This window comes from Streptomyces sp. NPDC051180 (genome assembly GCF_040689545.1).
Taxonomy (GTDB): Bacteria; Actinomycetota; Actinomycetes; order Streptomycetales; family Streptomycetaceae; genus Streptomyces.
Map to the genome: position 1 here is coordinate 168,393 of NZ_JBFBBC010000002.1, position 54,987 is coordinate 223,379.

General features: G+C 73.4%; 47 protein-coding genes (1 of these 47 cut by a window edge). 21 read left to right on the forward strand and 26 right to left on the reverse strand.

Features of this window, described 5'->3' with window-relative positions:
* Together AB0424_RS04210 and AB0424_RS04215 are read right to left on the reverse strand one after the other, a co-directional pair.
* On the reverse strand, positions 1-97 hold the beginning of the coding sequence (locus AB0424_RS04210; RefSeq protein ID WP_366302109.1) for a hypothetical protein. 665 nt of this gene lie to the left of the window's left edge; 97 of the gene's 762 nt are visible here — the first part of the coding sequence; it begins with the start codon at positions 95-97; its stop codon lies beyond the left edge, outside the window.
* Between the two features lie 4 nt (positions 98-101).
* Complete coding sequence (locus AB0424_RS04215; protein WP_366302111.1) at positions 102-785, reverse strand: papain-like cysteine protease family protein; 684 nt, start codon at positions 783-785, stop codon at positions 102-104.
* Between the two features lie 234 nt (positions 786-1,019).
* Between AB0424_RS04215 and AB0424_RS04220 the strand changes: the two genes are divergently transcribed.
* A complete protein-coding gene (locus tag AB0424_RS04220) occupies positions 1,020-1,949 on the forward strand; it encodes a hypothetical protein (protein WP_366302113.1) in 930 nt (309 codons plus the stop codon).
* Between the two features lie 61 nt (positions 1,950-2,010).
* On the opposite strand, the gene AB0424_RS04225 is transcribed toward AB0424_RS04220, so the two are convergent.
* Positions 2,011-2,457 carry a Rieske (2Fe-2S) protein gene (locus AB0424_RS04225; RefSeq protein ID WP_366302114.1) on the reverse strand — a complete coding sequence of 149 codons (447 nt, stop codon included), beginning with the start codon at positions 2,455-2,457 and terminating at the stop codon, positions 2,011-2,013.
* A gap of 145 nt (positions 2,458-2,602) precedes the next feature.
* Complete coding sequence (gene uvrA, locus AB0424_RS04230; protein WP_366302115.1) at positions 2,603-5,647, reverse strand: excinuclease ABC subunit UvrA; 3,045 nt, start codon at positions 5,645-5,647, stop codon at positions 2,603-2,605.
* A gap of 156 nt (positions 5,648-5,803) precedes the next feature.
* Between uvrA and AB0424_RS04235 the strand changes: the two genes are divergently transcribed.
* The 3 genes from AB0424_RS04235 (at position 5,804) to AB0424_RS04245 (ending at position 8,606) form a co-directional block, all read left to right on the forward strand.
* A complete protein-coding gene (locus tag AB0424_RS04235) occupies positions 5,804-6,487 on the forward strand; it encodes a maleylpyruvate isomerase family mycothiol-dependent enzyme (RefSeq protein ID WP_366302116.1) in 684 nt (227 codons plus the stop codon).
* A 35-nt stretch (positions 6,488-6,522) separates the two neighbouring features.
* Entirely contained in the window at positions 6,523-7,179 is a 657-nt protein-coding gene (locus AB0424_RS04240; protein ID WP_366302117.1) for an MBL fold metallo-hydrolase, read from the forward strand.
* Between the two features lie 119 nt (positions 7,180-7,298).
* Positions 7,299-8,606: an MFS transporter gene (locus AB0424_RS04245; protein WP_366302666.1), complete on the forward strand. Its 1,308-nt coding sequence runs from the start codon at positions 7,299-7,301 to the stop codon at positions 8,604-8,606.
* 85 nt (positions 8,607-8,691) lie between these two features.
* Here the strand turns inward: AB0424_RS04245 and AB0424_RS04250 are convergent, their stop codons facing one another.
* From AB0424_RS04250 to AB0424_RS04270, 5 genes are all read right to left on the reverse strand, one after another.
* The gene (locus AB0424_RS04250; protein WP_366302118.1) at positions 8,692-9,699 is read right to left on the reverse strand and encodes a TerC family protein; all 1,008 of its coding nucleotides are present in this window, start codon (positions 9,697-9,699) and stop codon (positions 8,692-8,694) included.
* A 232-nt stretch (positions 9,700-9,931) separates the two neighbouring features.
* Entirely contained in the window at positions 9,932-11,872 is a 1,941-nt protein-coding gene (locus tag AB0424_RS04255) for a TerD family protein (RefSeq protein WP_366302119.1), read from the reverse strand.
* Between the two features lie 114 nt (positions 11,873-11,986).
* Positions 11,987-12,565, reverse strand: coding sequence for a TerD family protein (locus AB0424_RS04260; protein WP_366302121.1), 579 nt, complete (start codon positions 12,563-12,565; stop codon positions 11,987-11,989).
* A 142-nt stretch (positions 12,566-12,707) separates the two neighbouring features.
* Entirely contained in the window at positions 12,708-14,840 is a 2,133-nt protein-coding gene (gene uvrB / locus AB0424_RS04265; RefSeq protein WP_366302122.1) for an excinuclease ABC subunit UvrB, read from the reverse strand.
* A gap of 62 nt (positions 14,841-14,902) precedes the next feature.
* Positions 14,903-15,802 carry an MHYT domain-containing protein gene (locus AB0424_RS04270; RefSeq protein ID WP_366302123.1) on the reverse strand — a complete coding sequence of 300 codons (900 nt, stop codon included), beginning with the start codon at positions 15,800-15,802 and terminating at the stop codon, positions 14,903-14,905.
* Positions 15,803-16,058: 256 nt separating this feature from the next.
* Between AB0424_RS04270 and AB0424_RS04275 the strand changes: the two genes are divergently transcribed.
* Complete coding sequence (locus AB0424_RS04275; RefSeq protein WP_366302124.1) at positions 16,059-16,625, forward strand: methylated-DNA--[protein]-cysteine S-methyltransferase; 567 nt, start codon at positions 16,059-16,061, stop codon at positions 16,623-16,625.
* Between the two features lie 133 nt (positions 16,626-16,758).
* On the forward strand, positions 16,759-18,045 hold the full coding sequence (locus AB0424_RS04280; RefSeq protein WP_366302125.1) for an MFS transporter: 1,287 nt from the start codon (positions 16,759-16,761) through the stop codon (positions 18,043-18,045).
* A 70-nt stretch (positions 18,046-18,115) separates the two neighbouring features.
* Here the strand turns inward: AB0424_RS04280 and AB0424_RS04285 are convergent, their stop codons facing one another.
* From AB0424_RS04285 to AB0424_RS04300, 4 genes are all read right to left on the reverse strand, one after another.
* Positions 18,116-19,102, reverse strand: coding sequence for a hypothetical protein (locus AB0424_RS04285; RefSeq protein ID WP_366302126.1), 987 nt, complete (start codon positions 19,100-19,102; stop codon positions 18,116-18,118).
* A 5-nt stretch (positions 19,103-19,107) separates the two neighbouring features.
* Entirely contained in the window at positions 19,108-20,409 is a 1,302-nt protein-coding gene (locus AB0424_RS04290; protein ID WP_366302128.1) for an MFS transporter, read from the reverse strand.
* Positions 20,409-21,749, reverse strand: coding sequence for a discoidin domain-containing protein (locus AB0424_RS04295; protein WP_366302129.1), 1,341 nt, complete (start codon positions 21,747-21,749; stop codon positions 20,409-20,411). Before AB0424_RS04295 ends, AB0424_RS04290 begins: the two co-directional genes overlap by 1 nt.
* A 287-nt stretch (positions 21,750-22,036) precedes the next feature.
* The gene (locus AB0424_RS04300) at positions 22,037-22,393 is read right to left on the reverse strand and encodes a cupin domain-containing protein (RefSeq protein ID WP_017238672.1); all 357 of its coding nucleotides are present in this window, start codon (positions 22,391-22,393) and stop codon (positions 22,037-22,039) included.
* Between the two features lie 274 nt (positions 22,394-22,667).
* Here AB0424_RS04300 and AB0424_RS04305 point away from each other — a divergent pair, with 274 nt between their 5' ends.
* Both AB0424_RS04305 and AB0424_RS04310 read left to right on the forward strand, forming a co-directional pair.
* Entirely contained in the window at positions 22,668-23,672 is a 1,005-nt protein-coding gene (locus tag AB0424_RS04305) for a pseudouridine-5'-phosphate glycosidase (protein ID WP_366302131.1), read from the forward strand.
* 74 nt (positions 23,673-23,746) lie between these two features.
* Positions 23,747-24,640 (forward strand): PfkB family carbohydrate kinase, encoded by an 894-nt coding sequence (locus tag AB0424_RS04310; RefSeq protein ID WP_366302132.1) that lies wholly within the window; start codon positions 23,747-23,749, stop codon positions 24,638-24,640.
* A gap of 67 nt (positions 24,641-24,707) precedes the next feature.
* On the opposite strand, the gene AB0424_RS04315 is transcribed toward AB0424_RS04310, so the two are convergent.
* Positions 24,708-25,358: a uridine kinase gene (locus tag AB0424_RS04315; protein WP_366302667.1), complete on the reverse strand. Its 651-nt coding sequence runs from the start codon at positions 25,356-25,358 to the stop codon at positions 24,708-24,710.
* 74 nt (positions 25,359-25,432) lie between these two features.
* Between AB0424_RS04315 and AB0424_RS04320 the strand changes: the two genes are divergently transcribed.
* Positions 25,433-26,185: an SDR family oxidoreductase gene (locus AB0424_RS04320; protein ID WP_366302133.1), complete on the forward strand. Its 753-nt coding sequence runs from the start codon at positions 25,433-25,435 to the stop codon at positions 26,183-26,185.
* Positions 26,186-26,211: 26 nt separating this feature from the next.
* A complete protein-coding gene (locus tag AB0424_RS04325) occupies positions 26,212-26,580 on the forward strand; it encodes a MerR family transcriptional regulator (protein ID WP_366302135.1) in 369 nt (122 codons plus the stop codon).
* A gap of 44 nt (positions 26,581-26,624) precedes the next feature.
* On the opposite strand, the gene AB0424_RS04330 is transcribed toward AB0424_RS04325, so the two are convergent.
* Positions 26,625-27,263 carry a helix-turn-helix domain-containing protein gene (locus tag AB0424_RS04330; protein ID WP_366302137.1) on the reverse strand — a complete coding sequence of 213 codons (639 nt, stop codon included), beginning with the start codon at positions 27,261-27,263 and terminating at the stop codon, positions 26,625-26,627.
* A 91-nt stretch (positions 27,264-27,354) separates the two neighbouring features.
* Between AB0424_RS04330 and AB0424_RS04335 the strand changes: the two genes are divergently transcribed.
* The 3 genes from AB0424_RS04335 to AB0424_RS04345 all read left to right on the forward strand — a co-directional run bounded on the left by AB0424_RS04335 (position 27,355) and on the right by AB0424_RS04345 (position 29,856).
* Positions 27,355-28,566, forward strand: a complete 1,212-nt coding sequence (locus AB0424_RS04335) for a pyridoxal phosphate-dependent aminotransferase (protein WP_366302138.1) — start codon at positions 27,355-27,357, stop codon at positions 28,564-28,566.
* A gap of 116 nt (positions 28,567-28,682) precedes the next feature.
* On the forward strand, positions 28,683-29,141 hold the full coding sequence (locus AB0424_RS04340; protein ID WP_366302139.1) for a hypothetical protein: 459 nt from the start codon (positions 28,683-28,685) through the stop codon (positions 29,139-29,141).
* Between the two features lie 25 nt (positions 29,142-29,166).
* Positions 29,167-29,856 (forward strand): DUF2293 domain-containing protein, encoded by a 690-nt coding sequence (locus AB0424_RS04345; protein WP_366302141.1) that lies wholly within the window; start codon positions 29,167-29,169, stop codon positions 29,854-29,856.
* A gap of 47 nt (positions 29,857-29,903) precedes the next feature.
* Here the strand turns inward: AB0424_RS04345 and AB0424_RS04350 are convergent, their stop codons facing one another.
* The 3 genes from AB0424_RS04350 to AB0424_RS04360 form a co-directional block, all read right to left on the reverse strand.
* Positions 29,904-30,677: a chaplin gene (locus tag AB0424_RS04350; RefSeq protein ID WP_366302142.1), complete on the reverse strand. Its 774-nt coding sequence runs from the start codon at positions 30,675-30,677 to the stop codon at positions 29,904-29,906.
* Between the two features lie 128 nt (positions 30,678-30,805).
* A complete protein-coding gene (locus AB0424_RS04355; RefSeq protein WP_366302143.1) occupies positions 30,806-32,077 on the reverse strand; it encodes an SWIM zinc finger family protein in 1,272 nt (423 codons plus the stop codon).
* Positions 32,074-34,911 carry a DEAD/DEAH box helicase gene (locus tag AB0424_RS04360; protein ID WP_366302145.1) on the reverse strand — a complete coding sequence of 946 codons (2,838 nt, stop codon included), beginning with the start codon at positions 34,909-34,911 and terminating at the stop codon, positions 32,074-32,076. Before AB0424_RS04360 ends, AB0424_RS04355 begins: the two co-directional genes overlap by 4 nt.
* Positions 34,912-35,237: 326 nt before the next feature.
* On the opposite strand from AB0424_RS04360, the gene AB0424_RS04365 reads away from it, so the two are divergent.
* On the forward strand, positions 35,238-35,573 hold the full coding sequence (locus AB0424_RS04365; protein ID WP_366302147.1) for a hypothetical protein: 336 nt from the start codon (positions 35,238-35,240) through the stop codon (positions 35,571-35,573).
* 132 nt (positions 35,574-35,705) lie between these two features.
* A complete protein-coding gene (locus tag AB0424_RS04370; RefSeq protein WP_366302148.1) occupies positions 35,706-35,975 on the forward strand; it encodes a DUF6343 family protein in 270 nt (89 codons plus the stop codon).
* Between the two features lie 41 nt (positions 35,976-36,016).
* Here the strand turns inward: AB0424_RS04370 and AB0424_RS04375 are convergent, their stop codons facing one another.
* From AB0424_RS04375 to AB0424_RS04385, 3 genes are all read right to left on the reverse strand, one after another.
* On the reverse strand, positions 36,017-36,385 hold the full coding sequence (locus tag AB0424_RS04375) for a tetratricopeptide repeat protein (RefSeq protein ID WP_190157040.1): 369 nt from the start codon (positions 36,383-36,385) through the stop codon (positions 36,017-36,019).
* A 115-nt stretch (positions 36,386-36,500) separates the two neighbouring features.
* Entirely contained in the window at positions 36,501-37,115 is a 615-nt protein-coding gene (gene coaE / locus AB0424_RS04380; RefSeq protein WP_366302150.1) for a dephospho-CoA kinase, read from the reverse strand.
* A 31-nt stretch (positions 37,116-37,146) separates the two neighbouring features.
* Positions 37,147-38,085: a PAC2 family protein gene (locus AB0424_RS04385; RefSeq protein WP_366302152.1), complete on the reverse strand. Its 939-nt coding sequence runs from the start codon at positions 38,083-38,085 to the stop codon at positions 37,147-37,149.
* A gap of 231 nt (positions 38,086-38,316) precedes the next feature.
* Between AB0424_RS04385 and AB0424_RS04390 the strand changes: the two genes are divergently transcribed.
* On the forward strand, positions 38,317-39,264 hold the full coding sequence (locus AB0424_RS04390) for a right-handed parallel beta-helix repeat-containing protein (RefSeq protein WP_366302154.1): 948 nt from the start codon (positions 38,317-38,319) through the stop codon (positions 39,262-39,264).
* A 101-nt stretch (positions 39,265-39,365) separates the two neighbouring features.
* Here AB0424_RS04390 and rpsA read toward each other — a convergent pair whose 3' ends face one another.
* Positions 39,366-40,877: a 30S ribosomal protein S1 gene (rpsA, locus tag AB0424_RS04395; protein WP_015032828.1), complete on the reverse strand. Its 1,512-nt coding sequence runs from the start codon at positions 40,875-40,877 to the stop codon at positions 39,366-39,368.
* A gap of 342 nt (positions 40,878-41,219) precedes the next feature.
* On the opposite strand from rpsA, the gene AB0424_RS04400 reads away from it, so the two are divergent.
* Positions 41,220-42,059: a methyltransferase domain-containing protein gene (locus AB0424_RS04400; RefSeq protein WP_366302156.1), complete on the forward strand. Its 840-nt coding sequence runs from the start codon at positions 41,220-41,222 to the stop codon at positions 42,057-42,059.
* A gap of 126 nt (positions 42,060-42,185) precedes the next feature.
* Positions 42,186-44,768, forward strand: a complete 2,583-nt coding sequence (hrpB, locus tag AB0424_RS04405) for an ATP-dependent helicase HrpB (protein WP_366302158.1) — start codon at positions 42,186-42,188, stop codon at positions 44,766-44,768.
* A 27-nt stretch (positions 44,769-44,795) separates the two neighbouring features.
* Here hrpB and AB0424_RS04410 read toward each other — a convergent pair whose 3' ends face one another.
* From AB0424_RS04410 to AB0424_RS04420, 3 genes are all read right to left on the reverse strand, one after another.
* Entirely contained in the window at positions 44,796-45,779 is a 984-nt protein-coding gene (locus AB0424_RS04410) for a DUF3068 domain-containing protein (RefSeq protein WP_366302160.1), read from the reverse strand.
* Between the two features lie 11 nt (positions 45,780-45,790).
* Positions 45,791-45,931: an SPW_0924 family protein gene (locus AB0424_RS04415; RefSeq protein ID WP_366302162.1), complete on the reverse strand. Its 141-nt coding sequence runs from the start codon at positions 45,929-45,931 to the stop codon at positions 45,791-45,793.
* A gap of 158 nt (positions 45,932-46,089) precedes the next feature.
* Complete coding sequence (locus AB0424_RS04420) at positions 46,090-47,868, reverse strand: lytic transglycosylase domain-containing protein (protein ID WP_366302164.1); 1,779 nt, start codon at positions 47,866-47,868, stop codon at positions 46,090-46,092.
* Positions 47,869-48,127: 259 nt separating this feature from the next.
* On the opposite strand from AB0424_RS04420, the gene AB0424_RS04425 reads away from it, so the two are divergent.
* Positions 48,128-49,033: a DUF4184 family protein gene (locus AB0424_RS04425; RefSeq protein WP_366302166.1), complete on the forward strand. Its 906-nt coding sequence runs from the start codon at positions 48,128-48,130 to the stop codon at positions 49,031-49,033.
* A gap of 87 nt (positions 49,034-49,120) precedes the next feature.
* Here AB0424_RS04425 and polA read toward each other — a convergent pair whose 3' ends face one another.
* Positions 49,121-51,841, reverse strand: a complete 2,721-nt coding sequence (gene polA, locus AB0424_RS04430; protein ID WP_366302168.1) for a DNA polymerase I — start codon at positions 51,839-51,841, stop codon at positions 49,121-49,123.
* Positions 51,842-52,018: 177 nt separating this feature from the next.
* Between polA and AB0424_RS04435 the strand changes: the two genes are divergently transcribed.
* Positions 52,019-54,301: an FdhF/YdeP family oxidoreductase gene (locus AB0424_RS04435; protein ID WP_366302170.1), complete on the forward strand. Its 2,283-nt coding sequence runs from the start codon at positions 52,019-52,021 to the stop codon at positions 54,299-54,301.
* Positions 54,302-54,382: 81 nt separating this feature from the next.
* The gene (locus AB0424_RS04440) at positions 54,383-54,886 is read left to right on the forward strand and encodes a hotdog fold thioesterase (protein ID WP_366302172.1); all 504 of its coding nucleotides are present in this window, start codon (positions 54,383-54,385) and stop codon (positions 54,884-54,886) included.
* The last annotated feature ends 101 nt before the right edge of the window (positions 54,887-54,987 follow it).

Below are 54,987 nucleotides of genomic sequence, written 5' to 3' on the forward strand. Positions count from 1 at the left end.
TGGGCGCGGGCGGCGGACCTCCGGCGGCGGCCGGGGCCGCCCCGAGGGCGAGGAGGGCGGCGGTGAGGAGGCCGGCGGCCGTGACTCGTGCGTTCATGTCGTCACGCCCCGATCCGGTAGAGCGAGTGGGTCCAGGAGAACGAGTTGTTGTTGACGTACCAGGAGTGCGAGGCCCAGTTGTACCGGTCGCTGGAGGGCCAGGGGTCACCCCAGTAGACCCAGCTGCCGGAGTCGTCGTAGCCGTACACCACGTGCATGTGGCCGCCTCCGCTGGACCACTGGATCCGGGTCTCGACGGGCCGGTCGGCGTTGATCTCGGTCTGGACGGTGGAGTAGCGGAGCCAGCCGTCGACGTAGGACCCGGGGCTGATGCCGGCCCAGCTCAGGCCGGTCTGGACGTTGGCGAGCGTGGCCTGCCAGTTGGGGCAGTCGTAGCCCTGCTGGCGGTTGAAGGCGGCGTTGCAGAACTGGTTCTGGCTGTAGTTCCGGCCGAACCACGTGGCGATGGTGTTGCCGCTCGCGGCCCAGCACCAGTTGGTCTTCTGCTGCGCCTGCATGGTGATGTTCAGGCGCTTGGAGGCGAGGGCGGAGGCGTCCTCGCCGACGGGAGCGGCGGAGGCCGAGGTCGCGGGGGCGGCGGAGGCCGAGGTCGCGGGGGCGGCGGAGGCCGAGGTCGCGGGGGCGGCGGAGGCCGAGGTCGCGGGGGCGGCGGAGGCCGAGGTGGCGGGGACGAGGAAGAGGGCGGCTGCGGCGAGAGCCGCGAGGGACAGTCTTCTGCTGCGCATCGCGTTCCTCCCAAGGCGGGGGGTGGGGATGTGGGGGTGGAGGAGCGCGTCCGGACGCTGGTCAGGAGCATCTTCCGTTGTCCGGAGCCGGTCAACACGCTTCAATGCGGGGTGACATCGGACTGTGAACGGTGTGACCCGGGTGTGAACGGACGCCCTCGGCCCACCTGCCCGCCCACCCCACGCGGCGCGACGGTCCCCACTCCCGTCGTGAACGTTCACTGAGGAGTCCTCGTGAGCCACACCGAGGCCGATCTGGTGCAGCTGCTGCACACCGGTCCCTTCCATCTGGCGCTGCGCACGGCGCTCGCGATGCGCGGCCTGCCGCTCCAGCGGGTCCAGCACCATCTCGCGCACCGGGGCGTCCGGGTCGGGGTGACGAGCCTGAGCTACTGGCAGCAGGGGGCCCGGCGCCCGCAGCGGCCGGAGTCCCTCAAGGCCGTCCGCGCTCTGGAGGAGGTGCTCCAGCTGCCGGGGAACTCGCTGCTGCGGCTCCTGTCGGAGGACGCGGCGGGCCGGACGGACGTGGAGCGGCCGGCGGCCCGCTCGTACCGCTCACTGGTGGAGGCGTCGGGCTCGGTCGAGGAGCTGCTCGCGGAGCTGGAGTCCCCGACGGACGGCGGGCTGCACACGGTGGGCCACCACGAGCGAGTGCGGATCGGGGCGGGGCGCGAACTGGTGGGGCGCGAGTCGCAGCACGTGGTGCGGGCGCACCGCAACGGCGTCGACCGCTATCTCGCCATCCACCACGGCGACCCGGGCTGCGACCCGTCCCGGGTGGCGGTGCGCGCGGTGGAGAACTGCCGTACGGGGCGGGTGCGGTGGCACGCCGGGACCGGTGTGCTGGTCGTGGAGCTGCTCTTCGACGCGCGGCTGCGGGCCGGGGACACGCACCTGTTCTCGTACGGCTTCGAGGACGGTACGGCGGGGCCGAGCGGGGAGTACGTGCGCGGGTTCAGCTTCGCGGGCGGGCAGTACGCGCTCCAGGTCCGCTTCGACGAGGCGGCGCTGCCGGTGCGCTGCCGGAGGTTCGCGCAGGCTTCCGCGGGCGCCCCGCGCGGGGGCCGTGCGGAGCTGACCCTGAGCGGCCGGCACCGCACGGTGCACCTCGTGGAGCAGGGCGTGCGCCCGGGGATCCTGGGCATCGACTGGGACTGGGAGTAGCGCTCCGGAGATCTCCCGGGGCCGGGCCGACCCGGCGCGCGTTCGGCGGCTTCCGGGGGCCTCAGGCGGCCGGGGTCGTGGCCGCCGTCTCGGGGCCGGCGACGAGGGTGCCGTTCTCGACGCGGATCGGGACCTCGGGGAGCGGGACGGTGGCGGGGCCGCGCACGGCCTTGCCGGTGGTGACGTCGAAGCGGCTGCCGTGGCAGGGGCAGTTGCCCTCGTTGTCCTCGACCTTGTCGAGGACGCAGCCGGCGTGGGTGCACTGGGCGCTGAACGCCTTGTACTGGCCCTTGGCCGGGCAGCTCACCACGAGCCGCTGTTCGCGGTAGAGCTTCGAACCGCCGACCGGGACCGCGTCCGGGGCGCCGAGCGTGACCGGGGCGGTCGGGGTCGGGACCTGGGCGTGGCCCAGGTTGGACTCGGTGGAGCAGGCGGCGACTCCCAGCCCGGCGGCACCGGCGAGGGCGGCGCCTTTCAGTACGGTGCGGCGGCTGGACTGGCCGGACATGAGCGCTCCACGGTGATGTTGGGGACAAGAAGCCCCAGGGGGGACCGAACCGACGATACCGGCGGGGTCCCGCGGGCCGTCCTCCGGGCCGACCTCCGGGCCCGGGGGTGCGGCAGGGCCCCCGGGAGGAGGCCCTGCCGCGTGCTCATGCCTTGCGGGCCCGGGTCGCCGTCTTCTTGGCGGTGGCCTTGGTGGCCGCCGCCTTCGTGGCCGCCGCCTTCGACGTCGCCGTCTTGGCCGCCGCCTTCTTCGCCGTCGCGGCGGTCTTCTGGGCGGGGGCCTTCTTCGCCGCGGCCTTCTTCGTGCCGCGGGCCGCCGGGACGGCGACACCGGCGTCACTGATCCGGTCGGCGCCGAGGATCTCGCGGAGGAACTTGCCGGTGTGGCTCGCCGGGACCGAGGCGACCTCCTCCGGCGTGCCCTCGGCGATCACCAGACCGCCGCCGCTGCCGCCCTCCGGGCCCATGTCGATGACCCAGTCGGCGGTCTTGATGACATCGAGGTTGTGCTCGATGACGATCACCGAGTTGCCCTTGTCGACCAGGCCGGAGAGGACCTTGATCAGCTTCGAGATGTCCTCGAAGTGCAGACCGGTGGTCGGCTCGTCCAGGACGTAGACCGTGCGACCCGTCGAGCGCTTCTGCAGCTCGGAGGCGAGCTTGACGCGCTGCGCCTCGCCGCCGGAGAGCGTCGGGGCCGACTGGCCGAGGCGGACGTAGCCCAGTCCGACCTCGTTGAGGGTGCGCAGGTGGCGGGCGATGGTCGGGACGGCCTCGAAGAAGTCCAATGCCTCCTCGATCGGCATGTCCAGGACCTCGGCGATGGACTTGCCCTTGTAGTGGACCTCCAGGGTCTCCCGGTTGTACCGGTCGCCGTGGCAGACCTCGCACGGGACGTAGACGTCCGGGAGGAAGTTCATCTCGATCTTGATCGTGCCGTCGCCGGAGCAGTTCTCGCAGCGGCCGCCCTTCACGTTGAAGGAGAACCGGCCGGGCAGGTAGCCCCGGACCTTGGCCTCCATCGTCTCGGCGAAGAGCTTGCGGACGTGGTCGAAGACGCCGGTGTAGGTCGCCGGGTTCGACCGCGGGGTGCGGCCGATCGGGGACTGGTCGACGTGCACGACCTTGTCGACGAGGTCGTCGCCGTCCACCCGCGTGTGCCGGCCGGGCACCGACCGGGCGCCGTTGAGCTCGCGCGCCAGGTGGGTGTACAGGATGTCGTTGACCAGGGTCGACTTGCCGGAGCCGGAGACCCCGGTGACGGCGGTGAGGACGCCCAGCGGGAACGAGACGTCGATGTCCTGCAGGTTGTTCTCGCGGGCGCCGTGCACGGTGAGCCGGCGGCCGGGGTCCACCGGGCGGCGGATGTCCGGCGTGGCGATGGCGCGGCGGCCGGAGAGGTACTGCCCGGTCATCGACTCCTCGTTGGCGAGGAGCTCCTTCAGGGAGCCGGAGTGGACGACCTTGCCGCCGTGCTCGCCGGCGCCGGGGCCGATGTCGACGACCCAGTCCGCGACCTTGATGGTGTCCTCGTCGTGCTCGACGACGATGAGGGTGTTGCCCATGTCCCGGAGCCGGACCAGGGTCTCGATCAGCCGGTGGTTGTCGCGCTGGTGGAGGCCGATGGACGGCTCGTCGAGCACGTACAACACGCCGACCAGGCCGGAGCCGATCTGGGTGGCGAGCCGGATGCGCTGGGCCTCGCCGCCGGAGAGCGTGCCCGCGGCTCGGTTGAGCGAGAGGTAGTCGAGGCCGACGTCGACGAGGAAGCGCAGCCGCTCGTTGACCTCCTTGAGGACCCGCTCGGCGATCTTCTTGTCGCGGGCGTTCAGCGTGAGCCGGGCGAGGAACTCGGCGCAGTCGCTGATGGACATCGCGGAGACCTCGGCGATGGACCGGTCCATGACCGTGACCGCGAGGACGATCGGCTTGAGCCGGGTGCCCTGGCAGGTGGGGCAGGGCACCTCGCGCATGTAGCCCTCGAAGCGCTCGCGGCTGGAGTCGCTCTCGGCCTCGCTGTGGCGCCGCTTGACGAAGGAGACGGCTCCCTCGAAGGCCGGGGTCGTGTACGCCCGCTCCCGCCCGTACCGGTTGCGATAGCGGACCTCGACCTGGGTCTTGTGGCCGTGCATCAGGGCCTTCTTGGCCCGCTGCGGCAGACCCGCGTACGGGATGTCCGTGCGGAAGCCGAGGGCCTGCGAGAGGCCGCCGATGAGCCGGCCGAAGTACTCCTTGGTGTGGCCGTGCGACCAGGGGTGGATGGCGCCCTCGTCGAGGGACTTGTCCTCGTCGGGGACGACCAGCTCGGGGTCGACCTCCATCCGCGTGCCGATGCCGGTGCAGTCGGGGCAGGCGCCGAAGGGCGAGTTGAAGGAGAAGGAGCGCGGCTCCAGCTCCTCGAAGGACAGGTCGTCGTACGGGCAGTAGAGGTGCTCCGAGTACATCCGCTCGCGCTCGGGGTCGTCCTCGGGGAGGTCGACGAAGTCGAGCACGACCATGCCGCCGGAGAGGCCGAGTGCGGTCTCGACGGAGTCGGTGAGCCGGCGCTTGGCGCTGTCCTTGACGGTGAGGCGGTCGACGACGACCTCGATCGTGTGCTTTTCCTGCTTCTTCAGCGTCGGCGGTTCGCTCAGCTGTACGGTCTGGCCGTCGACCCGGGCACGGCTGTAGCCCTTGGTCTGGAGGTCGGCGAAGAGGTCGACGAACTCGCCCTTGCGCTCGCGCACGAGCGGCGAGAGGACCTGGAAGCGGCTGCCCTCGGGCAGCTCCAGGACCTTGTCGACGATGGCCTGCGGCGACTGGCGCGAGATCGGGCGGCGGCACTCGGGACAGTGCGGCTTGCCGATGCGGGCGAAGAGCAGGCGGAGGTAGTCGTAGACCTCCGTGATGGTGCCGACCGTCGAGCGCGGGTTGCGCGAGGTCGACTTCTGGTCGATGGAGACGGCGGGCGACAGACCTTCGATGAAGTCCACGTCCGGCTTGTCCATCTGGCCGAGGAACTGCCGGGCGTACGAGGAGAGCGACTCGACGTACCGGCGCTGCCCCTCGGCGAAGATCGTGTCGAACGCGAGGGAGGACTTGCCCGATCCCGAGAGCCCGGTGAAGACGATGAGGGAGTCACGCGGGAGGTCGAGCGAGACGTTCTTGAGGTTGTGCTCGCGAGCGCCACGAACGATGAGACGGTCGGCCACGCCGGTCCGCACCTTTCTTGAGAGAGCGGATGTGCCTGACACACCCAACAACCAAGGATGCCGGATGCTTCCGTCGAGCCTATAGCACGCACATTCGATTTCCGGCCGCTCCGGGACCGCTTCACCCGAATGAGTGGCGGCGCTAGGGTCTGCGCCATGATCGACCACGAACGCGACCTTGCCTCCGTCCGCGAGGCGACCGACCGGCTGCTGACCGCGGCCGCCTCATGGGACAACGCGGCGGCGGCCGAGCCGTCACGGCTTCCGGGCTGGACCCGCGGCCACGTCCTCGCCCACGTCGCCCGCAACGCCGACGCCCTGGTGAACGTCCTCCGGGGCCTCCCCATGTACGCCGACGCCGCGACCCGCGACGCCGACATCGAGCGCGACGCCGGGCGCCCGCTCGACGTCCACCTCGCCGACCTGCGCGAGTCCGCCGACGGCTTCCAGGCCGTGGGCGCCGAGCCCGCCGACTGGAGCCGCACCGTCGAGCTCCGCAACGGCGTCACGGACAGCGCCTCGCGCATCCCCTTCCGCCGCTGGGTCGAGGTGGCCCTGCACCACGTCGACCTGGGCGTCGGCTACGAGCTGGAGGACCTTCCCGAGGAGTTCACCGCCCGCGAGACCGACTTCCTCGCCGAACGCTTCACCGGCCTGGAGAGCGTCCCGGCGACCGTCCTGCACGCCGACGGCGGCGGGACGTGGAAGACCGGCGGCACCTCGGGCGGCGTCACCGTCACGGGCCCGGCCGCCGAACTGCTCGGCTGGCTCGCCGGGCGCCGCGACGGCTCGGGCCTCACGACCGAGGGCGGCCCCCTGCCGGAGCTCCCCCCTCTGTAGCCGCCCCCGACGGCGGGCGAAGCTAGGCTGAGGCCATGACGTACAGCGGAGTGGTGAAGGTCGGCGGGGCTGCGGACGTGCACGAGCTGACGGACCTGATGATCTCGAAGGTCGCGGTCGGTCCGATGGACAACAACGCGTATCTGCTGCGCTGCCGGGCGACCGGCGAGCAGCTGCTCGTCGACGCGGCCAACGACGCCGACACCCTCCTGACGCTGATCGGTGACGACGGCATCGCCGCCGTCGTCACCACCCACCGGCACGGCGACCACTGGCAGGCCCTCGCGGAGGTCGTCGCGGCGACCGGCGCCCGGACGTACGCGGGCGCGTACGACGCGGAGGGCATCCCGGTCGCGACCGACGTGCCGGTCGAGGACGGGGACACCGTCCGGGTCGGACGGGTCGAGCTGACCGCCCGCCGCCTGGTCGGCCACACCCCGGGTTCGATCGCCCTGGTCTACGACGACCCGCACGGCCACCCCCACGTCTTCACCGGCGACTGTCTCTTCCCGGGCGGGGTCGGCAACACCCGGAAGGACCCGGAGGCGTTCGCGAGCCTCCTCCACGACGTGGAGACCAAGCTCTTCGCGGTCCTGCCGGACGAGTCCTGGATCTACCCGGGGCACGGCAAGGACACCACGCTCGGTGACGAGCGCCCCCACCTCGCCGAATGGCGCGAGCGCGGCTGGTGACGCCCGGCGCGCAGCCCGGAGCTGCGCGCTTCCGCACGCCCCCGTAACCCGGACGGCGGCGGGGTAGTTGGCGCCACATGCGCCAACGTCACGCTCCGTCGCCACCCGGCACCCCGTCGATGGGGCGGCTCGCCGCCGCCTCGCTCGTCGGCACCGCCATCGAGTTCTTCGACTTCTTCGTCTACGGGACCGCCGCCGCCCTCGTCCTGGGGCCGCTGTTCTTCCCGACGTTCTCCCCGCTCGCGGGCACGCTGGCCGCCTTCGGCACCTTCGCCGCCGGTTTCCTGGCCAGGCCCCTGGGATCGGTCCTCTTCGGCCACGTCGGCGACCGGTACGGGCGGCGGCCGGTCCTCTTCGCCTCCCTGCTGCTGACCGGCTGCGCCACGGTCGCGGTCGGCTGCGTCCCCACGTACGCGACGCTCGGCATCGCCGCTCCCGTGCTGCTCCTGGTGCTCCGCTTCCTCCAGGGCCTGGGTCTCGGCGGCGAGTGGGGCGGGGCGGTCCTGCTGACGGCCGAGCACGCCCCGGAGCGCCGGCGCGCGCTGTGGGCGAGCTTCCCGCAGATCGGCCCGTCGATCGGCTTCCTCCTGGCGAACGGCGTGATGCTGGCGCTCACGGCCGGGCTGAGCGACGCGGAGTTCCGCTCCTGGGGCTGGCGGGTGCCGTTCTGGGCCGCCGGGCTGCTCGCGGCGGCCGGGCTGCTGCTGCGCTCCTCGCTGGCGGAGACCCCGGAGTTCGAGGAGCTGTCGTCGACCGGGCGGCGGGCGGGCGCCCCGCTGGCCGAGGTGGCGCGCGACCACTGGCGCCTGGTGCTGCTGACGGCCGGCGCGCTCGCGGTCGGGTACGCCGTCTTCTACACGGTCTCCACCTGGGCGCTGGCCTACGGCACCGAGCGGCTCGGGGTGAGCAGCACGGTGATGCTGAGCTGCGTGATGGCGGCGGTGGCGATCAAGGGGGCGACCACCCCGTTCGTGGCGCTGCTCGCCGATCGCTGGGGCCGCCGCCCGCTGTGCCTGGCCGGATGCGCGGGCTCGGCGCTGTGGATGTTCCCGATGGTGGCGCTGCTGCACACGGCGGAGCCGCTGCTGATGTTCCTCGGCTTCCTGGGCGCGCTGCTGGCCTTCATCACCATGTTCGCCGTGGTCGCCGCGTACCTCCCGGAGCTGTACGAGCCCCGGGTCCGCTGCACGGGGGCGGCCGTCGGCTACAACCTCGCCGGGGTCCTCGGCGGCGCCCTGACCCCACTCGTCGCCACCGCCCTCTCCGACGGCGGCTCGGGCCCGCCCTGGGGCGTCGCGGCCTATCTGACGCTGGTCGCGCTGGTGAGTCTGGGCTGCTTCGCCCTGCTGCCGGAGACCCTGCCGGAGCGTGCGCGGACGGAGGCGGACGAGGCGGAGGAGGCCGCGGAGGCGACGGCGAGGGTCTGACGGGGGCAGGCGTCCGCCGTACGGGGGACGGCGACGGCCGGCCGCGGGAGGTGTCCCGGGGCCGGCCGTAGCCGTGCGTGCCGCGTCAGGCGCCGATGCTGTCCTTCTCGGTGCCGTCGGCGTCGGCCACGTTCTCGGCGGCCTCCCGCTCCGCCTGCCTCTTGGAGGCGATCAGGCTGGTGATCGTGGTGATGACCAGGACGCCGCCGATGAAGGCGAGGGAGAACGGGATGGAGATCTCCGGGACGTGCACCCCGGACTCGTGCAGGGCGTGCAGCACCAGCTTCACGCCGATGAAGCCGAGGATGACGGACAGGCCGTAGCTGAGGTGGACCAGCTTCTTGAGCAGGCCGCCGATCAGGAAGTACAGCTGCCGCAGACCCATCAGCGCGAAGGCGTTGGCGGTGAAGACGATGTACGGGTCCTGGGTGAGGCCGAAGATCGCCGGGATGGAGTCGAGGGCGAAGAGAATGTCGGTGGTGCCGATGGCGAGCATGACCACCATCAGCGGCGTCATCACCCGCTTGCCGTTGACCTGGATGAAGAGCTTGGTGCCGTGGTACCGGTCGGCGACGCCGAACCGCTTCTCGGCCATCTTGAGGAGGCGGTTCTCCTCCCAGTCTTCCTCGTCCTCGTCGGCGCGGGCCTCCTGGATGAGCTTCCAGGCGGTGTAGATCAGGAACGCGCCGAAGATGTAGAAGATCCAGGAGAAGTTCGCGATGACCGCGGCGCCCAGGAGGATGAAGACGGTGCGCAGCACCAGGGCGATCACCACGCCCACCAGCAGCACGCGCTGCTGGAGGTGGGAGGGCACCGCGAACTTCGCCATGATCAGGACGAAGACGAAGAGGTTGTCGACACTGAGCGACTTCTCGGTGATGTAGCCGGCGAAGAACTCGCCGGCGGCCTGCCCGTTGCCGAAGTACCACAGGCCGAGCCCGAAGAGTCCGGCGAGGACGATCCAGACGACCGTCCAGATTCCCGCTTCCTTGACCGACACGTCATGGGGCTTGCGCCCGATGAAGAAGTCGGCACCGATCAGGGCACACAGACCGAGAACGGTCAGCACCCACATGGTCATTGAAACGTCCACTGCGCCTCCGGCGTCGTACGGCTACTGATCAGCGTCGTCGCTGCCGGAGGTCTCTTCCACCCGAGCCGCGGACACCGCAGCCGGGCCGACGCCCCGGGATCGGACCCCTGGTGGATCCGTCCGTATTGACGGGTACGCCGCGCATGGGGAGTACTCCCCTCCGCACGGAAGAGATTACCCGAAAGACCAAGAGAAGGTAAAGAGCAGGGTAAAGAGCCCTCAAAAGAGCAGGTCAGAGCCGCTTTCCATGGCGAGCTGCCGCCACTTGGGCCAGGACCTGCCGGAGGACGGAGCCGCCCGGCGGAAGGACCGGGGGCTCGTACGACCAGGCGTGGCCGACCCATGGGTCGGCGAGGTGGTCGTCGGCGACGGGGGTGAGCCGCAGCAGCGACCTCCACAGCGGGTCGAGCAGCGGACCGTACGCGGCGGCGTCCGCGCGGTCGGCGACCATCAGCAGGTGCACGCCGACCGACGGACCCTCGTCGGCGAGGTAGCGCAGGCGGGTGACCGCCCGGTCGTCGAACCCGTGCGGGAAGTCGTGGACGATCAGCAGCTGCCGGGCCGTGTCCAGACCGGGCGGCAGGGCGTCGGCCGCGCCGGCCCGCGACGCCATCTGCAGCAGGTCGACCCGCTCGGTGAGCTGTTCGAGGACCGCGGAGACGCCGGAGGCGCCCCGGGCCGGAGGGGCGGCCAGGACGCCCGTCTCCACGAGGGGGGCGAGCGCCGCGGTGCCCGCGCCCGCCGCGTCGAGGACGTGGACGGTGAACTCGCCCGCCGGGTGGGCGGCGAGCAGCCGGGCGGCGTGCGCCACCGCGCTGTCCAGGGCGAGCCGCCGCAGCTCCACCTCGTCGAGCAGGCCGGCGGCCTCGGAGTTCCCGCGCCCGCTGTCCACCCAGAGGCCGCGTTCCAGCGGGAGCCGGACGAGCATGGGGATCCTCAGGTCCGTGCGCTCGGGGAGGTGGAGGTCGCCGAGGCGGACGGCCATCGGCTCCTCGGCCGGGACGCGGTAGGCGTGCCAGACGGGGCTGTCCCAGCGGGCATACGCGGGCGGCAGGGCCGGTTCGACGACCTCGGACTCGGCGGCGAGCTGGGCGAGGTCCCGGTCGAGGACCTCCTGGGCCCGCTGGACGAGCTCGTCGTGGCGGGCGCGGGCGGTGGCCCGCGCCGCGTCGTTCGCGCCGCCGACGCGGGAGCGGTAGTCGGAGAGCGACTGGTCCAGCTCGCGGTCGAGCCGCGACTCCGCGAAGTCGCAGGCGCTGCGGTAGGCGGCCGCGCTCCGGGCCAGGTCCTCGAACATCCCCCAGACCTGGTTGTAGAGCCGCTCGTCCATGGACCAGCCCGAGGCGTCACCGGCGACGGGTACCGGCGGCGCCTGGCGGGGCTCCGGCGCCTCGGACGGCCGTCGGCGGGGGTGGGCGTAGCTGATGGGGCCGGTGCCCATGGCAGGGGTCGGCGTGCCCGTCGTGGGGACGGCCGGGGGCGTCACCGGCGGGGGCGGTGGTGCGGAGTGCGGGTCCGGGGCGGCGGTCGGCGCCGACCCGACCCGCTCCGGCTCGGGGACGCGCAGCGGCGGGTCGGCGACCGGACGCGACGGCTCGGCGACGGCCGGTTCCGCGACGACGGCGGGCTCCGGTGACACGGCCGCCAGGATGGACGCGGCCAGGTCGGCGGCGCGGTCGAGGCCCTGGTCGCCGAGGAGGTCGGCGAGTCCGCCCTCGTACCCCTGGCCCATGGCGCGGACCTTCCAGGCGCCCTGGCGGCGGTACAGCTCCAGGGCCACGACGGCGGACTCCGTGTCGAGTCCGGTGATCGTGTAGCTGGCCACGTCCGCCCCGTCGCCGCCCGCGACGGCGACGAAGGGCGCGGCGAGGGACCCGAAGCGGACGGCGCCGGCGCCGGTCGGCAGCGCGAGGAGCACGGAGACCCGGTGGACGTCGTCGGAGACCGCCGCCAGGTCGACGGAGAGGCGGTGGTCGGCGGCGCACCGCCGCGGGACGTCGACGCCGGGGAGCGAGGGCGTGCCGGGGTGGGCGACCCACTCCACGCCGGGGACCCGGCCGTTCTCGTCGCCGAGGGTGGCGCCGGCGACGACGGGGTGACCGGCCGACACCCGGATCTCCAGTCGGGTGTCGGGCAGGGGGTGGTTCTGTCCCCGGACCAGCTCGGCCGTCATCGGCTCTGTCCCCTCAGCGCTTCCCGGTGCGGAGCACACGGATGGTTCGGATCATGTGGGACAGCTCCCGGTGGCCTGGTGCCTCCGGGAGCTGTGGGTGCCTGCGCGCCGCGGCTACAGGTGCGGGAGGATCGCCGGCATCAGGTCCTGGAAGGTGCGGCCGTTGGCCGGGTTGCCCAGGGCGGTCATCTGCCAGCCGGAGCCGACCCGGTGGACCTTCGCCATGATCTGCGCGGTGTAGTTGCCGCCGCCGTCGAGGGTGTAGCGCGCGAGCTCCTGCCCGTTCGTCTCGTCGACGATGCGGCAGAACGCGTTCTGCACCTCCTGGAACGTCTGGCCGGTGAAGGAGTTCACCGTGAAGACGATCTGGTCGATGTGGACCGGCACCCGCTCCAGGTCGACGAGGATCGCCTCGTCGTCGCCGCCCTGGCCCGCGCCGCCGACGAGGTTGTCGCCGGTGTGCTTGACGGAGCCGTCGTCGCTGACCAGGTGGCGGAAGAAGACCACGTCGACGGGCTGCTTGTCGGCGAAGAGGACGGCCGAGGCGTCGAGGTCGATCTCCCGGGTGCGCGAACCGAAGAGACCGCGGCGCGGCGCGGCCTGCCATCCGAGGCCCATGCGCACCTGCGTGAGGCTGCCCCCGCCCCTCTTCTCCAGGCTGATGGCCTGACCCTTGGTCATGTTGACCGACACGCGATTGCCCCTCTCGTTGGCGTTCCCCGCGACCGCTGTTCCGGTGCGTGCGGTTGTCGAGCACCCTACGCAGCGCCGCTGACACCGCGGAGGGGCGGTCCGGTTTTGTGTCGGTCTTGCAACACACCGGACCGCCGTCCGGTCAGGCGAGTCCCGCCTCCTTCATCTGGCGCAACTCCTTCTTCAGCTCTCCCACTTCGTCCCGCAGCCGGGCGGCCACCTCGAACTGCAGTTCCGCGGCGGCGGCGCGCATCCGGTCGGTCATCTCCTCGATGATCGCGGCCAGTTCGGTGGCCGGCCGGTCCCCCAGCTGGACCGTGGAGCCGCCGGCCCCGCCGCGGCCCTTGGGGGCGTGGGCGGCGAGCGCGGGGACGGGCGCCTTGGCGCCCTTGCCCTCCTTCGCCTGGCGGTATCCGCTGCCGAGGAGCTCCTCGGTGTCGATCTCCTCGCGCGCGATGGTGGCGACGATGTCGTTGATCTTCTTGCGGAGCGGCTGCGGGTCGATGCCGTGCTCCGTGTTGTACGCGATCTGCTTCTCGCGGCGCCGGTTCGTCTCGTCGATGGCCTGCTCCATCGCCGGCGTGATCCGGTCCGCGTACATGTGTACCTGGCCCGAGACGTTTCGGGCGGCGCGGCCGATCGTCTGGATGAGGGAGGTCCCGGAGCGCAGGAAGCCCTGCTTGTCGGCGTCGAGGATGGCGACGAGGGACACCTCGGGCAGGTCGAGGCCCTCCCTGAGGAGGTTGATGCCGACGAGGACGTCGTACTCGCCCGCCCGCAGCTCGCGCAGCAGCTCGATGCGGCGCAGGGTGTCGACGTCGCTGTGCAGGTAGCGCACCTGGATGCCGAGCTCCAGGAAGTAGTCGGTGAGGTCCTCGGCCATCTTCTTGGTGAGGGTGGTGACGAGGACCCGCTCGTCCTTCTCGGTGCGCAGCCGGATCTCGTGGACGAGGTCGTCGATCTGGCCCTCGGTGGGCTTGACGACGACCTCGGGGTCGACGAGGCCGGTGGGGCGGATGATCTGCTCGACGAAGCCGTCGCCGCGCGACAGCTCGTACGTCCCCGGGGTCGCGGAGAGGTAGACGGTCTGGCCGATCCGCTCCTGGAACTCCTCCCACTTCAGCGGGCGGTTGTCGAGGGCGGAGGGGAGCCGGAAGCCGTGGTCGACGAGGGTCCGCTTGCGGGAGGCGTCGCCCTCGTACATGGCGCCGATCTGGGGCACGGTGACGTGCGACTCGTCGATGACGAGGAGGAAGTCCTCGGGGAAGTAGTCGATGAGGGTGTTGGGCGCGGAGCCGGGGTCGCGGCCGTCGAAGTGCATCGAGTAGTTCTCGATGCCGGAGCAGGAGCCGATCTGCCGCATCATCTCGATGTCGTACGTGGTGCGCATGCGCAGGCGCTGGGACTCCAGGTGCTTGCCCTGCTTGTCGAGCTCGGCGAGGCGGACCTCCAGCTCGCGCTCGATGTCGTTGACCGCGCGCTCCATGCGCTCGGGGCCCGCGACGTAGTGGCTGGCGGGGAAGACGTAGAGCTCGCGGTCCTCGCTGATGACCTCGCCGGTGAGCGGGTGGAGGGTGGAGAGGGCCTCGATCTCGTCGCCGAACATCTCGATGCGGACGGCGAGCTCCTCGTACACCGGGAAGATCTCGATGGTGTCGCCGCGGACCCGGAAGGTGCCGCGGGTGAACGCCAGGTCGTTCCGGGTGTACTGGATGTCGACGAAGCGGCGCAGCAGCTGGTCCCGGTCGAGCTCGTCGCCGACCTTGAGCGGGACCATGCGGTCCACGTACTCCTGGGGGGTGCCGAGGCCGTAGATGCAGGAGACGGAGGCGACCACGATGACGTCCCTGCGGGTGAGCAGGGAGTTCGTCGCGGAGTGGCGCAGCCGCTCCACCTCCTCGTTGACGGAGGAGTCCTTCTCGATGTAGGTGTCCGACTGCGGGACGTACGCCTCGGGCTGGTAGTAGTCGTAGTACGAGACGAAGTACTCCACCGCGTTGTTCGGCAGGAGCTCGCGGAACTCGTTCGCCAGCTGGGCGGCCAGCGTCTTGTTCGGCGCCATGACCAGGGTGGGGCGCTGGAGCTTCTCGATCATCCAGGCGGTGGTCGCCGACTTGCCGGTGCCGGTGGCGCCGAGGAGCACGACGTCCTTCTCGCCCGCGCGGATACGCCGCTCCAGGTCGGCGATGGCCGCGGGCTGGTCGCCGTTGGGCTGGTACTCACTGACGACCTCGAAGGGCGCCACCGAACGTTCGATCTTGGAAACGGGCCGCATGCACCCACCGTACGACCCGGCACTGACACTCGGGTGGCGATCGGCTCGGCAGCGGCCCTCCGTCACCAGTCCTGGGAGCGGTGGCCGCCCCGGGGGACGCTCCTGCGGGCGGCGCGGCCGGCCGGGCGCGCGGTCCAGTTGGCGGGCTCGCCGTAGGACGGCACATGGCGCGGGGCGGGCACCCCGGGACGGTTCACCCCGCGGGCGTCGGGCCGCTGCCAGTCCGGGTCGCCCATCACCAGCAGCGGGTCGAACATGACGACGACGGCGGCGAGGATGAGGAAGACCGCCGGGCCGATCAGCATCGGCAGCAGGAGCGAGGTCGCGGTGTCGCCGGTCCCGCTGAGGGGCTCGGCCCCGTGCAGGTGGACGCTGACCGCCGCCATGGCGGTGTAGTGCATACCACTGACGGCGACGCCCATCACGAGGCTCGCACCGAGACTGGCCAGAAATCCATGCACGGACACGGCCGCCCAGAGGGCCGCCGTGGCCGCCACGACCGCGATGACCACGGAGATCGCGACGGTGAGGGTGTCGTACTCGATGCGGCCCTGCAGTCGCATGCCGGCCATGCCGAGGTAGTGCATGGTGGCCACGCCGAGGCCGGTGATCGTGCCGCCGGTGACCAGGGTGAGGGCGGTGGCGCCTCGGTAGCCGACGATGAAGATGCCGACGCCGACCATGACGACGGCGACGCCCAGGCTGGCGAAGGTCAGGGGGCGGTCGTAGTTCACGGGGGCCTGCTGGACCGAGAAGCCCATCATGGCGATGAAGTGCATCGTCCAGATGCCGGTGCCGATCGAGGTGGCACCGAGGGCGAGCCAGCCGGCCTTGAAGCTGTCGCGGTGGCGGAGCGATCTGGTGGTGCACCTCAGCCCGAGGGCGCCGCCGAGGCACGCCATGAGAAAGGCGGCCACCGGCGTCACGAGCCCGTAGCTGAATCCGTCGACCGTGCCCTGCATGAGCGTCTGTCCTCCACCCCTGGTGCCACGTCGTCCGAAAACAGTCGGTACCGCTGGGTAGTACTACCGGGGCGAGATTATGGCGCGCCGGGGGCCCGGCGACCACGTGACCGGGGAATTGCCGTGGGTGAGACCTGAGCGAGACCGGCCCGTGATCTTGGATCCGCCGTCCGGGCCCCCGCCGGCCCGACGGCCGGAGCCCGTCGGGTGCCGTTCCCGGGCCCCGTTGTCGGTGCCCGGTCGTACCGTGGTCGGCATGGACATCGAAGCGGGGCCGACGGGCGGGGCGCGGGACGTCCCGGCGGAGTGGACGGTCGTGGAGAGCGCCATCGGGCCGCTCTTCCTCGCCGCCACCGGGCGGGGGCTCGTGCGGGTCGAGTTCCACGCCGACCCGGCACGGCGGGCGCGGATGCTGGACCGGCTGGCCGGGCAGCTCGGCGCGGAGCCGGTGGAGTGCGCCTCGGGGCTGCTCTCCGAGGCGATACGCCGGCTCGACCGCTACTTCGCCGGCGAGCCGGACGACCTCGCCCTGCCCCTGGACTGGAGCCTGACGACCGGGTTCCACCGCCAGGTGCTGCGCGAGCTGGCGGCGACCGTCCCGTACGGCACGGTCGTGGGGTACGGCGAGCTGGCCCGGCGGGTGGGACAGCCGGGCGCTGCCCAGGCGGTCGGAGCCGCGATGGGCGCCAACCCGCTGCCCCTCGTCGTGCCGTGCCACCGCGTGGTGGAGAGCGACGGCGGGCTCGGCGGGTTCGGCGGCGGCCTGGAGACCAAGCGGCAGCTGCTGGCCCTGGAGGGCGTGCTGCCCGCACCCTTGTTCTGAGGGTGAACCCGGCCCGGCGCCCGGGGGCCCCACGGCCCGGCGCTCGCGGGCCCTGTGCTCGCGAACCACGGGGCCCGGGGCTCGGCGCCCCGGGCCGTTCCCATCAGGTGGGACGGCTGGCACACTCACGTAAGTGACCCACACCTCCGATGCCCCTGACTCCACGCTGCCCGGACACATATCCGTGGCCGACGGCGAGCTGCCGGCCCTGCGCCGCCGCATCCAGGCCGTGCTGATCGGCACCCAGATCCTCGGGGGTCTCGGCATCGCCACCGGCGTCGCGCTCTCCGCCGTCCTGGCCAGGGACGTCAGCGGCTCCGAGGCGCTGTCCGGGCTGGCGTCGACGGCGACCGTGGCGGGACCCGCCCTGCTCGCCATGCCGCTGGCCTCCCTGATGGTCTCGCGCGGGCGCCGGGCGGGGCTCGTCCTGGCGTACCTCATCGGAGCCGTCGGCGCCGGGGTCGCGGTGCTCGGGGCGGTCGTCGGCAGCTTCCCGCTGCTGCTCGTCGGCCTCGTCGGGTTCGGTGCCGGTTCCTCGGCGAACCTGGCGGCCCGCTTCGCCGCCGCCGACCTGGCCGAACCGGACCGCAGGGCGCGGTCCATCTCCACGGTCGTCTGGGCGACGACCATCGGCGCGGTCCTCGGCCCGAACATCGCCGCTCCGGCCGGCCGGAGCGTCGCCGGTCTGGGCATCCCGGCCACGGCGGGCCCGTTCGTCTGGGCCGCCGGGGTCTTCGTCCTCGCGGCGGCCCTGGTGGCCCTGCTGCTGCGGCCGGACCCGCTCCTCACCGCCCGCGCGCTGAGCGGCGCCGACGCGGCCGAGGCCGCCGAGGGCCGGTCGCTGCGGGCCGGTCTGCGGGCGGTGCGGGAGTCGCCGAAGGCCCGCCTCGCGCTGGTCACCGTCGCCGCCTCGCACACCGCGATGGTGTCGATCATGTCGATGACGCCGGTGGCGCTCACCCACCACGGCGCGGACATCCAGCTGATCGGTCTCGTCATCAGCGGGCACATCGCGGGCATGTACGCGTTCTCCCCGCTGATGGGCTGGCTCTCCGACCGGCTCGGCCGGCTGTCGGTCATCGGGCTCGCGGTCGGCCTCCTCGGCGTCGCGGCCCTCGTCGCGGGCACGGCCGGACCGAGCCACGGCCGGACCGCCGCCGGCCTCTTCGTCCTCGGCCTGGGCTGGTCGGCCGGGCTCGTCTCCGGCTCGGCCCTGCTCACCGACTCGGTGCCGCAGGCCGCCCGGGCGGCGGTCCAGGGACTCTCCGACTTCGTCATGAACACCGCCGCCGGTCTCGGCGGGCTCGCGGCCGGCCTGATCGTCTCGCAGGCCGGCTACGGCCCGCTGAACGCGATCGCCGCCTGTCTGCTGCTGCCGATGGCGGCGCTCGCGGTGCGGGGCGCGCTCCGCAGGGCCTGAGCGGAGGCCCGCCGCCCCGGGCGCTCCGGCCCCCGGCGGCCCACCGGACCGGCGGCCCGCTCCGGTCCGGTCAGCGCGGCGCCGCCGGGGACGAGGCGCCGCTCACCAGGGAGCGCGGGGTTCCCGTGCCGTCGGCCGGCACCGACCAGACCGCTCCCCCGTAGCCGTACGCGAGGGTGTCGCGGTCGGTCCACAGGGCCTGGTCGTCGATGCCGCGGCGCTCCGCGACCGGGTGCTCGCGTCCGGTGCGCAGGTCGAGGACGTACAGCCGCCACGGCTCGTGCGGGCCGTCGGAGACCCGCTTCTTGAAGGCGATCCGGGTGCCGTCCGGCGAGAGCGAAGGGCATTCGGTGTTCTCCCGGAGGGCCCGCGCCGACCAGGCCGCCATGTCGCCCTGGACGAGGTGGGTGCGGCCGCCCGTCGACACGGTGGCGTAGAAGCGGTTGTCGTCGGCGGCGAAGGTGACGCCCCAGTAGTTGACGTCCGGGGCGTGATGGCGACGGCCGCCGAGGGTGAGCGGGATCTGCTCGATGTTCTTCACCAGGTAGCCGGTGCGCAGGTCGAGGATCGACGTGCGGGTCGAGAAGGACGAGCGCGCGTACGAGTCGCCCGTCGCGAACATCGTCCAGGACAGCATCCGGCCCGAGGCCGAGACGCGGGCCCTGCTGGGGATGCCCGGCAGGGACATGCGGCGCAGCTCGCGCAGGTTCCGGTCGAGCACCAGGACGTACGAGCGGGCCGGCACGCCCGGCCGCCGCTGGAGGCAGAGCGCCGTGGGCCCGGCGGCGTGGAAGCGGTCGCAGGAGGGGCCGCCGGCCACTCGCCCGCCGGGTGCGGCCGGGTCCACGCGCGCGACGCGGCCGGTCGCGGTGTCCCGGGCGTAGAGCGCCCCGCCGACGACGGTGAATCCCGGGTCGGCGGTGCCGGTGGCCTCGGCCCGCCCGGAGGCCGCCCGCAGGGTGTAGGCGGTGGCGCCGCCGCCGAGGAGCAGGAGGGCGAGGACGAGGACGCCCACGCGTGCGCGTGCGGAGAGGCGTGTGACGGTCGGGGCGTTCATGGAGGTCAGTCCTCTCGGAGGGTCGCGGGAGCGGTGGCGGGCGCCGTGGGGGCCTCGGGCAGCAGGCGGGCGGCGGCGCACAGGGCCGCCGCGAGGGCGACGAGGGCGACGACGAGGGCGGTGCCGGGGCCGCTCGCGGTCCAGACGGCCCCGAAGGCGACGGCCGCGCCGAGCCGGGCGAGCGCCTGGGCGGTCTGGACGAGGGCCAGGCCGCCGGCCTGGCGTCCTTCGGGGAGGAACGGGCCGGCCAGGGCCATCAGGACGCCGTCGGTGGCGGCGTAGAAGACCCCGAGCAGCAGCAGGACGCCGACGAGGACGGCCCCGTCGGGTCCGGGGGCCAGGAGCAGCACGTAGGCGAGGAGCAGTGCCCCGTGGCCGTACAGGAGCGGCGCGCGGCGCCCGGTGCGGTCGGCGAGGCGCCCGGCGGGGACGGCGAGCAGCAGGTAGACGGCCGCCGCGCCGAGGGGCAGGAACGGGAACCAGGTCGGGTCGAGGTCGAGCCGACGCTGGAGCAGCAGGTAGAGGAAGGCGTCGCCGATCGTGGCCGCCCCGAGGAGGCCGGCGCAGACCACGATCCGCCGGTACGCGGGTGAGCGCAGCACGGTGAAGAGCCCTCCCCGCGCGCGGGGAGGCGCGGCGCGGCCGTCCGCCCCGTCGGTCGTGCCGCGGTCCGGCGGCGCGGCCCGCCGTCCGGGAACCAGGAACAGCCACAGCACGACGCCGAAGGCGCCGACGCAGAAGCTGACGGCGAAGACGGTCTCGTACGCCTCCGCCGTCGCCGACAGGAGGGCGAACGCGGCCAGGGGGCCGAGGAGCGCCCCGGTGGTGTCCATGGCGCGGTGGGTGCCGAAGGCGCGGCCCAGGTCCTCCGGCGGGCTGTGGAGGGTGATGAGGGCGTCGCGCGGGGCGGTGCGCACCCCCTTGCCGAGCCGGTCGGCGGCGATCGAGGCGGCGATCCAGCCGGTGGCGCCGCCCGCGAGGAGGAGGCCGAGCCGGGAGCACGCGGAGAGGGCGTAGCCGACTCCGGCGACCTGCTTGTGGCGGCCGCCGCGGTCCGCGGTGGCGCCGCCGAGGAGCCGCACGAGCGCGGTGGCTCCGGTGGAGAGGCCGTCGAGGAGGCCGAACTGGAGGGGGGAGAGGCCGAGTCCGAGGACCAGGTAGAGCGGCAGGACGGCGGTCACCATCTCCGAGGAGACGTCGGTGACCAGGCTGACCGCGCCGAGGGCGAGGACGGTGCCCGGGACGCGCCGCCGGACCCCCGAGGGGGTGGGCGGCGCGTCGCGGCGACCGGTGGTCGCGAGGTACATCAGTGGCAGGTGTAGGTCGGGCCGGAGTCCTTCACCTGGTTGTCGGTGCCGACGTACTGCCAGGTGTAGGTGGTGTCGGTGAGGTCCAGCTTGAGCACGCCGTACGTGCCGCTGATCCTCTTCTGGCTGTTCGGCTGGACCGTCTCGATGTCGTAGGGCTCGGCGCCGCCCATGCCGCCGACGATCTCGACCATGCCGTCGGCGGTGGCCCGCCCGTTCGGGTCCTGGGGGGCGAACCGCTCGTAGTGGTGGTCGTGTCCGTTGAGGACGAGGTCGGCCTTGGCGCCGTACAGGATCTGCCAGACGGGCTTGGAGACCGGGTCGTTGCCGTGACCGCCGGAGGAGTACAGCGGGTGGTGGAAGTAGGCGGCGACGCAGCCCTTGGTGTTGCGCGCGAGGTCGTCCTTGAGCCACTGGATCTGCGCGGCGTCGTCGAAGGAGTTGGAGTCGAGGGCGACGAAGTGCCAGTTGCCCTGGTCGTAGCTGTAGTAGGACTTGCCCTGCGGGTAGGCGATCGCACCGAAGTACGACTTGTACCCGGCGAGCGGCCCCGCCGGGTCGTAGGTCTCGTGGTTGCCGGGGACGGGCCGGGTCTTCGCCTTGAAGGCGCCCCAGCTCTTGTCGTAGTAGGCGCGGAAGTCGGAGAGCAGGGCGTCGTCGTACTGGTTGTCGCCCATGGTCAGGTAGAAGGACGGCGCGATCCGCTGGGCCAGGGCCGCGGTCTTGGGGTGGGCGCACGAGCTGCTGGAGGCGGTGCACTGGGCGGCGATGTCGCCGGCCGCGACGACGGTGAAGGCGCCGTCGGGCGGGGGCGTGGTGGAGGTGGTGCCGTAGACCTCCGCCGCGAAGAGCGAGTAGCCGTACGAGGTGCCGCGGGCGGTCCCGTACACGCGCAGGTAGCGGCCGGTGCCGGTGAGGCCGGTCCAGTCGTCGGTGCCGCCGTTTCCGGCCGTCTCGGTGGCGAGGCGGGTCCAGGTGGTGCCGTCGGCGGAGATCTCGACGCGGTACGCCTTGGCGTAGGCGGCCTCCCAGACGAGCTTGACCCGGGAGACGGTCGCCGAGGGGCCGAGGTCGACCTTGATCCACTGGGGGTCGACGCCCTCGGTGCTGGCCCAGCGGGTGGTGGAGACGCCGTCGAACGCCTTCTCCGGGCCGAAGGTGGAGTCCTCGACGGAGGAGGAGGTGGCCGGCCTGCCCTGGGAGATGAGGACGTCGGCGGCGGCTCCGGCCCGGTCCGGCAGGGCGAGGAGGAGTCCGCCGACGAGCAGCAGGACGGCGGCGAGGACGAGCGGCAGACGGCGGGTGGTGGTGTGCGGTGGGGCGGAGGCGTTCAGGCGCATACCTGGGCTCCCTGACCTGAGGGGTGGCGAGAGCTGGACACCGGTGCGGCGCACCACGGCCCGCCGCGCCGGCCGGGCGCCCGCGCCGCCGGGGGTGCGGGCGGGGGCGACCGGCCGATGGCGATTCGGGCGCCACGCGGCGGGGTGGTGCTCGGCGGCCGGGTCAGAGCTCTCGCTGAGCGCGTCACGCCCCGGGATCGGGCGCCGCGCCAAGCCGCCGCGGGGGATGCTAGCGGATAGGAAGGTTTCCTACCAGACCCTCGAACCCCACGGCGCCCGACGGGACTTCAGAGGCTGATGTGGTACGCCTTGCGGAGGGTCTCGTGCACCGTCCAGGTCGTGCGGTCGCCCTCGCGGAGCACGCACGCGTCGCCCGGCCCGATCTCCAGCGTCTCGCCGCCCTCGACGGCGACGGTCGCGCGACCGGAGACCACCACGAAGAGCTCGTTGGCCTCGGTGTCGGTGACGACGCCGGGGGTGATCTGCCAGATGCCGCGCAGCTGCTTGCCGTCGGCCGACTCCCACAGCACCTTGCCCGTCACCTCGGGCGTGCCGGAGACGATCTGGCCGGGGTCGAGCGGCTCCGCTTCGAGCTCGGCGTCGGGGATGTGCACGGCGAAGGAGGGCAGGTCATGAGTCGTCATGGCCGGTGACTGTAGCGGGGCCCGACGGCCCCCGACCGGCCGGGAGCCCCTGGAAGAACGCCCTCCGCTTCGCCTCCCACCAGGCACGACGTCCGGATCCCGCAGGGACGACGAAATCCGAACCGCCCCTTCGGCGCGGCCCCCGAAGGGCACCGCGGACCTTCCCGCGGCCGGCCCCGGCACCCCGTGACGGATTCCGCGGCCGGCCTCCGTGCCGTGGCGGGAGGTCGCCGACGAGGTTTGCGGTGCCCGTGGCCGCGCCAAGGAATGGGACATGTCCACACAGGTGTCCGAAGAGGTACGGGAGGCGCTCCACGAGGGCCGCCCCGTCGTCGCGCTCGAATCGACGATCATCGCCCACGGCCTGCCGCGCCCGCGCAACCTCGCCGTGGCGGTGGAGCTGGAGGAGCTGGTGCGGGCCGGTGGCGCGGTCCCGGCCACCGTCGCGGTGGTCGACGGCACGGCCAGGGTGGGCCTCGACCCGGCGGCCCTGACCCGGATCGCCGAGGACCCCGCCGTCCGGAAGCTGGGCCACCGCGACCTGGCCCCCGCCCTGGCGACCGGTGTCACGGGAGCCACCACGGTGTCGGCGACGGCGTGGCTGGCACACGCCGCCGGGATACGGGTCTTCGCCACCGGCGGCCTCGGCGGAGTGCACCGCGCATGGAGCGAGACCCAGGACGAGTCCGCCGACCTGCGCCTGCTCGCCCGGGTCGGGATCACCGTCGTGTGCGCCGGGGTCAAGTCGATCCTCGACGTGCCCGCGACGCTCCAGCGCCTGGAGACCCTGGGGGTGACGGTCGTCGGCTACGGCACGCGGCACTTCCCCGGCTTCTACCTCTCCTCCTCCGGCGAGCCCGTCGACTGGACCCTGCACACCCCCGAGGAGGTGGCCCGCGTCATACGGGCGCAGGACGCGCTCGGCGGCCCCGCGGCCGCGCTCGTCGTCGCCAACCCCGTCCCGCAGGCCGACCAGCTGGACCCCGCCCTGCACGACCGGGTCCTGGCCCAGGCCCTCACGGCGGCGGGCGAGAAGGGGATCACCGGCCAGGCCGTCACGCCGTTCCTGCTCGAATACCTCACCGTGCACACGGACGGCGCGTCCCTGGAGGCGAACCTCGCGGCCGTACGGGGCAACGTACGGCTGGCGGCGGCCGTCGCGGGGGCGTACGGGGCAGGGCGCGACGCGGGGACGTCCGGCGCCGCCGGGTCCCGGGGCGGATCGTCCGGCGGTGACGCGTCCGGCGGCGCGGGGCCGCGCGGCCCCGCCGGTCGGTGAGGCCCCCGGAGAGCACGCGGCCGCCGGGCCGGACCGCGGGACCGTCCGGGGGCGCGCTGCTCGTCGTCGGGGACGTGGTCACCGACGTGGTCGCGCGGCACCGGACGCCGCTCGCACCCGCCACGGACACGGCGGCCGAGATCCGGACGCTGCCGGGCGGCGCCGGAGCCAACGCGGCGTGCTGGGCCGCGCGTTCCGCCCCCGGCGACGTGCGGCTGCTCGGCCGGGTGGGAACGGACGCGGCCGCCTGGCACGAGCGGGCGCTGCGACGGGCCGGGGTGCGCCCGCTGCTCGTGCCGGACCCGGACGCCGCGACGGCCACGGTCATCGCGCTCGTGGACACCTCCGCGGAGCGCACCTTCCTCACCGACAGCGGCGCCGCGCTCCGCCTCTCCCCCGCCGACTGGACCTCCGGTCTGCTCGACGGCGTGGCCCGACTGCACCTCTCCGGCTACCTGTTCTTCGCCGACCGCAGCCGCGAGACGGCCCGGCGGGCCCTGCGCGACGCCCGGGCGGCCGGGGTCCCGGTCAGCGTCGACCCGGCCTCGGCGGGGTTCCTCGATCGGCTGGGCGCGGAGCGGTTCCTGTCCGCGACGGAGGGCGCGGAGCTGCTGCTGCCCAACGCCGACGAGGCCCGCTCCCTCACCGGGTCCACCGAAACCACCACGGCCGCCGCGGAGTTGAGCCGGCGCTTCCCTCTGGTCGTGGTCACCCTGGGAGCGGCCGGCGCCCTGCTCGCCGAGGGTGGCTCGGTCTCCGCCCGGGTGGCGGCTCCGACGGTGCCGCCCGCCCGGCGGATCGACTCCACGGGCGCGGGCGACGCGTTCACCGGGGCTTTCCTGGCCGCCCTGATCGCGGGCGCGGACCCGGTACGCGCCGCGGAGGCGGGCTGCCGCGCGGGCGCGGAAGCGGTGACGTTCGTGGGCGGCAGACCCCCGGCCCCGGGAGCCCTCCCGCCACCGAGCTAGCCGTCCGCCTCGGCCTCTCCGTCCGGCCGGCATGCCCGCCGCGTGGCCGGATCGCCGAGCGGGCCCCTCAGTCCGCGTCCCCGCCCCGGTCGAGGCCCGTCCAGGCCGGGTGGCGCGGGTCGTCGGCGCGCACGACGGCGTCGGCGGCGCCGGCGGGGTCGACCTCCGTCTCGTACCGGGCGAAGGCGGGGAGGGTCCAGGGCTCCTCGGTGCGCCGGGCGAGCGCGGCGGGCGACAGCCGCAGGTGGACGGTGAGGTCGAACGGGAACCAGTGGCCGAGGAGGAACGGCCCGTGCACGACGAGCACCCCACCGGGCGGCAGCGTGACGTACGGGCTGCGGGTCGCGCGGTCCCTGACGGGGTCCCACAGATCGGGCAGGACGCGTCCGGTGCCGTCGGGTTCGAGCGGGCCGAACACCTCGCGCCACAGGGCCCCGGTGTCGGTCCAGCCGGAGTAGTACGCGTCGGGATCCTGCTTGCCGTACTCGTACCGGAGGGACGCGGGCCGCAGGAAGCCGCCGGTCCCGGCGACGTGGACGGAGCGCCCGCGCGCCCGCAGCGCCTCGGCGAGCAGCCCCGCGAGCTCGTCCCCGGGCGCGGCGGGCGGCCCGTCGACGCCGACCTTGAGCCACGGGCCGCCGTCGCCGGGGACGGCGTCGTCGACATGAGCCGCGAGGGCCTCGGCCAGCCGGTCCCAGGTGATCGCCTCGTATCGCATCCCGCTCATCCTGCCCGCCGCTCCGCGTCTCCGCTTGACCTTGTCACTGGCGTCACTGTTCGACCATCCCACCCATGGACACCACCACACGCACCCGGGTCGTCGTCGTCACCGGCGCGGGGACCGGCATCGGCCGGGCCACCGCGCACGCCTTCGCCGGACAGGGCGCGACCGTCGTCGCCGTCGGCCGCCGGGAGGAACCCCTGCGGGAGTCCGCCGAGGGGCACGCCGGGATCCACCCGTTCGTCGCCGACATCACGGCGGAGGGGGCGCCGGAGGGAATCGTGCGGGCCGCCCTCGCCGACCACGGGCGCCTCGACGTCCTGGTCAACAACGCCGGGATCTCCGCCGGCGGCCCGCTCGGCACCCTCGACCGCTCCGTCGTCGCCCCGCTCCTGGAGACCAACCTCGTCGCCCCCGTCCTGCTCACCCAGGCCGCCGTCCCCGCGCTCCGGGCCTCCCGGGGCGTGGTGGTGAACGTCTCCACGACCGTCGGGCAGCGCGGCTGGCCCGCCAACTCCCTCTACCCGGCGACCAAGAGCGCCCTGGAGACGCTGACCCGCTGCTGGGCGGTGGAGCTCGCCCCGGACGGCGTCCGGGTGGTGGCGGTCGCCCCCGGCGCCATCGAGACGCCGATCGCGGACCACATGGGGCTCTCCCCCGAGCGGCGGCGCGCGCTGCGGGCCTGGCAGGTCGCGCGGACGCCGCTGGGCCGGGTCGGCAGGCCCGAGGAGGTCGCCTGGGCGATCACCGCGCTCTCCGCCCCCGACGCCGCCTTCCTCACCGGCACCGTGCTGCCCGTCGACGGGGGCGCGCTCGTCGCGTGATACGACTGCGCGAGGAGGTGGCGTCCTTGCGCATCGGTGAACTGGCCCGGCGGACCGGGGTGTCGGCCCGCGCGCTGCGCCACTACGAGGCGGCGGGGCTGATCGCGTCGGCCCGCGAGACCAACGGCTACCGGGTGTACGAGGAGTGCGCCGCGGCCCGGGTGGCGAACATCCGGTACCTGCTGGACGCCGGGCTCACCCTGGACGACGTGTCGGCGTTCCGCTCCTGCCTCGACGGGGACGTCTCCGCCGCCCCGCCGTCCGCCCGCGGGCTGGAGATCGCCCGGGACCGGCTCGCGGTCCTCGACGCCCGGATCGCGGCCCAGACCACGGCTCGTGACCGCCTCGCGGGCGCGCTGGCGGCGCTCCCGGCGCCGGAGTCCCCACGCGGCTGACCGCGGGCCCCGTCGGGAGCGGACGCCCCCGGCGTCACCCGCGCTCAGCCGACGGCCGGCGCGGTCCGGTCGAGCGTGGCGCGTCCCGCCTCGACCGCCTCGGCGAGGGTGAGTCCGCCGCCGGCGAGGTCCCGGCAGGTGGCCGTGTCGGTGCGCAGCCGGACGTCCGGCAGCTCGCCGCTCGCGTCGCCGTAGACACCGTCGCCGTACGTGGTCGTACCGTCGGCACCGATCCGGACGTGGAACTCCCCCTCGTCCAGGGTCACCTGGACGACTCCTTCACCCAGCCCGGCGAGTGCGCCGAGCAGCGGGACGGCGTACCAGTGGGCGCGGACGGCGTCGGTGGGCCGCGGTTCGCCGAGCTCGGGGGCTCCCCAGGCGGCGAGGGCGCGCAGGACGGGCAGCAGGTCGCGTCCGCGCGGGGTGAGCTCGTAGACGAACGCGGAGGCGGGCGGCGGCAGTCGGCGCCGGGTGACGAGGTCGGCCCCCTCCATGTCCTTCAGCCGGCCGGCGAGCATGTCCGTGCTGACGCCGGGCAGATCGGCGTGGAGGTCGGTGTAGCGGCGCGGGCCGGCGAGGAGTTCGCGGACGACGAGCAGGGTCCAGCGGTCGCCGACGAGGTCGAGGGCGCGCGCGGCGGCGCAGTGCTGGTCGTAGCTGCGGCGGCGTGGCTGACGTGGCATGCGACGCAGTCTAGACATGTTGTTGGACTTTCCAAGCTCGAACTTGGTAAAACCAAGCAACACTGATTCCGGGGACCTGGGGAGGTCGGACATGGAGTTCCGGCAGTCGAGCAAGCTGAACGAGGTCTGCTACGAGATCCGCGGCCCGGTGATCGAGCACGCCAACGCGCTGGAGGAGGCGGGCCACAGCGTCCTGCGCCTCAACACCGGAAACCCGGCGCTCTTCGGCTTCGAGGCGCCCGAGGAGATCGTCCAGGACATGATCCGGATGCTCCCCCGGGCCCACGGCTACACCGACTCGCGCGGCATCCTCTCCGCCCGCCGCGCCGTGGCCCAGCGCTACCAGGCCATGGGCGTGGCGGAGGTCGACGTCGACGACGTCTACCTCGGCAACGGCGTGTCGGAGCTCGTCTCCATGGCCGTGCAGGCGCTCCTGGACGACGGGGACGAGGTCCTCGTCCCCGCCCCCGACTTCCCGCTCTGGACCGCGGCCACCACCCTGGCCGGCGGCAAGGCGGTCCACTACCTCTGCGACGAGTCGGCCGAGTGGTACCCGGACCTCGACGACATGGCGTCGAAGATCACCGACCGGACCCGCGCGCTCGTCATCATCAACCCCAACAACCCCACCGGCGCGGTCTATCCGAAGGAGATCGTCGAGGGCATCCTCGACCTCGCCCGCCGCCACGGCCTGATGGTGTTCGCCGACGAGATCTACGACCGGATCGTGTACGACGAGGCCGTCCACTACCCGGCCGCCTCCCTCGCCCCCGACCTGGTCGTCCTGACCTTCGGCGGACTCTCCAAGACGTACCGCGTGGCGGGCTTCCGCTCCGGCTGGCTGGTCGTCAGCGGCCCGAAGCAGCACGCCAGGAGCTATCTGGAGGGCCTCACCATGCTGGCCTCCATGCGCCTCTGCCCCAACGCCCCCGCCCAGTACGCCATCCAGGCCGCGCTCGGCGGCCGGCAGTCGATCGACGAGCTGACCGCCCCGGGCGGCCGGCTGCGCGAACAGCGCGACCGGGCCTGGGAGAAGCTCAACGAGATCCCCGGCGTCTCCTGCGTGAAGCCCAAGGGCGCGCTGTACGCCTTCCCCCGCCTCGACCCCGCCGTGCACAAGATCCACGACGACGAGAAGTTCGTCCTCGACCTGCTCCTGCGGGAGAAGATCCAGGTCGTCCAGGGCACCGGCTTCAACTGGCCCCGCCCGGACCACTTCCGCATCCTCACCCTGCCGTACGCCGACGACCTGGACGCCGCCATCAGCCGCATCGGCCGCTTCCTCAGCAGCTACCGCCAGTGACGCACCGCCCCCGCGACGGTGACGCGCCGCCCTCCAGGCTGCCATGATCTGAGGATCGAAGGATCTTCGGACCCGGCGAGCGCAGCGGCCGGGAGAAACGGGAGGGACGGCCGGTCATGGATGCGGCGCTGATAGCCGTGGTGGGAACCCTGCTGGGTGTCGTCTTCACCCACTGGTTCCAGGGGCGGGCCACCGAACGCACGGCCGCGCTCGCCCGCACCGAACAGCTCCGCCAGGAGCGGATCGCGACCTACAGCGCCTTCGCCGGCGCGGTCGTCGACTACCGGCACAGCCAGAACGACCGCTGGTTCCGGGCGCTCCAGCACCCCGGCTCGGAGGAGGCGGAGGAGTCCCGGCACGCCTCCTACCGCCAGCGCACGGCCGCCCGGCAGGCCCTCTTCCGCGTCCAGCTGGTCTGCGACGACCCGGAGGTCCGGCGGTTGGCCGAGGCGGCCTTCGTCGATTCCCACTGCATGCACGAGGCGGTCGACGAGGCGGACCGCGCCCGCCGCTCGGAGCAGGCGAAGGAAGCCCTCGCCACCTTCATCTCCGCCGCGGCGCCCGGCGTCCGCTGAGGCCCGACCGAAGGGAGGAGCGGACGTGGACCTCGTCGCACCCGTCGTCGTCGAGCCGCTCAAGCGACGCCGCTGCTCGGAGTGCCACCAGGGCCCCCTGGAGCGGATGATCGTCGAGTTCAACGCCCCGGTCTGCCTGGACTGCGCCGACCTCGGGCACCTGGTCTTCCTCCGCCGCGGCGACACGGCGCTCACCCGGCGCGCCCGGGAGAACAGCGATCTCTGGGCCGTGGTCGTACGCCACAACCGGCGCCGTACGCGGTACGAACGCCAGGGCCTGCTCGTCGAGGAGGCGGCGCTCGCCCGGGCGGAGCTCGCCTGCCTGGCGGACGCCGAGGCGCGGGCCAGGCGGCGGGCCCGGGACGCGGTGCGGCGCGCGGCGCTCGACGCCGGAGTCACCGCGCTCCTCCGGGCGGAGATCCAGCGGCTGTTCCCGTCCTGCCCGGAGGACCGGGTCGACGAGATCGCCCTCCACGCGTCGGCGAAGGGCAGCGGACGGGTGGGGCGCACGGCGGCCGGTCGCGCCCTCGACCGCGGCGCCGTCACCGCCGCGGTGCGCGCCTCCGTCCGGCACGTCGACACGCCGTACGACACCCTGCTGATGCAGGGGGTACCCCGGCACCAGGCCCGGACGAGGGTCGCACCCGCCATCGAGACGGTGCTCCGGGCCTGGCGTCACGGCGGAGGGGACGCGCGCGGCGGGCGTCACGGCTGACGGCTCGGGCGTCAGCGCGCGGCGACCGGTCCGCGGGGAGCGGACCCTCAGGCCCCGTCCCCGGCGCGACGCGCGCGGCGGTACAGCAGGGCGCCGCCGAGCAGCAGCGCGGCGCTCGCGGGAGCGGCGTACCCGATGGCGTCCGAGCCGGTGGAGGCCAGAGCGACGGTGCTCGTCTCACCCTGCGGCGCGGGGGCCGGGGCCTCGGTCTCTGCCTGCGGCACCGGCACGTTCTTGACGGGGGTCTGCGGACGCGGCGTCGGGACCTCGATCGGCTGCTGGGGCTTGCCGGGGCCGTTCACCGAGGTGTTGCCGAAGACCGGGTTGCCCACGCCGACGACGTTGACCGAGTTCCCGCTGAGGTTCACGGGGAGGTCGACGGGCAGCTGGAGGCCGTTCCCGGAGAGCACGCCGGGGGAACCGGCCGCCTCGCTCTCCGCCGTGGACCCGCCGCCGTTGGAGGAGCCGCCGCCGTTGCCGTGCGAGCCGCCGGCCTGCTCCCCGCCGCGCGGGGTGCCGGGCTCGTCCTTGTGGGCACGGCCACCGCCCTGGTCCGAGCCGTAACCGCCGGGCTCGGCGGAGCGGTTGGCACAGCCGTTGCCGAAGGCGGGGTTGAGCAGTCCGACGACGTTGACCGTGTTCCCGCAGGCGTTGACCGGCACGTGCACCGGCAGCTGAACCGCGTTGCCGGAGCCGACTCCCGGCGAGCCGACCGCAGCGCCCTGCGCGCCGGAGTCGGCGTGCGCGGCGCCCGCCGAGAGCGCGAGCGCCCCACCCGTGACCAACAGTGTGGCCAGACCACTTCGGCGAATCTGCCTCATGGCTTCCTGCCTTCCGGAGGTGTACACGGGCGAGTGCCCGTACCGGAATCAACGCGACAAACGGGTGTGCCGGATCCGCCCGTTGACGGGTTTCACTCCATCGAGTGGGACATCGTTCGAGTGTCGGATCATCGCCCCAGGAGGTCGGTGAGCGCTCCCACCGGGTCGGGATCCGGGGCGCCGCGCGGCCACCAGTCCTCGCGGCCGGCGTCCGACTCGTAGCCGTACCAGAGGCCGTCCCGGCCGAGCCGGAGCTGCAGGGACTCGGTGGAGAGCCGGTTGCGCCAGGGGCGGAAGGCAGGGAAGTCGGCGGCGAGGAGCGCCGGTCTGGCGCGGTCGAACGGGCCGGCCGGCGGGTCCCAGGGCTCTTCGAGGACCACGAGACCCGCGGCGCCGCCCTGCCTCCAGGCGGCGACGGCCCGGGCGAGGTCGGTGGGCGTGCGGTCCAGCGCGTCCGCCAGGTCGCGGTAGAGCGCCCGGGTCGAGGCGGTGAGCCCGGAACCGGGGTGCGCGGCGGCCAGTCGGACCGCGTCCTGCCAGGGTGTGAGCGCGGCCACCGGGTCGTGGCCGGTGGCGAGGAATCCGTGGGCGCGGACAGCGGCCTCGGTGGCGAGGAGTTCGAGGGCGAGCGGATCGGGGGCGTGGGGGTCCGGCGGGAAGACGGCGGGCCGCCCGGGCCGGTCCGGGACGGGCAGCTCGGGCGGCAGCGGCGGGAGCCACGCCCGGTCGGCCGGGGGGAACGCGCTGCGGGCGAGCACGGTCGGCATCGGCGGCGCGGCCGCGGAGGTCTCGGCGGCCGACAGCGCCGCGTTGCGCCGGGTGAGCTCGGCGAGCAGTTCCTGCTCGCCGCGGCCGCGCATCAGGAAGAGGACGAAGGGGTCCTCGTCGAGGAGCCGGGCCGCCTGGTAGCAGAGGGCTGCGGCGTGCTTGCAGGGGTAGCCGTCGTCGGGGCAGGAGCAGTCGGGGACGAGGTCGCCCGGCGCCGGCAGCAGTCCGGTGACCGCCTCCAGGGCGTGCGGCACGTCCTTGTCGAGCAGGGCGGCGATGTGGTCGGGGCGGGCGGCGGCCCCGTCGAGGAACCGCTCCCAGCCGTCGTCGCCGAGGGTCCTCATCCGGATCTCGGTGCGGTACGGGCGGGGCCGCGTGCCGTGGACGTAGGCGACGACCCGGCCGGGGGTGACCGTGATCGCGTCGACGTGCCCGCGCCCGGCGTACGCCTTGCCGCGCGCGAGGCGGGCCGGGTCGAGCGCCGCGTCCTCCAGCGCCTCCACCCAGGCGTTTCCCCACCAGGTGGCGGCGAACCGGCCGTCGGGCGCCTCCCGGGGGGCGACCGGCGGGAAGCTGCGGCGGCGGTCGTCGTGGCGGGGGGCGGCTCCCCGCACGCCCCGGGCGGGGTTCACACGGGCCTCCTCAGGGACACCAGGTCGGCCAGTTCGCGGTCGGTCAGCTCGGTGAGGGCCGCCTCCCCGGAGCCGAGGACGGCGTCCGCGAGGGCCCGTTTGGCGCGCAGCATCTCGGCGATGCGGTCCTCGACCGTGCCCTCGGCGACGAGCCGGTGCACCTGCACCGGCTGGGTCTGCCCGATGCGGTAGGCCCGGTCGGTCGCCTGCTCCTCGACGGCCGGGTTCCACCAGCGGTCGTAGTGGACGACGTGCCCGGCCCGGGTGAGGTTGAGGCCGGTGCCCGCCGCCTTGAGGGAGAGCAGGAAGACGGGGACCTCGCCGGCCTGGAAGCGGTCGACCATCCGCTCCCGCTCGGCCACCGGGGTTCCGCCGTGGAGCAGTTGGGCCGGGATGCCGCGTGCGGCCAGGTGGTCGGCGAGGAGCCGCGCCATCGACACGTACTGGGTGAAGACGAGCACGGAGCCGTCCTCGGCGAGGATCGTGTCGAGGAGTTCGTCGAGGAGGGCGAGCTTCCCCGAGCGGCCGGCGAGCCGGGCGGTGCCGGCCCCGCGCGGGGCCTGCTCCTTGAGGTACTGGGCGGGGTGGTTGCAGATCTGCTTGAGGGAGGTCAGCAGCTTCATGACCAGACCCCGGCGGACCATGCCCTCGGCCTCCTCGATCTGCGCCATGGTCTCGCGGACGACCGCCTCGTACAGCGATGCCTGTTCCCGGGTGAGGGCCACGGGGTGGTCGGACTCCGTCTTGGGCGGCAGCTCGGGAACGATGCCGGGGTCGGACTTGCGGCGGCGCAGCAGGAAGGGCCGCACGAGCCGGGCGAGCCGCTCCACGGCCTCCTGGTGTTCGATCTCCTCGTGGTTCTCCACGGCCCTGGCGTGGCGGGCGCGGAACGCCTTGAGGGGGCCGAGCAGTCCGGGGGTGGTCCAGTCGAGGAGCGCCCACAGTTCGGAGAGGTTGTTCTCCACGGGGGTACCGGTCAGGGCGACCCGGGCGGGAGCGGGGATCTCGCGCAGCGCCCTGGCCGTCGCGGAGAACGGGTTCTTGACGTGCTGCGCCTCGTCGGCGACGACCATCCCCCACTCCCGTCCGGCCAGTTCGGCCGCGCTGGTGCGCAGGGTGCCGTAGGTGGTGAGGACGAAGCCGCCCTCACTGCCGGTCAGGTCGCGCTCCGTCCCGTGGAACCTGCGGACGGGGACGTCGGGGGCGAACTTCCGGACCTCCCGCTGCCAGTTGCCCAGCAGGGACGCCGGGCAGACGACGAGGGTGGGGGCGCGGCGGGCGCGGCGCAGGTGGAGGGCGATGAGCGTGACGGTCTTGCCGAGGCCCATGTCGTCGGCGAGGCAGCCACCGAGTCCGAGGGAGGTCATCAGGTCCAGCCAGGCGAGGCCGCGGAGCTGGTAGTCGCGCAGGGTGGCGGTGAGGCCGGGCGGGGCCTGCACGTCCTCGGGTCCGGCCAGGAGCCGGTCGCGGAGGGCGGCGAGCGCCCCGACGGGGACGGCGGGCACGGTCTCGCCGTCCACCTCGGCGGTCCCGGTCAGCGCGACGGAGAGGGCGTCGACCGGTTGGAGCAGGCCGAGCTCCCGCTTGCGCGCCTTGCGGACGAGGGCGGGATCGATGACGACCCACTGGTCGCGCAGGCGCACGATGGGCCGGTGGGACTCGGCCAGGAGGTCCATCTCGCGCTCGGTGAGCGGGTCGCCGTCGAGGGCGAGCTGCCAGTTGAACCGCAGCAGCTCGTCGCTGTCGAAGAAGGAGGTGCCGTCCGTCGCGGAGCCCGGCGCGGCGAGCGCGGGCCTGACGACGGCGGAGGCACTGAGGGAGCGGGCGAGTTCGCGCGGCCAGTGGACGGCGACTCCCGCGTCGGCGAGGCGGGCGGAGGCGGGTCCGAGCAGTTCGTACAGCTCGTTCTCGGTGACGGCGAGGACGTCGGGCACGTCCCGCTCCATGAGCCGGGTGAGCGCCGGCCAGACGCGGGCCGCACGCCGCAGGGCGAGGACGGCGTCGACGCGGGCCCGGGGTCCGAACACATCGCCCTCGCCGGCCCACAGGTCCGCGGCGTCGATGACGAGGGTGGGGTCGGCGAGGCTGTGGATCTGGAGGATCGCGGCGGCGGCGTGGCGCTCGTCCCCGTCCTCGTCCCGGTCGATGTCGAAGAGCTCGTAGCCCGACAGGTCCAGGCGGAGCGAGACCCGCACGCCCGCGTCCATCCCCGCCGCCGCCTCGGCGGCCCAGGCACGCGCGCGGGGCAGGTGCTGCGGTGCGCGGGCCGCGAAGGGCGCCCCGACCGCGTGGGCGGCGGCCGGGCTCCGGGGCAGGGTGTCCGCGACCGCGTCGAGGAAGGCGCGCACGAGGGCCTCCGGCTCGGGCAGTCGCAGCGCGCCGCGGCCCGGCACGGGCACCGCGTACGCCTCGAAGGGCAGGGCGGCGGCGACGGCCCGCAGATGGGCGATGTCGTCGGCGTCCAGGGGCCCGGCCCGCCAGGCGTCCAGGTCGTCCGCGGTGAGCCCCGGCAGCAGCCGTCCCCGGGCGGTCAGGTGCAGGGCGTGCAGGGCGGCGGCTCCCCAGCCTGCGGTGGCGGGGTGCGCCGCGGGGTGGTGGCGGGCCGCGACCAGGTGGGGCAGGGCCGTCTCGACGGGGAGGGTGACCGCGGGCACGGCACGTCCCCGGGCCCCGCTGCCGTGTCGCCGGGCCACGGTCAGCTCGACCCGCTCCGCACCGCTCCCCTCGGGGTCCGGCGGCGCCCCGCCGTCGGTCGCCCAGAAGGCGACCCGCCCCTCCCGGGGAAGGGCGGCCGGCAGGAAGACGGCGGCGCTGGTCGTCCAGGTGTGTGTCACGGCTCTTCCCTCCTCCCGTCGCCCGACGCGGAACCGACTGGACTCCCGACCTTACGGGTGGGGTCTGACAACGGCCGCCAGGCGGTTCCCCCGGGCGGCCCAGCAGCGCGTGACAGGGCGTGCGAGGGGCGGCAGGGTGGCGTTCACCGGGGTCGGTCCGAGGCGTCCGCGTCCACGCGGATCCGCGGCTCCTCCGCCCGCCCCGGTCGACCCGACCCGACTCGCCAGGCCCGTCACCCACCGATCCGACAGACCCGGCGGACCCGTCACGAGCCGACCCGACGGGCCCGTCACGACCGACCCGTCACGACAGAAGAGGAACCGCCATGTCCGTTCGCCGGCGTCTCACGACCGCCACCGGGGCCGTGCTGCTCACTCTCGCCGTCGCCGGCTGCTCGGGCCTGGGCCGCTCGGCCGTGGGCACCCTCGAGTACGAGACCGAGCGGGATGTGCTGGTGAAGATCACGAGCCCGTCGGTCAACGGCTGTCATCGGCTCGCACCGGCCGGGGTGCGCAAGATCGAGAACAACACCCTGAACGACATCGTGCTCTACCGGACCCGCGACTGCCAGGGGCCCATGCCGACCTACCTGCCCACCACCCTGGCCGACGAGATCGCGCCGGGCACCCTGCCGTGGCGCAGCTACACCGTCGTCCACTAGAGCGTCCGGCGGGGACGGCCACGGGGTCGTCCGCCGGGTCTCCCGGGACCTCGCCCCGCTCGTTCCCTTTCCGCTGCCGCGGGTACATGCTGGGAGTAGCCCTCGGGAATCCGGACGGGGGATGTGACCGTCATGCGGAGCGGCAACGAGCCGGCGACCGCGCGCAGCGCGCTGCGGCTGCGGTTCTGGCTGAGTGTGTGGGGGCTGCTGTGGGCCGCCTTCGGCACCACCGTCTTCTCGCTGCTCGACCGCCCCGGCTGGGCGGCGGCCTGCGGGGTGCTGTTCGTGGTGGTCGCGGTCGACCTGACGATGGTGGCGCGCCATCTCCACCAGGGCGCGCACTGGCAGCCGAGCCGGAGCGTCCCGCCGTACGAGCCCGATCACGGCACTCCGAAGCACTGAGCGTCGCCGCCCCGCGACCCGCCGTGTCCCGGCCCTTCCGGTCAGTTCCTGGTGTCGAAACCCGCGGCCTGGAGGTACTCGGGCTTCGGGTCGAGGGCGGCGGCGAGGCGGAAGTGCCGGGTGGCCTGGGCGGTCTGCCCGGAGCGCTCGAAGGTGCGGGCCAGGGCGAAGTGGGCGAACGCGTTGTCGGGCTCGCGCTCCAGGACCAGCTCGAACTCCAGCTGGGCCGGTCGGAGCTGGGCGGCCGCGAAGAACGCCCGGGCGCGCAGCAGACGCGCCGCCGTGTTCTCGGGATGGGCGGCGATCACCGAGTCCAGCAGCTTCACGGCGCCACGCGGATCCCGCGCGGCCAGGAGGTGCTCGGCGGCGCGGAAGTCGATGACGTGCGTTTCCGGGTTCCTGTCGGCCACGATGGCATCCTTCCCCTCGATCCGGTGGTTGAACACCGGACCCGGTGACGGCATTCCGCCGGGGGCGCGGCCAGGACCGGTGCTCGCGAGCCCGGCAGGGTCCCGAGGACAGGCCCTAGCTGTCCCGGGCGGGGGTCTCGGCGCGGCGTTCCAGCTCGTCCCAGACCTTCCGGACCTGCGGTTCCAGGGCGTCCAGCGGTCCGTCGTTGTCGATCACCAGGTCGGCGACGGCCAGCCGGTTCTCGCGGGTGGCCTGCGCTGCCATCCGGGCCCTGGCCTCGGGCTCGGCCATGCCCCGGAGCCGTACCAGCCGGTCGAGCTGGGTCTCGGGCGAGGCGTCGACGACGACGACGAGGTCGTAGAGGGGGGCGAGGCCGTTCTCGGTGAGCAGCGGGACGTCGTGGACGACGACGTCGCCGGATCCGGCCCGGCTCTCCAGCTCGGCCGACCGGGCCCCGACGAGGGGGTGGACGATCGCGTTGAGGGCGGCGAGCCGCTCGGGGTCGGCGAAGACGATCGAGCCGAGCTTCGGCCGGTCGAGCGTCCCCTCCCCGGTGAGGACGCCGTCCCCGAAGGTCTCCACGACGGCCGCGAGCCCCGGGGTCCCGGGTTCGACGACCTCGCGGGCGATCCGGTCCGCGTCGATCAGCACGGCTCCGTACGAGACGAGCAGCCGCGACACTTCGCTCTTGCCGGCGCCGATCCCGCCGGTCAGGCCCACCTTCAGCATGAGCGGCAGCTTAGGGCCTGCCCGCGGAGGGCTACGCGTCGCCCTCCCGCTCGGCGAGGAAGCGCTCGAACTCGCGGCCCAGCTCGTCGGCGGACGGCAGGTCGACCGGCTCGGCGACCAGGCTGCCCCGGGTCTCGGCGCCGGCCACCGCGTCGTACTGGTGCTCAAGGCCCTGCACGAGCGCGACCAGCTCCTCGTCGCCCTCCCCGATCTGGCGGTCGATCTCGGTCTGGGTGCGGCGGGCCTCGGTCCGCAGCGCGTGGGCGACGCCCGGCAGGACGAGGCCGGTGGCGGCGGTGACGGCCTCCAGGACGGTCAGGGCCGCGTCGGGGTACGAGGAGCGGGCGACGTAGTGCGGGACGTGCGCGGCGACTCCGAGGGTGTCGTGGCCGGCCTCGGTGAGGCGGTACTCCACCAGGGACTCGGCGCTGCCGGGGACCTGGGCCTCGTCGAAGGGGCTGCGGTGTCCGGGCATGAGGTCGGTGCGGTTGCCGTGCGGGGTGAGGCCGACCGGTCGGGTGTGCGGCACGCCCATGGGGATGCCGTGGAAGTTGACGGCGAGGCGGACGCCGAGGCGCTCGACGACCTGGCCGACGGCCGCGGCGAACCGCTCCCACTCCACGTCGGGCTCGGGGCCCGAGAGGACGAGGAAGGGGGCGCCGGTGGCGTCCTGGACGAGGCGGACCTCGATGGACGGCGTCTCGTAGGCGGTCCAGCGATCGCGCCGGAACGTGAGCAGCGGGCGGCGCGCGCGGTAGTCCACGAGCCGGTCGTGGTCGAAGCGGGCCACCAGCTGGTGCGGAAGGGTGTCGAGCAGGCCGTCGATGATCTGCTCACCGGTCTCGCCCGCGTCGATGTAGCCGTCGAAGTGGTACAGCATGACCAGCCCGGCCGACTCCTGCGCCAGGGCGACGTCGACGACGGCCAGGCCCTTCGCGTCCCATTCGTACAAATCCTGGGGATCAAGCACGATTACCGCTCCTCCTCGTGTTCTCTCTGGGAACGCCGTGTACGGCACGGCCATTCCCGCGTCGGGCGATCTTCCGGCGGAGTTCCCGGCGAGCAGCCCCGGGAGGCCACTGGTCCAGACCTTGACATGACCACAGCCGCTCCCTACCGTCTCGGGACAGCGTCGCGTTCAGCAGCCCGACCGTCGTGCACATACAGGAACTCCCCCTCGTTCCCGTCCGGAAGGCATCCCATGCGCACCCGAACGCTGTTCCTCCCCCTGCTGCCGGCCCTCCTGGCCGTCCCCCTCGTCAGCACGCCGGCATCGGCGGCCACGGTCGAGGTGTCGACCGCCGCCCAGCTCAAGACGGCCCTCGCGGCGGCACGCCCCGGCGACACGATCCACCTCGCGGACGGCACCTACACCGGCAACTTCAAGGCCACCGTCCCGGGCACCGCGGCGGCCCGCATCACCCTGACCGGATCCTCGCGCGCGGTGCTGACGGCCGGCGGAGGCTACGGGCTACACCTCAACGGCGCCTCGTACTGGACGGTCGCGGGGATCACCGTGACGGGCGGCCAGAAGGGGATCATGGCGGACTCCGCGAACGACGTGGTCATCGACGGCGTGACCGTGCACGACCTGGACATGGAGGGCGTGCACTTCCGCAACTCCAGCCGGAACGGCATCCTGCGGAACTCACGCATCTTCGACACCGGGAACGACGGCCGGGGCATGGGCGAGGGCGTGTACGTCGGCACCGCCAACACCCTCACGGACCGGAGCGACAACGCGCAGATCCTGAACAACGTCATCGGGCCGGACGTCGGCGGCGAGAGCGTCGACATCAAGGAGGGGACCACCGGGGCGCGGATCGTCGGCAACACCTTCGACGGGCGCGGGCTGACCGGCGCCAACTACGACGACTCGTGGGTCGACGTGAAGGGCAACGGCGCCCTCGTGGAGGACAACACCGGCGTCAACACGACCAACAACGGCTTCGAGACCCACAGCCAGCAGAGCGGCTGGGGCTGCGGCACGGTCTTCCGGGGCAACCGCTCGAACCTCACGGGCGCCACCGGCCCCCAGCGGCTCGCGATCAACGTGACGAACCAGAGCGGCAGCTGCACGACCACGGTGTACGCCTCGAACACGGTGACCGGCGGAAACGGCCTGACGAACATCCCCGTCACGCCCTGACGGAGTCGGCGGCCCGGAGCCGGAGAACGACCGAGGCCCGCTCCCCCGAGGGGGAACGGGCCTCGATTTCGCTAGCGGCTAGCGCTCAGCGGAGAGCCTGTTCAGCTCTGGCCGCCGGCCAGCTTCTCGCGCAGGGCGGCGAGCGCCTCGTCCGACGCCAGGGCGCCGGAGTTGTCGTCCGACTCCGAGGAGTACGAACCACCCGAGATACCCGCACCGGCGTTGCCGGCGGCCGGGGCGGCAGCGCCCTCGGCAGCGGCGGCCTCGTCGGCCTCGCGGGACTTGATGACCTGAGCCTGGTGCTGCTCGAAGCGAGCCTGCGCCTCGGCGTACTGGGTCTCCCACGCCTCGCGCTGGGTCTCGAAGCCCTCGAGCCAGTCGTTGGTCTCGGGGTCGAAGCCCTCGGGGTAGATGTAGTTGCCCTGGTCGTCGTAGGACGCGGCCATGCCGTACAGGGTCGGGTCGAACTCGACCGAGGCCGGGTCGGCACCGAAGGACTCGTTGGCCTGCTTCAGCGAGAGGCTGATGCGACGACGCTCGAGGTCGATGTCGATGACCTTGACGAAGATCTCGTCGTTGACCTGGACGACCTGCTCCGGGATCTCCACGTGGCGCTCGGCCAGCTCGGAGATGTGGACCAGACCCTCGATGCCCTCGTCCACGCGGACGAACGCACCGAACGGAACCAGCTTGGTGACCTTACCCGGGACGACCTGACCGATCTGGTGGGTCCGGGCGAACTGCTGCCACGGGTCCTCCTGCGTCGCCTTCAGCGACAGGGAGACGCGCTCGCGGTCCATGTCCACGTCGAGAACCTCGACGGTGACCTCCTGGCCGACCTCGACAACCTCGGAGGGGTGGTCGATGTGCTTCCAGGACAGCTCGGAGACGTGCACGAGGCCGTCGACGCCACCCAGGTCCACGAAGGCACCGAAGTTGACGATCGAGGACACGACGCCGGAGCGGACCTGACCCTTCTGGAGGGTCGTGAGGAAGGTCTGGCGAACCTCGGACTGGGTCTGCTCCAGCCAGGCGCGGCGGGACAGGACCACGTTGTTGCGGTTCTTGTCCAGCTCGATGATCTTCGCCTCGAGCTCCTTGCCCACGTAGGGCTGGAGGTCGCGGACGCGACGCATCTCGACGAGGGAGGCCGGCAGGAAGCCACGGAGGCCGATGTCGAGGATGAGACCACCCTTGACGACCTCGATGACGGTACCGGTGACGATGCCGTCCTCTTCCTTGATCTTCTCGATGGTGCCCCAGGCGCGCTCGTACTGGGCACGCTTCTTCGAGAGGATCAGGCGGCCTTCCTTGTCCTCCTTCTGGAGAACCAGGGCCTCGATCTCGTCGCCGACCTTGACGACCTCGTTCGGGTCGACGTCGTGCTTGATCGAGAGCTCGCGGCTCGGGATGACACCTTCGGTCTTGTAACCGATGTCGAGCAGGACCTCGTCCCGGTCGACCTTCACGATGACGCCGTCGACGATGTCGCCGTCGTTGAAGTACTTGATCGTCTCGTCGATCGCGGCGAGGAAGGCTTCCTCGTTACCGATGTCGTTGACCGCAACCTGCGGGGTGGTGCTGGTGGCGGTGGTCTCGGTGCTGCTCGTCATGTGGGAAAGGGCTCCGGTTACGGACAGAAAGTCGTAGGTACTGCTACGCCGAGAGCCCGTATCGCACCAAGAAGCCGGACAGCCAATGAGGCACCCGCCCGCGAACGGGGGAAGCCTCGAAAACCGAGGGGACATACAACAGGTACGAGCGCGGCCTGCTCCGTCTGAGGCGCGCAGGCCCGCAGCGCAACCTTTAGCATACGGGGGCAGCCGGACAGGGTCAATGCGCGAAGCGCGCACCCGGGGCAGAACAACGCAATTCCGGCACTACTCATGCCTCCCACGCCGCATCGGCGGCCTCCGCCGCCGCGGCACTGAGCGCAAACTACATCGGCGGGCGAGATGAACCAAGAGTACGAACACGAAGACGCGGGCGACGCCGGCGAGGACGAGGCGGAGGCGACCCGGCGTGACGCGGGGGACGCGGAGAGCAGCCGTGCCAGCCGCGGATGGTGGGACCGGAACGCCGACGAGTACCAGAGCGACCACGGCTCCTTCCTCGGCGACGACCGCTTCGTGTGGGGTCCCGAGGGGCTCGACGAGGCCGAGGCCGCGCTCCTGGGGCCGGCCGCCTCGCTGAAGGGCCTGGACGTGCTGGAGATCGGCGCGGGCGCGGCGCAGTGCTCCCGCTGGCTGGCCGAGCAGGGGGCGCGGCCGGTGGCGCTCGACCTCTCCCACCGTCAGCTCCAGCACGCGCTGCGGATCGGGGGCGAGGTACCGCTGGTGGAGGCCGACGCCGGGGCGCTGCCCTTCCGGGACGGCTCCTTCGACCTGGCCTGCTCCGCCTACGGCGCGGTGCCCTTCGTGGCCGATCCCGTACGGGTCTTCCGCGAGGTACGGCGGGTGCTGCGGCCCGGCGGCCGCTGGGTCTTCTCGGTGACGCACCCGATCCGCTGGGCGTTCCCGGACGAGCCCGGGCCGGAGGGCCTCTCGGTGGCGGCGTCCTACTTCGACCGCACGCCCTACGTCGAGCAGGACGAGCAGGGCCGGGCCGTGTACGTGGAGCACCACCGGACGATCGGGGACCGGGTGCGGGACGTGGTGGCCGGCGGGTTCCGGCTGGTGGACCTGGTCGAGCCGGAGTGGCCCGCCTGGAACGCCCAGGAGTGGGGCGGCTGGTCCCCGCTGCGGGGGAACCTGATCCCCGGCACGGCGATCTTCGTGTGCGAGCGCGCGGAGTAAGAGGAGGAGGAGCGGGAGGAGGGGGAGAGACGCCGTTCGTCACATCAGTCGTACGAGTCGTATGAGCGGGTGGGCCCTGTGGACAGCGGGACCCGCCTCGTCTCCTCCGCGTACGAGACTGAACGCGTGATCCGATACGACGCACTCGAACGCCTCCCCGTCCGCCATGCCCTCCCCGAGCTGCTCGCCGCGCTCGAGGAGCGCGGCTCGGCGGTGCTCTCGGCTCCGCCGGGCACCGGCAAGACGACGCTGGTGCCCCTGGCGCTGGCCGGACTCACCGGGGACGGACCGGGGCGCCGGGTGTTGGTGGCGGAGCCGCGCCGGATGGCGGTGCGGGCCGCGGCCCGGCGGATGGCGTGGCTGCTCGGCGAGGAGGTCGGCGGCGCGGTCGGCTTCTCGGTGCGCGGCGAGCGGCGGACCGGGCCGGCGACCCGGATCGAGGTGGTCACCACCGGCATCCTGCTCCAGCGTCTCCAGCGCGATCCGGAGCTGGCGGGCGTGGACGTGGTCCTGCTCGACGAGTGCCATGAACGGCATCTGGACGCCGACACCGCGATGGCCTTCCTCGTGGACGTGCGGGCGACGCTGCGGCCGGAACTGAGGCTGATCGCGGCCTCGGCGACCGGTGACGCCGAGGCGTGGTCGCGGCTGCTCACGGCCGCGGAGGGCGGGGAGCCGGCGCCGATCGTGTGGAGCGAGGGCGAAGGACACGGGTACGAGGTCCGGTTCGCCGCTCCTCCCGCCGGGATCAGGCCCGCGCACGGCACGTGGGTGGACCCGGCGCTGCTGCGCCATGTGGCGGCCACGGTGCGGGAGGCCCTGGAGCGGCACCAGGGTGACGTCCTCTGCTTCCTTCCGGGCACCGGGGAGATCGCGCGGACGGCCGGGCTGCTCGCCGGTCTGGACGCCGAGGTGCTCCAGCTGCACGGCCGGGCCCCCGCGGCGGTGCAGGACGCGGTGCTGCGGGGCACCGAGCCCGGCGGACGGCGGCGGGTGGTGCTCTCCACGTCCGTGGCGGAGTCCAGTCTGACGGTGCCCGGGGTGCGGGTCGTCGTGGACGCGGGCCTGGCGCGGGAGCCGCGGACGGACCACGCGCGGGGGCTCGGCTCCCTGGCGACGGTGCCGGTGTCGACGGCAGCGGCGACGCAGCGGGCCGGTCGCTCGGGCCGTGAGGCGTTCGGCGTGGTGTACCGCTGCTGGTCCGAGGCGGAGGACGGGAGCCGGGCCCGGTTCCCGTCGCCCGAGATCAGGATCGCCGACCTGGCGGACTTCGCCCTGCGGGCCGCCTGCTGGGGCGACCCGGCGGCGACGGGGCTCGCCCTGCTCGACGCGCCGCCCGCTGGGGCGATGGCAGCGGCCCGGGCGGTCCTGGAGTCGATCGGGGCGGTGGACGCGGCCGGCCGGGCCACCGAGCGGGGCGTCCGGCTGTCCCGGCTGGGGCTCCACCCCCGGCTGGGCCGCGCCCTGCTGGACGGCGCCGCCGAGGTCGGGGTGCGCCGGGCGGCGGAGGTGGTGGCGCTGCTCAGCGAGGAGCCGCCGCGCGACTACGGGGACGATCTGGCGGCGGCCTGGCGCGCGGCCCGCCGGGGCGCCGACGGGTACGGGGCCCGGTGGAAGGCGGAGGCGCGCCGTCTGGAACGGTCGGCGGGCGAGGCGGGCGGCGCGACGGGAGGCGCGAGCGGCGGCGGCGCGCGGGCCGAGGGGAGGAGCGAGGCCGTCGGGGGCGGCGAGGACGCGGTGGCCGGAGTGGTGACGGCGCTGGCCTTCCCCGAGCGGATCGCGCGGGCGCGGGAGCAGGGCGGCTATCTGATGGTGTCGGGCGGCGGGGCGCGGCTCGCCGAGGGCTCGGCGCTGCGGTCGACGCCGTGGCTGGCCGTGGCGGTGGCGGACCGGACGGCGCGGGACGCGACGGCGCGGGTCCGGCTCGCGGCCGTGGTGGACGAGTCGGTGGCCCGGCGGGCGGCCGCGGGGCTGCGGTCCACCGGCGAGGAGGTCCGCTGGGAGGACGGGGACGTGGTGGCGCGTTCGGTGGACCGGCTGGGCGCCGTCGAGCTGACCGTCCGGCCGCTGGGGGCCGGTGCCGCGCCGGAGCTCGTGCGCGAGGCGCTGCTGGACGGTCTGCGGCGTGAGGGGCCGGGGCTGCTGCGGTGGGGCAGGGAGGCCGGGGAGCTGCGCGAGCGGCTCGCGTTCCTCCACCGTGAGCTGGGCGACCCCTGGCCGGACGTGGCCGACGGGCCGCTGGTCGAGCGGGCCGACGAGTGGCTGGAGCCGGAGCTGTCGCGGGCGGTGCGCCGCGCCGATCTGGGGCGGATCGACGCAGGTGAGGCGTTGCGGCGGCTGCTGCCGTGGGCGTCGGGCGAGGCGGTCCGGCTGGACGAGCTGGCGCCGGAGCGGATCGAGGTGCCGAGCGGTTCGCGGATCCGGGTCGACTACGGGGGCGAGCGGCCGGTGCTGGCGGTGAAGCTCCAGGAGATGTTCGGTCTGGCCGAGACACCCCGGGTGGCGGGCGTGCCGGTGCTGGTGCACCTCCTCTCCCCCGCCGGTCGGCCGGCGGCCGTGACCGCGGACCTGGCGTCGTTCTGGCGGGACGGCTACCGGGCGGTGCGGGCCGAGCTGCGGGGCCGGTATCCGAAGCACCCGTGGCCGGAGGACCCGTCGGGTGCGGAGCCGACCCGGCACACGAGCGCCCGGCTCAGACGGGAGGGGTGACCACGTCAGACGGGAGGGGTGACCACGTCAGACGGGAGGGGTGGCCAGGGCGGCGGGGGGCTGCGGGGCGGTGCGGCGGGAGCGGGCCTCCAGCCAGAGGGCGAGGCCGAGGAGGACGAGGGCGAGGGCGGTGAGGCTCCAGGGGACGTAGGAGACGAGCAGGAGCACGGTGAGGCGGTTGGAGGAGACCAGCTCTCCGATGCTCTCGATGTAGTCCTCGCGCATCTTCACGTGGCCCTCGAAGACGGTGAGGGTGTCCCGGCCCATCAGCGCCTTGGCGTTGCGGAGCTCCTCCTTGTGGATCTCCTCGCCGTTGACGGGGGCGCCGGTGACCGGCTCGATCCAGAACATGCGCTTGGTCGTGTACCAACGGGTGAGGCCCGAGTCGGCGAGGATCTTCGGGGTGATGCCCTTGACCGGCATGGTCTTGGGCATGGGCACCTTGGTCCAGGGGATGGTCTGCTCGAAGTAGTAGACCTCCATGCCGCGGAAGGTGCGGGTGCCCTTGTAGTGGATGGGGGCGGAGGTGCGGGTCTGGGCGTCGAAGTACTGGTAGTCCCGCTTCTCGGTGAGGAAGGGCCACTTGAACTCGATGCCCTCGCGCCGGACCGGGTCGCCGTCGACCATCTCGCCGGTGGCATGGACGGGGGCCTGGGTGTGGGCGTCGAAGATGTACCGCTCGGGGATCCGGGACACCATCTTGCCGTCGGGGCCCATGACGTAGGAGAGGGAGTCCCAGACGACGACGTCGCGCCCGGCGTCGCGTTCGATCCGCCGCGACTCCTCCACGTTGCCCTTGAGGGTCTGGACGATCGTGATCCTGTCGACCTTCTCGGCCTGCAGGGTGGCGTAGTTGAGGAGGGTCGCGGGCCGGGCCTCCAGCACGGTCTCCTGGTACTGGTTCGGCGGGATCTTGGCCAGGCGGGGGAAGGCGTACCAGCGCAGGACCGGGGCCATCGCGGCGCAGAAGACGGCGAGGGCGAGCAGGACGAGGCTGGCTCGGCGGCGCACGGTCGCCCCCTCTACTTCTTGGGGCCGGGGTCGGCGGTGAGCAGCGGCTTGGGCGAGGTGGGGCCGTCGGGCGGCAGATCGACCAGGGAGACCAGCAGGACGAAGAGGAGGACTGGGGCGAGTCCGATGGCGGCGGCGACGAGGGCACGCATGGTCGGCCTCCCGGGGTGCGATCTGATGCGTCGTCAGGGCGGTGGCACCGTAGCAACGCGACCGCGAGATGAGAACACGTTGCACCCGGGTAACGCGGAGCGCCGCCCGGCCGTCCGGTGGGGACGGAGGGGCGGCGCGGCCGGGGAGTCGCGGGCGGTCAGGCCGTGGGCGAGGGGGTGGCCTCGGGCGATCCGGTGGCGGAGGGGGTCGGCTCCGGCGTCGGCTCGGGGGTCGCGGGCGCCGTGACCGTGAGGTCGACGAAGACGCTGCCGCCGCCCGGCGTGGTCAGCCGCAGGAAGAAGGGGCCCGCCTTGTCGCCGGCGAACAGCGTGCCGGCGTCGAGGGTGAGCAGGCCGTCGACGCCGGTGGTCAGCGTGACGGTGCGGACGACCTTGTCCCCCTGCTTGAAGTACGGGCCCTCGGCGCTCTCCTGGGGGTCCGTCTTCGAGGTGACGATCACCGCGGTGACGCGCACGCCGGGGGCGAGTGCACCCTTGTCGGTGGCCTTCACCTGGATCTTCTGCGCGAAGTCGGCACCGGTGACGGCCGTCAGGGCCTCCTCGCCGACGCGGGTGAGGGTGTCGGCGAGGCGCTCCGTGACGGTCGCGGCGAAGTCGGCGGCCAGGGCGCGGCCCACGACGGTGGCGCGCACGGTGAACGTGCCCGTCCGGTCCCCGGCCCGGAGGGCGGGAGCGGTGGCGAGGCCGGACGAGCTCGTGGTGACGGTGACGCTCGTCGTGCCGCCGGCGAAGCGGGAGTCGGTGGTCCCGGCGATCTCGAAGCGGACGGCGACCCCGGCGACCGGGGCACCCGTGGCGTCGAGCGCCGCGACGCGGGGCGCTCCCGTGAAGTCGCTGCCGGTCGTGGTGGTGAGCTTCCCGTTGGCCACGATCGAGAGCCGCGTGACCTTGCCGGCCGGGGTGACGACGGGCGGGGTGACCGGGGGCTTCGTCGGAACGGTCGGCGGCGTGACCGTGCCGGGGCGCGTCTTGGACGGCGTGGGCTTCGGCGTCGGCGTGGAGGTGCCGGGCGTCGGGGCGGGGGTCGTCGGGGCGGGCGAGAACGGCCCGGTGGGAAGGTTGCCCCGGCCGGGGTCGTCGCTGCGGTCGACCGGGAGCACACCCGTGCCGTCCGGGATCTGGTGGGTGCCGCGCTGGTAGTACGTGACCCAGGACATGACCAGGTTCAGGTACTCCGTCGAGCGGTTGTAGCTGAGGATCGCCCGGTCGAGATCGGCCTTGAGCGCGAGGTTGCGGTCGTTCGCGCAGAGGTAGAGGCCGGCGGCCTGCGCCGCGTCGTAGATGTTGTTGGGGTCCTTCTTGCCGTCGCTGTTGGCGTCCTGGCCCCAGGTCGCCCAGGTCGACGGGATGAACTGCATCGGGCCGACGGCACGGTCGTGGACCTTGTCGCCGTCGTAGGCGCCGTCGTCGGTGTCGGAGATGTCGGCGAAGCCGACGCCGTTGAGGACGGGGCCGAGGATCGGCGAGAGGGTCGTGCCGTTGGCGTCGACCCGGCCGCCGCGCGCCTGTCCGGACTCGACCTTGCCGATGCCGGCGAGCAGCTGCCAGGGCAGGTTGCAGCCGGCGTTCGTCGAGCGGATCGACTGCTCCGCCCGCTTGTACGCAGCGAGTACGGACGCGGGTATGCCGGCCTCGGCGGGGCCGGTGATCACCGGCAGGTTGGTGCTCGCCCCGGGCTTGTTCGGGGTGTTCAGCGGCGGCAGTTCGGTGAAGTAGGGGGAGTCGCCGGTCGCGGAGCCGTCGCCGGACGGCGGCGTGGTCTCACCGGCTCCGATGGCGCGGTCCCCGCCGGTGTTGTCCGTGGGCGGCGGCACGACCTCCGGTGCCTGCGAGGCCGCGAGTGCGGCGACCGCCGCGGCCACCACCACACCGCTGGTGGCCCCCTTGCGCAGCCGGTGGCCGATGTGCGCTGCCATACCCGTGGTCCCCTCCCCGTCGACTCCGGCCCCACGCTCCCCGCGCGTGCCCCTGGGCGACCCTATGCCAACTCCGGACCGCCGAACACCGGCGTCTGACCGGGTTTCACGGTTTCGACACCTCTGGTCCGTCTTCCGAACGGAGGCTCTTCGGTCCGGTCCGGAGGAGGACGGGAACCGACCGGTGGTCCGGTGCCCTCTTGCACTGCGGCCGCTCCTGCACCACGGCCCTCACCACCGGAACCGAGGGGACCTCCCGTTGCCGTTCACGCTGAGTCATGCCGCCGCCGTGCTCCCCGGGCTGCGCCGGAACGGGACCGCGCGCGGACCGCTGATCGCCTCCGCGCTCGTCGCGGGCTCCTTCGCTCCCGACATGACCTACTTCGCCGCCACCGCCGTCCCCGGGGCGATGGTCCTCGGCGACGTCACCCACTCCCCCGTCGGGATCGTCACGGCCGACGTGCTCATCACCGCCGCGCTCGTGGGTCTGTGGCTGACCGTGCGCGAGCCGCTGGCGGCGCTGCTGCCCGACCGCCTGCGGGGGCGGGTGTACGGGCTGCTGCGGGGCCGGCCGTGGGGCGGACGGCCGACGGCGGCGCTGGCCGGCTGGTTCTTCGTCTCCGCGGTCATCGGCTCCACGACGCACGTGGTGTGGGACTCCTTCACCCATCTCGACCGCTGGGGCACCCGGGCGATCCCCTTCCTCGGCGAGATCGTGGCCGGCTTCCCCGTCTACCTGTACGCGCAGTACGGGGGTTCGGCGCTGGCGCTGGGGCTGCTGGGCTGGTTCACGGCGCGGGCGCTGCGCACCGCGGGCCCCGGCGCGGAGCTGCCGGTCGGGGTGGCGGTCCCGGGCCGGCGCGGGCGGTTGGTCGCGGTCGGGCTGATCGGCGGCTGCGTCCTCGCCGGGATCGCCCACCGGGTGCTGCGCTGGGCCGCGTACTGGGGTTGGGACCGGATCGAGACGCCCCTCGACGTCATTCCGACGGCCTGTTTCGGGGCCGGCGCGGGGCTCGCCGTCGGGCTCGTGCTGTACGGGGCGGGGGTGCGGCTGCGGGGACGGGCGACCGCCCCCGCGACGACGCCGAAGGCCCCGGCGTCTCCCGCGGAGGACTCCACGGCCCCGGCGCGGCCCGCGGAGCACTCCCGTCCGGGGCCCCGCTGAGCCTGCGGCCTGAACAGAGCCCCGGGCCGTCCCTCCCGCCGGTGCGCCGCCCCCGCGGGAGGGGCGGCGCGTCCGGAGCGGTGGGGATCAGTGGGCGGCCGAGTCCCAGTCGTGGCCGACGCCGACCGAGACGTCCAGCGGGGCGCGCAGGTCGGCGGCGGCCGACATCTGCTCGCGGACCAGTGCCTCGACCTGCTCGCGCTCGCCCGGGGCGAGTTCGAGCACGATTTCGTCGTGGACCTGGAGGAGCATCCGGGAGGAGAGGCCGGCCTCGGTCAGCGCCCGGTCGACGTTGAGCATGGCGACCTTCACGATGTCGGCCGCGGTGCCCTGGATCGGCGCGTTGAGCGCCATCCGCTCCGCCGCCTCGCGACGCTGCCGGTTGTCGCTGTTGAGGTCGGGCAGGTAGCGGCGGCGGCCGAGCATCGTCTGCGTGTACCCGGTGGCGCGGGCCTCGTCGACGACGCGGTGGAGGTACTCCCGCACCCCGCCGAAGCGCTCGAAGTAGGTGTCCATCAGTCCGCGGGCCTCGCCCGGGTCGATGCTCAGCTGCTGGGAGAGTCCGAAGGCGGAGAGGCCGTAGGCCAGGCCGTACGACATGGCCTTGATCTTGCGGCGCATCTCGGCGTCGACGGCGGACCGCTCGACGGCGAAGACCTGGGAGGCGACGGTGGTGTGGAGGTCCTCGCCGGAGGCGAACGCCTCGATGAGCCCCTCGTCCTCGGAGAGGTGGGCCATGACGCGCAGCTCGATCTGGCTGTAGTCGGCGGTCATGAGCGCCTCGAAGCCCTCGCCGACGACGAAGCCGTGCCGGATGGCCCGTCCCTCGTCGGTGCGCACCGGCACGTTCTGCAGGTTGGGGTCGGTGGAGGAGAGCCGGCCGGTGGCGGCGACGGTCTGGCTGAAGGTGGTGTGGATCCGGCCGTCGGCCGCGACCGTCTTGATCAGGCCCTCGACGGTGGAGCGCAGCCGGGCCTGCTCGCGGTGGCGGAGCATGATCACGGGCAGTTCGTGCTCGGTCTGGCCGGCCAGCCAGGCGAGCGCGTCGGCGTCCGTGGTGTAACCGGTCTTGGTCTTCTTGGTCTTCGGCAGGTTGAGCTCACCGAAGAAGACCTCCTGGAGCTGCTTGGGCGAGCCGAGGTTGAACTCGTGGCCGACGGAGGCGTGCGCCTCCTTCACGGCCTGCTGCACGGCGCCGGCGAACTGCTGCTCCATCGCCTCCAGGTGGTCGCGGTCGGCGGCGATGCCGTGCCGCTCCAGGCGGGCCAGGAGAGCGGAGGTGGGCAGTTCGACGTCGTGCAGGAGCTCGCGGGCACCCACCTCGCCGAGCCGCTCGTCGAAGGCGTCGCCGAGGTCGAGGACGGCCCGCGCCTGGGTCATGAGGGCCTCGGCCTCGGCGGTGTCGTCGGCGCCGAAGGCGAGCTGCCCGTCGGCGGCGGCGGCCGGGGCTAGCTCGCGGCCCAGGTACTCGACGGAGAGCGCGTCGAGCGCGAAGGAGCGCCGGCCGGGCTTCACCAGGTAGGCGGCGAGGGCGGTGTCCATGGTGACGCCGGCGACGCTCCAACCGTGCTCGGGGAAGACCCGCATGGCGCCCTTGGCGTTGTGCATGACCTTGGGGCGGGCGGGATCGGAGATCCACTCGGCCCAGGCCCGCTCGTCGGCCTCGTCCAGCGCGCTGGGCTCGAACCAGGCGGCGGCGCCTCCGGCGGCGGCGAGGGCGATCTCGGAGACGTTCCCCGTGCCGAGGGCCCAGCTGTCGACGGTGGCGATGCCGAGCGGCTCGGTGCCGTGCTCGGCGAGCCAGGGGGCGAGCTCGCCCGCGCCGAGGACCGTGCCGTCGAGCTCGACGCCCGCGGCGGGCGCCGGGGCGGCCTCCTCGGCGGCGCCGGGATCGACGGCGAGGAGCCGCTCGCGCAGCGAGGGGTTGCGGATCTCCAGGGTGTCGAGGACGAGGGCGACGGCCGTGCGGTCGTACGGCTCGCGGGCGAGGTCCGTCACCGTCTTCGGCAGCTCGACGTCCCGGACCATCTCGGTCAGGCGGCGGTTGAGCCGGACGGAGTCCAGGTGGTCGCGGAAGTTCTGGCCGGCCTTGCCCTTGACCTCCTCGGCGCGCTCGACGAGCTCGGCGAAGGAGCCGAACTGGTTGATCCACTTGGCGGCGGTCTTCTCGCCGACGCCCGGGATGCCGGGGAGGTTGTCGGACGGGTCGCCGCGCAGGGCCGCGAAGTCGGGGTACTGCGAGGGGGTCAGGCCGTACTTCTCCTGGACCTTCTCCGGGGTGAAGCGGGTGAGCTCGGAGACGCCCTTGGTCGGGTAGAGCACGGTGGTGTGGTCGGTGACCAGCTGGAAGGAGTCGCGGTCGCCGGTGACGATCAGGACCTCGAAGCCCTCGGCCTCGGCCTGGGTGGCGAGGGTCGCGATGACGTCGTCGGCCTCGAAGCCGTCGACCGCGAAGCGCGGGGCGTGCATGGCGTCGAGGAGCTCGCCGATCAGCTCGACCTGCCCCTTGAACTCGTCGGGGGTCTTGGAACGGTTCGCCTTGTACTCGGGGAACTCCTCGGACCGCCAGGTCTTGCGGGACACGTCGAACGCCACGGCGAAGTGCGTGGGCGCCTCGTCGCGCAGGGTGTTCGCCAGCATCGAGGCGAACCCGTAGATGGCGTTCGTCGGCTGCCCGGTCGCGGTGGTGAAGTTCTCCGCGGGCAGCGCGAAGAACGCGCGGTACGCCAGGGAGTGCCCGTCCATGAGGAGGAGTCGCGGGCGGTCCGCTTCGGTCTTCTCGGTCTTCTTCGATGCTGTCTCGGCCACGGAACGATCCTCCCACGGCCCACTGACATTCCCGGTCGCCCGCTCCTGCCGCGCCACCCCGCCCGCCGACCCCGCGGGTCCGCGGCGGCGCCCCGCCGCCCGGCCCGCCGGGTCCCGGCCGGTCCGTGACAGGATCGAACACGTACGCCACAGGATTACCGCTCAAGGGAGAGCGCGATGGTCAGCAAGCCGCCGGCCGGTGACCCGGTTCAGGACGCACCGCAGGTCACGCCGCCGCAGCACGCCGCAGCCGGCCTGCCCGCCATCGGGCACACCCTGCGGATCGCGCAGGAGCAGATGGGGCTGCGCCGCACGGCGCGGACCCTGCTCAAGGTCAACCAGAAGGACGGCTTCGACTGTCCGGGCTGCGCGTGGCCGGAGGAGGACAAGCGGCACGTCGCGGAGTTCTGCGAGAACGGCGCGAAGGCGGTCGCCGAGGAGGCGACGCTGCGCCGCGTGACCCCGGAGTTCCTCGCCGCGCACCCGGTCGCCGACCTGGCGACCCGCAGCGGCTACTGGCTGGGGCAGCAGGGCCGCATCACCGAGCCGATGCTGCTGCCGGAGGGCGGCGACCGGTACGAGCCGGTGACCTGGGAGCGGGCCTTCGCGATCATCGCGGAGGAGCTCCGGGCCCTGGCCTCCCCCGACGAGGCGCTCTTCTACACCTCGGGGCGGACCAGCAACGAGGCCGCGTTCCTGCTCCAGCTCTTCGCGCGCGAGTTCGGCACGAACAACCTGCCGGACTGCTCCAACATGTGCCACGAGTCCTCGGGCTCGGCGCTCACCGAGACCATCGGGATAGGCAAGGGCAGCGTCTCCCTGGAGGACCTGCACCGGGCCGACCTGATCATCGTGGCCGGCCAGAACCCGGGGACCAACCATCCGCGCATGCTGTCGGCGCTGGAGAAGGCCAAGGCGGCGGGGGCGCGGATCATCTCGGTGAACCCGCTGCCGGAGGCGGGCCTGGAGCGGTTCAAGAACCCGCAGACCCCGCAGGGCATGCTCCGGGGAGCGGCGCTCACCGACCTCTTCCTCCAGATCCGGATCGGCGGCGACCAGGCGCTCTTCCGGCTCCTGAACAAGCTGGTCCTGGAGACGTCCGGGGCGGTCGACGAGGAGTTCGTACGGGAGCACACGCACGGTTACGAGGAGTTCGCCGCGGCGGCCCGGGCGGCCGACTGGGACGAGACGCTCGCCGCCACCGGCCTCGGCCGCACGGAGATCGAGCGGGCCCTGGAGATGGTGCTCGCCTCGGAGCGGACGATCGTCTGCTGGGCGATGGGCCTCACCCAGCACAAGCACGCGGTGCCGACCATCCGCGAGGTGGTCAACTTCCTGCTGCTGCGCGGCAACATCGGGCGGCCGGGCGCGGGCGTGTGCCCGGTGCGCGGCCACTCGAACGTGCAGGGCGACCGGACGATGGGCATCTTCGAGCGCCCCGCGGCCGCCTTCCTCGACGCCCTCGACAAGGAGTTCGGGATCGTCTCGCCGCGCCACCACGGCTTCGACGTGGTCCGGTCGATCCAGGCGCTGCGCGACGGCGAGGCGAAGGTGTTCTTCGCGATGGGCGGCAACTTCGTGGGGGCGACGCCCGACACGGAGGTCACGGAGGCGGCGATGCGCAACGCGCGGCTGACCGTCCACGTGTCGACGAAGCTGAACCGCTCACACGCGGTGACGGGCCGGCGCGCGCTGATCCTGCCCACGCTCGGCCGCACCGACCGGGACGTGCAGCGGGGCGGGCGCCAGATCGTCACGGTCGAGGACTCGATGAGCCTGGTGCACGCCTCCCGGGGCAACCTGCCGCCGGCGAGTCCGCACCTGCTGTCCGAGCCGGCGATCGTGGCCCGGATGGCGCGGGCCGTCCTCGGCGACGGGTCCGCCACGCCGTGGGAGGACTTCGAGGCCGACTACGCCACGATCCGTGACCGCATCGCGCGCGTGGTGCCCGGTTTCGAGGACTTCAACGCCCGGCTCGCGGCGAACCCCGGCGGTTTCGCGCTGCCGCACGCCCCGCGCGACGAGCGCCGCTTCCCGACGGCCACGGGCAAGGCGAACTTCACGGCCGCGCCGGTCGAGTACCCGCGGGTGCCGGAGGGCCGGCTGTTGCTGCAGACGCTGCGCTCCCACGACCAGTACAACACCACGATCTACGGTCTGGACGACCGCTACCGGGGCATCAAGGGCGGCCGCCGGGTCGTCCTGGTGCATCCCGAGGACGCGGCGGCGTTCGGCCTCGCGGACGGGGCGTACACGGATCTGGTGAGCGAGTGGACCGACGGCACGGAGCGGCGGGCGCCCGGCTTCCGGGTGGTGCACTACCCGACGCCGCGTGGGTGCGCGGCGGCGTACTACCCGGAGACGAACGTGCTGGTGCCGCTGGAGTCGACGGCCGACGTCAGCAACACCCCCGCGAGCAAGTCCGTCGTCGTCCGTCTGGAACAATCTCCTTCCGCCTAAGCGTTTGCTCAGGCGGCGCCGCGGTACCACGCGGCGCGACCACGCGATCAGCAGCCGTACGCGGACGAACGGAGCCGGACCATGGGTGAACAGCAGCATGTGAAGTTCCCGCAGGAGGTCATCGACGAGTACGCGGCGCTGGGCGTCGACCTCCCGGCGCTCTTCTCCGCCGGACACCTCGGGAACCGGATGGGCGTCCAGATCGTGGAGGCGTCGGCCGAGCGGGTCGTCGGCACCATGCCGGTGGAGGGGAACACCCAGCCCTACGGCCTGCTGCACGGCGGCGCCTCGGCGGTGCTCGCCGAGACGCTGGGTTCCATCGGCTCGATGCTGCACGGCGGGGTCTCGAAGATCGCCGTCGGCGTCGACCTGAACTGCACCCACCACCGCGGCGCCCGCAGCGGCCTGGTGACCGGCGTCGCGACCCCGGTGCACCGCGGGCGGTCCACCGCCACGTACGAGATCGTCATCACCGACGAGGAGGGCAGGCGGGTCTGCTCCGCGCGCCTGACCTGCATGCTGCGCGAGATCAACCCCCAGGACGCGGGGAACGTCCCCACCGCCGGCCGGACGAACGGCGCCTGAGGAAAGTCCACTTGGAGGGGGCGGTGCGTGAACGCACCCCCCCCACCCGCGGTTTAACGCCAAACAACGCCCCGCCGCGCCCACATGGCCCGCCCGGGCCG

What these genes read in the sequence shown, in the direction of transcription:
- AB0424_RS04215 (WP_366302111.1), bottom strand. Translation starts at nt 785, where the DNA reads ATGCGCAGCAGAAGACTGTCCCTCGCGGCTCTCGCCGCAGCCGCCCTC.
- AB0424_RS04225 (WP_366302114.1), bottom strand. Translation starts at nt 2,457, where the DNA reads ATGTCCGGCCAGTCCAGCCGCCGCACCGTACTGAAAGGCGCCGCCCTC.
- AB0424_RS04235 (WP_366302116.1), top strand. Translation starts at nt 5,804, where the DNA reads ATGATCGACCACGAACGCGACCTTGCCTCCGTCCGCGAGGCGACCGAC.
- AB0424_RS04240 (WP_366302117.1), top strand. Translation starts at nt 6,523, where the DNA reads ATGACGTACAGCGGAGTGGTGAAGGTCGGCGGGGCTGCGGACGTGCAC.
- AB0424_RS04245 (WP_366302666.1), top strand. Translation starts at nt 7,299, where the DNA reads ATGGGGCGGCTCGCCGCCGCCTCGCTCGTCGGCACCGCCATCGAGTTC.
- AB0424_RS04255 (WP_366302119.1), bottom strand. Translation starts at nt 11,872, where the DNA reads ATGACGGCCGAGCTGGTCCGGGGACAGAACCACCCCCTGCCCGACACC.
- uvrB (WP_366302122.1), bottom strand. Translation starts at nt 14,840, where the DNA reads ATGCGGCCCGTTTCCAAGATCGAACGTTCGGTGGCGCCCTTCGAGGTC.
- AB0424_RS04270 (WP_366302123.1), bottom strand. Translation starts at nt 15,802, where the DNA reads ATGCAGGGCACGGTCGACGGATTCAGCTACGGGCTCGTGACGCCGGTG.
- AB0424_RS04275 (WP_366302124.1), top strand. Translation starts at nt 16,059, where the DNA reads ATGGACATCGAAGCGGGGCCGACGGGCGGGGCGCGGGACGTCCCGGCG.
- AB0424_RS04285 (WP_366302126.1), bottom strand. Translation starts at nt 19,102, where the DNA reads ATGAACGCCCCGACCGTCACACGCCTCTCCGCACGCGCACGCGTGGGC.
- AB0424_RS04290 (WP_366302128.1), bottom strand. Translation starts at nt 20,409, where the DNA reads ATGTACCTCGCGACCACCGGTCGCCGCGACGCGCCGCCCACCCCCTCG.
- AB0424_RS04295 (WP_366302129.1), bottom strand. Translation starts at nt 21,749, where the DNA reads ATGCGCCTGAACGCCTCCGCCCCACCGCACACCACCACCCGCCGTCTG.
- AB0424_RS04300 (WP_017238672.1), bottom strand. Translation starts at nt 22,393, where the DNA reads ATGACGACTCATGACCTGCCCTCCTTCGCCGTGCACATCCCCGACGCC.
- AB0424_RS04305 (WP_366302131.1), top strand. Translation starts at nt 22,668, where the DNA reads ATGTCCACACAGGTGTCCGAAGAGGTACGGGAGGCGCTCCACGAGGGC.
- AB0424_RS04315 (WP_366302667.1), bottom strand. Translation starts at nt 25,358, where the DNA reads ATGCGATACGAGGCGATCACCTGGGACCGGCTGGCCGAGGCCCTCGCG.
- AB0424_RS04320 (WP_366302133.1), top strand. Translation starts at nt 25,433, where the DNA reads ATGGACACCACCACACGCACCCGGGTCGTCGTCGTCACCGGCGCGGGG.
- AB0424_RS04330 (WP_366302137.1), bottom strand. Translation starts at nt 27,263, where the DNA reads ATGCCACGTCAGCCACGCCGCCGCAGCTACGACCAGCACTGCGCCGCC.
- AB0424_RS04335 (WP_366302138.1), top strand. Translation starts at nt 27,355, where the DNA reads ATGGAGTTCCGGCAGTCGAGCAAGCTGAACGAGGTCTGCTACGAGATC.
- AB0424_RS04340 (WP_366302139.1), top strand. Translation starts at nt 28,683, where the DNA reads ATGGATGCGGCGCTGATAGCCGTGGTGGGAACCCTGCTGGGTGTCGTC.
- AB0424_RS04350 (WP_366302142.1), bottom strand. Translation starts at nt 30,677, where the DNA reads ATGAGGCAGATTCGCCGAAGTGGTCTGGCCACACTGTTGGTCACGGGT.
- AB0424_RS04365 (WP_366302147.1), top strand. Translation starts at nt 35,238, where the DNA reads ATGTCCGTTCGCCGGCGTCTCACGACCGCCACCGGGGCCGTGCTGCTC.
- AB0424_RS04370 (WP_366302148.1), top strand. Translation starts at nt 35,706, where the DNA reads ATGCGGAGCGGCAACGAGCCGGCGACCGCGCGCAGCGCGCTGCGGCTG.
- coaE (WP_366302150.1), bottom strand. Translation starts at nt 37,115, where the DNA reads ATGCTGAAGGTGGGCCTGACCGGCGGGATCGGCGCCGGCAAGAGCGAA.
- AB0424_RS04390 (WP_366302154.1), top strand. Translation starts at nt 38,317, where the DNA reads ATGCGCACCCGAACGCTGTTCCTCCCCCTGCTGCCGGCCCTCCTGGCC.
- rpsA (WP_015032828.1), bottom strand. Translation starts at nt 40,877, where the DNA reads ATGACGAGCAGCACCGAGACCACCGCCACCAGCACCACCCCGCAGGTT.
- AB0424_RS04400 (WP_366302156.1), top strand. Translation starts at nt 41,220, where the DNA reads ATGAACCAAGAGTACGAACACGAAGACGCGGGCGACGCCGGCGAGGAC.
- AB0424_RS04415 (WP_366302162.1), bottom strand. Translation starts at nt 45,931, where the DNA reads ATGCGTGCCCTCGTCGCCGCCGCCATCGGACTCGCCCCAGTCCTCCTC.
- AB0424_RS04420 (WP_366302164.1), bottom strand. Translation starts at nt 47,868, where the DNA reads ATGGCAGCGCACATCGGCCACCGGCTGCGCAAGGGGGCCACCAGCGGT.
- AB0424_RS04435 (WP_366302170.1), top strand. Translation starts at nt 52,019, where the DNA reads ATGGTCAGCAAGCCGCCGGCCGGTGACCCGGTTCAGGACGCACCGCAG.
- AB0424_RS04440 (WP_366302172.1), top strand. Translation starts at nt 54,383, where the DNA reads ATGGGTGAACAGCAGCATGTGAAGTTCCCGCAGGAGGTCATCGACGAG.